General features: G+C 70.6%; 52 protein-coding genes and 3 tRNA genes. 28 read left to right on the plus strand and 27 right to left on the minus strand.

The annotated features are described in order from the left end of the window. Nucleotides 1-65: 65 nt before the first annotated feature. Nucleotides 66-1022, plus strand: coding sequence for a M15 family metallopeptidase (locus KR546_RS02795; RefSeq protein WP_238443185.1), 957 nt, complete (start codon nucleotides 66-68; stop codon nucleotides 1020-1022). 6 nt (nucleotides 1023-1028) lie between these two features. Here the strand turns inward: KR546_RS02795 and pgi are convergent, their stop codons facing one another. After that, nucleotides 1029-2699, minus strand: coding sequence for a glucose-6-phosphate isomerase (pgi, locus tag KR546_RS02800; protein ID WP_238443186.1), 1671 nt, complete (start codon nucleotides 2697-2699; stop codon nucleotides 1029-1031). A gap of 324 nt (nucleotides 2700-3023) precedes the next feature. Here pgi and gltB point away from each other — a divergent pair, with 324 nt between their 5' ends. Next, nucleotides 3024-7595: a glutamate synthase large subunit gene (gene gltB / locus KR546_RS02805; protein WP_238443365.1), complete on the plus strand. Its 4572-nt coding sequence runs from the start codon at nucleotides 3024-3026 to the stop codon at nucleotides 7593-7595. A 43-nt stretch (nucleotides 7596-7638) separates the two neighbouring features. Next, nucleotides 7639-9093, plus strand: coding sequence for a glutamate synthase subunit beta (locus tag KR546_RS02810; RefSeq protein WP_238443187.1), 1455 nt, complete (start codon nucleotides 7639-7641; stop codon nucleotides 9091-9093). Between the two features lie 129 nt (nucleotides 9094-9222). Here the strand turns inward: KR546_RS02810 and KR546_RS02815 are convergent, their stop codons facing one another. Then, the gene (locus KR546_RS02815; RefSeq protein ID WP_238443188.1) at nucleotides 9223-9825 is read right to left on the minus strand and encodes a GNAT family N-acetyltransferase; all 603 of its coding nucleotides are present in this window, start codon (nucleotides 9823-9825) and stop codon (nucleotides 9223-9225) included. A 210-nt stretch (nucleotides 9826-10035) separates the two neighbouring features. Here KR546_RS02815 and KR546_RS02820 point away from each other — a divergent pair, with 210 nt between their 5' ends. Then, nucleotides 10036-11571, plus strand: coding sequence for a M20/M25/M40 family metallo-hydrolase (locus KR546_RS02820; protein ID WP_238443189.1), 1536 nt, complete (start codon nucleotides 10036-10038; stop codon nucleotides 11569-11571). Nucleotides 11572-11632: 61 nt separating this feature from the next. On the opposite strand, the gene KR546_RS02825 is transcribed toward KR546_RS02820, so the two are convergent. The 4 genes from KR546_RS02825 to KR546_RS02840 all read right to left on the minus strand — a co-directional run bounded on the left by KR546_RS02825 (nucleotide 11633) and on the right by KR546_RS02840 (nucleotide 16039). Further along, nucleotides 11633-12469: an alpha/beta hydrolase gene (locus KR546_RS02825; protein ID WP_338019077.1), complete on the minus strand. Its 837-nt coding sequence runs from the start codon at nucleotides 12467-12469 to the stop codon at nucleotides 11633-11635. 371 nt (nucleotides 12470-12840) lie between these two features. After that, the gene (locus KR546_RS02830) at nucleotides 12841-13452 is read right to left on the minus strand and encodes a class I SAM-dependent methyltransferase (protein ID WP_238443191.1); all 612 of its coding nucleotides are present in this window, start codon (nucleotides 13450-13452) and stop codon (nucleotides 12841-12843) included. After that, entirely contained in the window at nucleotides 13449-13763 is a 315-nt protein-coding gene (locus KR546_RS02835; RefSeq protein WP_238443192.1) for a hypothetical protein, read from the minus strand. The genes KR546_RS02830 and KR546_RS02835 overlap by 4 nt, the downstream gene beginning before the upstream one ends. A 32-nt stretch (nucleotides 13764-13795) precedes the next feature. After that, nucleotides 13796-16039, minus strand: coding sequence for a DEAD/DEAH box helicase (locus KR546_RS02840; protein WP_238443193.1), 2244 nt, complete (start codon nucleotides 16037-16039; stop codon nucleotides 13796-13798). Between the two features lie 294 nt (nucleotides 16040-16333). On the opposite strand from KR546_RS02840, the gene KR546_RS02845 reads away from it, so the two are divergent. Continuing rightward, nucleotides 16334-18481, plus strand: coding sequence for an FG-GAP-like repeat-containing protein (locus tag KR546_RS02845; RefSeq protein WP_238443194.1), 2148 nt, complete (start codon nucleotides 16334-16336; stop codon nucleotides 18479-18481). A gap of 21 nt (nucleotides 18482-18502) precedes the next feature. On the opposite strand, the gene KR546_RS02850 is transcribed toward KR546_RS02845, so the two are convergent. Then, the gene (locus KR546_RS02850) at nucleotides 18503-18874 is read right to left on the minus strand and encodes a DsrE family protein (RefSeq protein ID WP_238443195.1); all 372 of its coding nucleotides are present in this window, start codon (nucleotides 18872-18874) and stop codon (nucleotides 18503-18505) included. Between the two features lie 175 nt (nucleotides 18875-19049). On the opposite strand from KR546_RS02850, the gene KR546_RS02855 reads away from it, so the two are divergent. Further along, the gene (locus KR546_RS02855) at nucleotides 19050-19580 is read left to right on the plus strand and encodes a DUF4446 family protein (protein WP_238443196.1); all 531 of its coding nucleotides are present in this window, start codon (nucleotides 19050-19052) and stop codon (nucleotides 19578-19580) included. A gap of 49 nt (nucleotides 19581-19629) precedes the next feature. Further along, nucleotides 19630-20568, plus strand: coding sequence for a prephenate dehydratase (gene pheA, locus KR546_RS02860; protein WP_238443197.1), 939 nt, complete (start codon nucleotides 19630-19632; stop codon nucleotides 20566-20568). 37 nt (nucleotides 20569-20605) lie between these two features. Here the strand turns inward: pheA and KR546_RS02865 are convergent, their stop codons facing one another. Continuing rightward, nucleotides 20606-21457: a TrkA C-terminal domain-containing protein gene (locus KR546_RS02865; RefSeq protein WP_238443198.1), complete on the minus strand. Its 852-nt coding sequence runs from the start codon at nucleotides 21455-21457 to the stop codon at nucleotides 20606-20608. A gap of 247 nt (nucleotides 21458-21704) precedes the next feature. Here KR546_RS02865 and serS point away from each other — a divergent pair, with 247 nt between their 5' ends. Continuing rightward, complete coding sequence (serS, locus tag KR546_RS02870) at nucleotides 21705-22958, plus strand: serine--tRNA ligase (protein ID WP_238443199.1); 1254 nt, start codon at nucleotides 21705-21707, stop codon at nucleotides 22956-22958. Between the two features lie 6 nt (nucleotides 22959-22964). Here the strand turns inward: serS and KR546_RS02875 are convergent, their stop codons facing one another. Together KR546_RS02875 and KR546_RS02880 are read right to left on the minus strand one after the other, a co-directional pair. Further along, the gene (locus KR546_RS02875; protein ID WP_238443200.1) at nucleotides 22965-24047 is read right to left on the minus strand and encodes a lysylphosphatidylglycerol synthase transmembrane domain-containing protein; all 1083 of its coding nucleotides are present in this window, start codon (nucleotides 24045-24047) and stop codon (nucleotides 22965-22967) included. Nucleotides 24048-24215: 168 nt separating this feature from the next. Next, entirely contained in the window at nucleotides 24216-24665 is a 450-nt protein-coding gene (locus tag KR546_RS02880; RefSeq protein WP_238443201.1) for a Fur family transcriptional regulator, read from the minus strand. A gap of 201 nt (nucleotides 24666-24866) precedes the next feature. On the opposite strand from KR546_RS02880, the gene KR546_RS02885 reads away from it, so the two are divergent. From KR546_RS02885 to KR546_RS02900, 4 genes are all read left to right on the plus strand, one after another. Next, on the plus strand, nucleotides 24867-25283 hold the full coding sequence (locus KR546_RS02885; RefSeq protein ID WP_238443202.1) for a hypothetical protein: 417 nt from the start codon (nucleotides 24867-24869) through the stop codon (nucleotides 25281-25283). Between the two features lie 38 nt (nucleotides 25284-25321). Further along, nucleotides 25322-25413: transfer RNA gene (locus KR546_RS02890), tRNA-Ser, on the plus strand. A 349-nt stretch (nucleotides 25414-25762) separates the two neighbouring features. Further along, the gene (locus tag KR546_RS02895; protein ID WP_238443203.1) at nucleotides 25763-25972 is read left to right on the plus strand and encodes a ribbon-helix-helix protein, CopG family; all 210 of its coding nucleotides are present in this window, start codon (nucleotides 25763-25765) and stop codon (nucleotides 25970-25972) included. Beyond that, nucleotides 25973-26377 (plus strand): type II toxin-antitoxin system death-on-curing family toxin, encoded by a 405-nt coding sequence (locus KR546_RS02900; protein WP_238443204.1) that lies wholly within the window; start codon nucleotides 25973-25975, stop codon nucleotides 26375-26377. Between the two features lie 134 nt (nucleotides 26378-26511). Here KR546_RS02900 and KR546_RS02905 read toward each other — a convergent pair whose 3' ends face one another. From KR546_RS02905 to KR546_RS02925, 5 genes are all read right to left on the minus strand, one after another. Then, nucleotides 26512-27006, minus strand: coding sequence for an RES domain-containing protein (locus KR546_RS02905; RefSeq protein WP_274387534.1), 495 nt, complete (start codon nucleotides 27004-27006; stop codon nucleotides 26512-26514). Nucleotides 27007-27508: 502 nt separating this feature from the next. Then, the gene (locus KR546_RS02910; protein ID WP_238443206.1) at nucleotides 27509-28063 is read right to left on the minus strand and encodes a hypothetical protein; all 555 of its coding nucleotides are present in this window, start codon (nucleotides 28061-28063) and stop codon (nucleotides 27509-27511) included. 722 nt (nucleotides 28064-28785) lie between these two features. Further along, complete coding sequence (locus KR546_RS02915) at nucleotides 28786-29628, minus strand: SDR family NAD(P)-dependent oxidoreductase (RefSeq protein ID WP_420804232.1); 843 nt, start codon at nucleotides 29626-29628, stop codon at nucleotides 28786-28788. A gap of 105 nt (nucleotides 29629-29733) precedes the next feature. Beyond that, nucleotides 29734-30231, minus strand: coding sequence for a hypothetical protein (locus tag KR546_RS02920; RefSeq protein ID WP_238443208.1), 498 nt, complete (start codon nucleotides 30229-30231; stop codon nucleotides 29734-29736). Between the two features lie 175 nt (nucleotides 30232-30406). Next, the gene (locus KR546_RS02925) at nucleotides 30407-31051 is read right to left on the minus strand and encodes a TetR/AcrR family transcriptional regulator (RefSeq protein WP_238443209.1); all 645 of its coding nucleotides are present in this window, start codon (nucleotides 31049-31051) and stop codon (nucleotides 30407-30409) included. Between the two features lie 106 nt (nucleotides 31052-31157). Between KR546_RS02925 and KR546_RS02930 the strand changes: the two genes are divergently transcribed. The 3 genes from KR546_RS02930 (at nucleotide 31158) to KR546_RS02940 (ending at nucleotide 32334) form a co-directional block, all read left to right on the plus strand. Next, a complete protein-coding gene (locus tag KR546_RS02930; RefSeq protein ID WP_238443210.1) occupies nucleotides 31158-31535 on the plus strand; it encodes a DUF1761 family protein in 378 nt (125 codons plus the stop codon). A 35-nt stretch (nucleotides 31536-31570) separates the two neighbouring features. Then, nucleotides 31571-31864 (plus strand): DUF1905 domain-containing protein, encoded by a 294-nt coding sequence (locus tag KR546_RS02935; protein ID WP_238443211.1) that lies wholly within the window; start codon nucleotides 31571-31573, stop codon nucleotides 31862-31864. Between the two features lie 137 nt (nucleotides 31865-32001). Further along, nucleotides 32002-32334: a hypothetical protein gene (locus KR546_RS02940; protein WP_238443212.1), complete on the plus strand. Its 333-nt coding sequence runs from the start codon at nucleotides 32002-32004 to the stop codon at nucleotides 32332-32334. Nucleotides 32335-32399: 65 nt separating this feature from the next. Here KR546_RS02940 and KR546_RS02945 read toward each other — a convergent pair whose 3' ends face one another. The 4 genes from KR546_RS02945 to KR546_RS02960 all read right to left on the minus strand — a co-directional run bounded on the left by KR546_RS02945 (nucleotide 32400) and on the right by KR546_RS02960 (nucleotide 35362). Then, nucleotides 32400-32687, minus strand: coding sequence for a DUF5808 domain-containing protein (locus tag KR546_RS02945; RefSeq protein WP_238443213.1), 288 nt, complete (start codon nucleotides 32685-32687; stop codon nucleotides 32400-32402). A gap of 154 nt (nucleotides 32688-32841) precedes the next feature. Further along, entirely contained in the window at nucleotides 32842-33603 is a 762-nt protein-coding gene (locus KR546_RS02950; protein WP_238443214.1) for a hypothetical protein, read from the minus strand. 268 nt (nucleotides 33604-33871) lie between these two features. Then, a complete protein-coding gene (locus KR546_RS02955) occupies nucleotides 33872-34240 on the minus strand; it encodes a hypothetical protein (RefSeq protein WP_238443215.1) in 369 nt (122 codons plus the stop codon). A gap of 99 nt (nucleotides 34241-34339) precedes the next feature. Continuing rightward, the gene (locus KR546_RS02960) at nucleotides 34340-35362 is read right to left on the minus strand and encodes a hypothetical protein (protein WP_238443216.1); all 1023 of its coding nucleotides are present in this window, start codon (nucleotides 35360-35362) and stop codon (nucleotides 34340-34342) included. 283 nt (nucleotides 35363-35645) lie between these two features. Here KR546_RS02960 and KR546_RS02965 point away from each other — a divergent pair, with 283 nt between their 5' ends. Beyond that, nucleotides 35646-36578, plus strand: a complete 933-nt coding sequence (locus KR546_RS02965; protein WP_238443217.1) for a PLP-dependent cysteine synthase family protein — start codon at nucleotides 35646-35648, stop codon at nucleotides 36576-36578. A gap of 37 nt (nucleotides 36579-36615) precedes the next feature. Here the strand turns inward: KR546_RS02965 and KR546_RS02970 are convergent, their stop codons facing one another. Next, nucleotides 36616-37026, minus strand: coding sequence for a nitroreductase family deazaflavin-dependent oxidoreductase (locus tag KR546_RS02970; RefSeq protein ID WP_238443218.1), 411 nt, complete (start codon nucleotides 37024-37026; stop codon nucleotides 36616-36618). 208 nt (nucleotides 37027-37234) lie between these two features. Between KR546_RS02970 and wrbA the strand changes: the two genes are divergently transcribed. After that, nucleotides 37235-37843: an NAD(P)H:quinone oxidoreductase gene (gene wrbA / locus KR546_RS02975; RefSeq protein WP_238443219.1), complete on the plus strand. Its 609-nt coding sequence runs from the start codon at nucleotides 37235-37237 to the stop codon at nucleotides 37841-37843. Here the strand turns inward: wrbA and KR546_RS02980 are convergent. The 3 genes from KR546_RS02980 to KR546_RS02990 are packed head-to-tail and all read right to left on the minus strand — an operon-like array spanning nucleotide 37798 to nucleotide 40768. Further along, nucleotides 37798-39348, minus strand: coding sequence for a hypothetical protein (locus tag KR546_RS02980; RefSeq protein WP_238443220.1), 1551 nt, complete (start codon nucleotides 39346-39348; stop codon nucleotides 37798-37800). The two genes, wrbA and KR546_RS02980, sit on opposite strands and share 46 nt — an antisense overlap. Next, complete coding sequence (locus KR546_RS02985; protein ID WP_238443221.1) at nucleotides 39345-40202, minus strand: ABC transporter ATP-binding protein; 858 nt, start codon at nucleotides 40200-40202, stop codon at nucleotides 39345-39347. Before KR546_RS02985 ends, KR546_RS02980 begins: the two co-directional genes overlap by 4 nt. Next, nucleotides 40190-40768 (minus strand): TetR/AcrR family transcriptional regulator, encoded by a 579-nt coding sequence (locus tag KR546_RS02990; protein WP_238443222.1) that lies wholly within the window; start codon nucleotides 40766-40768, stop codon nucleotides 40190-40192. The genes KR546_RS02985 and KR546_RS02990 overlap by 13 nt, the downstream gene beginning before the upstream one ends. Before the next feature lie 193 nt (nucleotides 40769-40961). Here KR546_RS02990 and KR546_RS02995 point away from each other — a divergent pair, with 193 nt between their 5' ends. The 6 genes from KR546_RS02995 (at nucleotide 40962) to KR546_RS03020 (ending at nucleotide 48918) form a co-directional block, all read left to right on the plus strand. Then, entirely contained in the window at nucleotides 40962-41729 is a 768-nt protein-coding gene (locus KR546_RS02995; protein ID WP_238443223.1) for a cyclase family protein, read from the plus strand. Nucleotides 41730-41740: 11 nt separating this feature from the next. Next, a complete protein-coding gene (locus tag KR546_RS03000; RefSeq protein ID WP_338019079.1) occupies nucleotides 41741-43378 on the plus strand; it encodes a thiamine pyrophosphate-binding protein in 1638 nt (545 codons plus the stop codon). Between the two features lie 42 nt (nucleotides 43379-43420). Continuing rightward, a complete protein-coding gene (locus KR546_RS03005; RefSeq protein WP_238443225.1) occupies nucleotides 43421-44806 on the plus strand; it encodes a SulP family inorganic anion transporter in 1386 nt (461 codons plus the stop codon). After that, the gene (locus KR546_RS03010; RefSeq protein WP_238443226.1) at nucleotides 44803-45312 is read left to right on the plus strand and encodes a GNAT family N-acetyltransferase; all 510 of its coding nucleotides are present in this window, start codon (nucleotides 44803-44805) and stop codon (nucleotides 45310-45312) included. Before KR546_RS03005 ends, KR546_RS03010 begins: the two co-directional genes overlap by 4 nt. Nucleotides 45313-45343: 31 nt before the next feature. After that, nucleotides 45344-47851 (plus strand): glycoside hydrolase family 3 C-terminal domain-containing protein, encoded by a 2508-nt coding sequence (locus KR546_RS03015; protein WP_238443227.1) that lies wholly within the window; start codon nucleotides 45344-45346, stop codon nucleotides 47849-47851. A gap of 86 nt (nucleotides 47852-47937) precedes the next feature. Continuing rightward, a complete protein-coding gene (locus KR546_RS03020; protein ID WP_238443228.1) occupies nucleotides 47938-48918 on the plus strand; it encodes an aldo/keto reductase in 981 nt (326 codons plus the stop codon). Nucleotides 48919-48995: 77 nt separating this feature from the next. Here KR546_RS03020 and KR546_RS03025 read toward each other — a convergent pair whose 3' ends face one another. Further along, nucleotides 48996-49277, minus strand: a complete 282-nt coding sequence (locus tag KR546_RS03025) for a GlsB/YeaQ/YmgE family stress response membrane protein (RefSeq protein ID WP_238443229.1) — start codon at nucleotides 49275-49277, stop codon at nucleotides 48996-48998. Between the two features lie 272 nt (nucleotides 49278-49549). Between KR546_RS03025 and KR546_RS03030 the strand changes: the two genes are divergently transcribed. Continuing rightward, nucleotides 49550-49642, plus strand: a tRNA-Ser gene (locus KR546_RS03030). Nucleotides 49643-49668: 26 nt separating this feature from the next. Further along, a tRNA-Arg gene (locus KR546_RS03035) sits at nucleotides 49669-49743 on the plus strand. 190 nt (nucleotides 49744-49933) lie between these two features. On the opposite strand, the gene KR546_RS19545 is transcribed toward KR546_RS03035, so the two are convergent. Continuing rightward, a complete protein-coding gene (locus KR546_RS19545; RefSeq protein ID WP_238443230.1) occupies nucleotides 49934-51148 on the minus strand; it encodes a tyrosine-type recombinase/integrase in 1215 nt (404 codons plus the stop codon). Nucleotides 51149-51201: 53 nt separating this feature from the next. Beyond that, nucleotides 51202-51417 (minus strand): helix-turn-helix domain-containing protein, encoded by a 216-nt coding sequence (locus KR546_RS03045; protein WP_238443231.1) that lies wholly within the window; start codon nucleotides 51415-51417, stop codon nucleotides 51202-51204. 589 nt (nucleotides 51418-52006) lie between these two features. Here KR546_RS03045 and KR546_RS03050 point away from each other — a divergent pair. Further along, nucleotides 52007-54160: a DEAD/DEAH box helicase gene (locus KR546_RS03050; RefSeq protein ID WP_238443232.1), complete on the plus strand. Its 2154-nt coding sequence runs from the start codon at nucleotides 52007-52009 to the stop codon at nucleotides 54158-54160. 58 nt (nucleotides 54161-54218) lie between these two features. Beyond that, complete coding sequence (locus KR546_RS19885; protein WP_420804237.1) at nucleotides 54219-54833, plus strand: DUF2290 domain-containing protein; 615 nt, start codon at nucleotides 54219-54221, stop codon at nucleotides 54831-54833. Nucleotides 54834-54907: 74 nt separating this feature from the next. Here the strand turns inward: KR546_RS19885 and KR546_RS03055 are convergent, their stop codons facing one another. Then, the gene (locus KR546_RS03055; protein WP_238443233.1) at nucleotides 54908-55681 is read right to left on the minus strand and encodes a GntR family transcriptional regulator; all 774 of its coding nucleotides are present in this window, start codon (nucleotides 55679-55681) and stop codon (nucleotides 54908-54910) included. Nucleotides 55682-55737: 56 nt separating this feature from the next. Between KR546_RS03055 and KR546_RS03060 the strand changes: the two genes are divergently transcribed. After that, nucleotides 55738-56166 carry an NUDIX hydrolase gene (locus tag KR546_RS03060; protein ID WP_238443366.1) on the plus strand — a complete coding sequence of 143 codons (429 nt, stop codon included), beginning with the start codon at nucleotides 55738-55740 and terminating at the stop codon, nucleotides 56164-56166. Nucleotides 56167-56927: the final 761 nt, after the last annotated feature.

Here is a 56927-nt window from a genome sequence, read left to right on the forward strand (position 1 = left end):
CCACACGCCCGACCCCGCACCACGACCGTCCCACGTCGTCCGTTCCCCATCACCTGGATCCCGCCGTGTCCCGCCCCGCCCGACCGATCGCGCGCATGCTGGCGCTGGTCGTCCTCACGTGGCTCGTGGTCGTCGGCGCCGTCCTGACACCCCCTGCGGAGGCCCGCGTGACGGCCGGGGACGACCGCCACCCGGGTCCCGGGATCGGCCTGCCGACGACGGCCCCGAGCCCGGCGCCGACCGCGGCCGCGACGGTCGAGTCGTCACCCGCGGCGTCGTCCTCCCCGTCGGCTGCTGCCGCGCCGTCGACGCCCGCCACGCCCGCGCCCACGGTCGACCACTCGACCAGTCCCGCCCCCACGCCCCGGCCGCGGGTCGACCTGTCCTGCGAGGGCGAGGTCGAGACGGTCGCGATCGACCCGGCCACCGGCTGGCAGGACGTGGTCGTGGACCCGGTGCGTCGTCTGCCCGAGGCGTGGGCGCCGGACGACCTGGTCGAGGTCGAGGGCGTCGGCTACGACGGCAGCCCGGCCCCGCGGGTCCGCGAGCTGGTGGTCGACGACCTGGCGGCGATGCACGAGGCCGCGTCCCGGGCGGGTGCCCGGTTCGTGGTCGTGTCGGCGTTCCGCTCCCAGGACCACCAGGCACGGGTGTGGGACCGGGCCGTCGCCAGCGAGGGAGGCGTCGACGCCGCCCGGGCCGGGACCGCGCCACCCGGGCACTCCGAGCACCAGCTGGGCACCACCATCGACGTGGTCGACCCCGGCCTGCCGGAGCTGGACGCGGGACTGGCGGAGACGCCGGCCGGTCACTGGCTGGCAGTGCACGCCGTGGAGTTCGGGTTCGTCGTCAGCTACCCCGACGGGGCCACGGCCCGCACCTGCTACAAGCCCGAGCCGTGGCACCTGCGCTACGTCGGCCGTGAGCGCGCCGCCGCGATGGCCGCCTTCCCGCTCAGCCCCCGCGAGTTCCTGCTCGACCGCGCGACCCGGGCGCCCGCCTCCACCGACGAGCCCTCCTGACCCGCCTCAGTCGGCCGAACTGCCCGTGGGCTCCCTCCCTCGCAGGTCGCGGTAGGTGGCCACCAGGCTGGCCGTCGACGGGTCGACGCCGTCCTCGGGCGGGGTGCCCTCGACCAGCAGCGGGGTCAGGTCGTTGGCCATCTCCTTGCCCAGCTGGACCCCCCACTGGTCGAACGAGTCGATGCCCCACACCACGCCCTGGGTGAACACCTGGTGCTCGTACAGCGCGATCAGCTGGCCGAGGGTCGACGGGGTGAGCCGTGGCGCGAGGATCGTCGTGGAGGGACGATTGCCGGGCATGACCTTGTGCGGGACCAGCTCGGCCTCCACGCCCCGGTCGGCGAGCTCGTCGGCCGTGCGTCCGAACGCGAGCGCCGACGACTGGGCGAACAGGTTCGCCATCAGCAGGTCGTGCATGTGGTCGACGTCGTCGGCGGGGACGGCGTCGGTGGTGTCGGGCTCGGCGAAGCCGATGAAGTCGGCGGGCACCAGCACCGTGCCCTGGTGCAGCAGCTGGTGGAACGCGTGCTGGCCGTTGGTGCCGGGCTCGCCCCAGTAGATCTCGCCCGTCGCGGTGGGGACGGGCGTGCCGTCCAGCTGGACCGACTTGCCGTTGGACTCCATGGTCAACTGCTGGAGGTAGGCGGGGAACCGGTGCAGGTACTGGCTGTAGGGGAGCACGGCGTGGCTCTGGGCCCCGAAGAGGTTGACGTACCACACCCCCAGCAGGCCCAGCAGGACCGGGACGTTGTCGGCCAGGGGCGTGGTCCGGAAATGCTCGTCGACGACGTGGAAGCCCTCCAGCAGCTCGTCGTAGGCCTGCGGGCCGATGGCGAGCATCAGTGACAGCCCGATCGCGCTGGTCATCGAGTAGCGACCGCCGACCCAGTCCCAGAAGCCGAACATGTTGGACTCGTCGATGCCGAAGGCGCGCACCCCCTCGGCGTTTGTCGACAGGGCGACGAAGTGGTCCGCGACCGCCTCGTCACCGACGTCGAGCCCGTCCAGCAGCCAGGCCCGGGCGCGGTGCGCGTTGGTCAGGGTCTCCAGCGTCGTGAACGTCTTGGAGGCGACGACGAACAGGGTCGTGGCCGGGTCGAGGTCGGCCAGCGCCTCCGCGACGTCGGTCGGGTCGACGTTGGAGACGAAGCGCACGTCCAGGTCCGGGTCGGCCGCGGTCGCCAGCGCGTCGGTGGCCATGGCCGGGCCGAGGTCGGAGCCGCCGATCCCGATGTTGACGACCGCACGGATCCGCTCGCCCGTGGCGCCGGTCCACGCGCCCGACCGGACCCGGTCGGCGAACGCGGCCATCCGGTCCCGGACCTCGTACACGTCGGCGACGACGTCCTGGCCGTCGACCTCCAGCTCGGCGTCGCGGGGCAGTCGCAGGGCGGTGTGGAGCACCGCCCGGTCCTCGGTGACGTTGATGTGCTCACCGTCGAACATCGCCTCGATGCGGGCCGGCAGGCCGGCCTCCTCGGCGACGTCGACCAGCAGGTCGAGGGTCTGGTCCGTGACCCGGTTCTTGGACAGGTCCACGTGCAGGTCGCCGACCCGGTGGACCAGGCGGCTGGCCCGGTCGGGGTCGTCGGCGAACAGGTCGCGCAGGTGCCGGTCGGCCACGGCCGCATGGTGGGCCTGCAGGGCCATCCACGCGTCGGTCGTCGTGATGTCCATCGGTCCCGCTCCGTCGTCTCGCCGTCGTCTGGGTCTGGCCCGAGACTAGGACCCCGGGTCGTCGGCCCGGCAGTGGTCGGCGGCCGGGCGCACCCTGGACGACCGCGACGACGCGATTTCGGGGTCCAGCGGGTGCTTCGCTAGACTCGACAGCCACTCGGGCCAACGGCGTCCCATCTGCAGGTCCTCCGCACTCGCGGCACCTGCCCCTCGACCGAAGGACGCCCCATGACCAGTGCTGCTCGCAGCACCACGCCCAGCACCGGCCCGTCGCGCCACGCCGCGACGCCGGCCGCCCCGCCGGGTCGTCGTCCGCGGCCCCGCATGCCCGGTGACGGTCGTCCGGTCGCGGACGGTCTGTACGACCCACGCAACGAACACGACGCCTGCGGGGTCTCCTTCGTCGTCGACATGCACGGTCGCGCCACCCACGAGATGGTCCAGCGTGGCCTGTCGGCGCTGTGCTCGCTCGACCACCGCGGCGCCACCGGCGCCGAGGCCAACGTCGGCGACGGCGCCGGGATCCTCGTCCAGGTGCCCGACGACTTCCTGCGCGACGAGTTCGGGGGCAACCTCCCGCCGTTCGGGTCCTACGCCGTCGGCCTGGCGTTCCTGCCACGCGAGCACGTCCCCGACGCCATCAAGGCCGTCGACGAGATCATCGAGGAGGAGGGCCTGCGCACGGTCGCGTGGCGCGACGTCCCGGTGGACAACTCGGCCATCGGGTCGATGGCCCGCGACATCGAGCCGGCGTTCCGCCACCTGGTCGTGACCGGGCCCGGCCTGTCCGGGATGGACCTCGAGCGACGAGCGTTCGTGCTGCGCAAGCGCATCGAGCACGAGGTGTCCATCGACACCCCCGACGGTCCCCAGGGGGTCTACTTCCCGTCGCTGTCGACCCGCACGCTGGTCTACAAGGGCATGCTGACCTCCGAGCAGCTCGGGGACTTCTTCCTCGACCTGCAGGACCGCCGGCTGACCTCCGCGATGGCGCTGGTGCACTCGCGCTTCTCCACCAACACCTTCCCGTCGTGGCCCCTGGCCCACCCCTACCGGATGCTGGCCCACAACGGCGAGATCAACACCGTGATGGGCAACCGCAACTGGATGCATGCCCGCGAGGGCTCGCTGGACTCGAGCCTGTTCGGCACGGGCGCGCTCGACCGGGCCTTCCCGATCATGACGCCGGACGCCTCCGACACCGCCAGCTTCGACGAGGCGCTCGAACTGCTGCACCTGGGTGGCCGGTCGCTGCCCCACGCCGTGCTGATGATGATCCCGGAGGCGTGGGAGGCCCACCAGACGATGCCGACGTGGAAGCGTGACTTCTACGAGTACCACGCCGGCATGATGGAGCCGTGGGACGGTCCGGCCGCGATCGCGTTCACCGACGGCACCGTGATCGGCGCGGTCCTGGACCGCAACGGCCTGCGCCCGTCGCGCTACTGGGTCACCGACGACGGCATGGTCGTGATGGCCTCCGAGGTGGGCGTGGTCGACGTGGACCCGGCCACGGTGGTGCGCAAGGGCCGGCTCCAGCCGGGCCGGATGTTCCTGGTCGACACCGCCCAGGGCCGCATCGTCGAGGACGAGGAGGTCAAGCGCGACCTGGCCGAGGCCGAGCCCTACGGGCAGTGGCTGTCCGACGGCCTGCTCCACCTCGAGGACCTGCCCGAGCGCACGCTGCTGACCCCCCAGCACGCCTCGGTGGTCGGCTTCCAGCGCACCTTCGGCTACACGACCGAGGAGATCAAGGTCCTGCTGGCGCCGATGGCGCGCACCGGCGCCGAGCCGATCGGCTCGATGGGCACCGACACCCCGGTGGCGGTGCTGTCGGACCGCCCGCGACTGCTGTTCGACTACGTCAAGCAGTTGTTCGCCCAGGTCACCAACCCCCCGCTGGACGCCATCCGCGAGGAGCTGGTCACGTCCATGGCCGGGACCATCGGCCCGGAGAGCAACCTGCTGGCCGCGGGCCCCGAGCACTGTCGCCAGATCGTGCTGCCACGGCCGATCCTGACCAACCAGGAGCTCGCCAAGATCCTCTACATGAACGAGGACGGCGAGTACCCGGAGTTCGACTCGTTCGCCGTGGACGGGCTCTACCCGGTCGACGAGGGCGGCGACGGCATGGCCCGGGCCCTGGAGGACATCTTCGAGCGGGTGTCGGCCGCGATCGACGAGGGCGCCAAGATCATCGTGCTGTCGGACCGGTACTCCAACGCCGAGCTCGCCCCGATCCCGTCGCTGCTGCTGACCTCTGCGGTGCACCAGCACCTGATCCGGACCCAGCAGCGGACCAAGGTCGGGCTGGTCATCGAGACCGGCGAGGCCCGCGAAGTGCACCACATGGCGGCCCTGCTGGGCTACGGCGCTGCCGCGATCAACCCCTACCTCGCGTTCGAGACCTTCCACGTCCTGGTCGAGCAGGGCGTGCTGGCCGACCTCACCCCCGAGGAGGCCAACCACAACTACGTGAAGGGCTGCACCAAGGGCGTGCTCAAGATCATGTCCAAGATGGGGATCTCGACCGTGGCGTCCTACACCGGCGCGCAGATCTTCGAGGCGGTCGGTCTGTCGCGTGACCTCGTCGACGCCCACTTCACCGGCACCACGACCCAGATCGAGGGCATCGGCCTGGACGAGATCGCGGCCGAGGTGGCGCAGCGCCACGCCTTCGCCCACCTGGAGCGCCCGACCGAGGTCGCCCATCGCGACCTGTGGGTCGGGGGCGAGTACCAGTGGCGCCGCGAGGGGGAGTACCACCTGTTCAACCCCCAGACCGTGTTCAAGCTCCAGCACGCCACCCGGCAGGGTCGCTACGACGTCTTCAAGGAGTACACGTCGCTGGTCGACGACCAGTCCGAGCGGTTGGCGACCCTGCGAGGACTGCTGGACTTCAAGGAGGGCGAGCGCGAGCCGATCCCGATCGACGAGGTCGAGCCGGTCAGCGAGATCGTGAAGCGGTTCTCGACCGGCGCCATGAGCTACGGCTCGATCTCGGCCGAGGCGCACGAGACCCTGGCCATCGCCATGAACCGGCTGGGGGCCAAGTCCAACACCGGCGAGGGCGGCGAGGACAGCCGCCGGTTCACCCCCGACGACAACGGTGACCTGCGTCGCTCGGCCATCAAGCAGGTGGCCTCGGGCCGGTTCGGCGTGACCAGCGAGTACCTGGTCAACGCCGACGACCTGCAGATCAAGATGGCCCAGGGCGCCAAGCCCGGCGAGGGTGGCCAGCTGCCGGGCAAGAAGGTCTGGCCGTGGATCGCGCAGACCCGCCACTCGACCCCGGGCGTGGGCCTGATCTCGCCACCGCCGCACCACGACATCTACTCGATCGAGGACATCAAGCAGCTGATCCACGACCTCAAGAACGCCAACCCGAACGCCCGCGTGCACGTCAAGCTGGTCGCCCAGCGAGGCGTCGGCACGGTGGCCGCCGGGGTCTCCAAGGCCAAGTCCGACGTCGTGCTGATCTCGGGCCACGACGGCGGGACCGGCGCGTCGCCCCTGAACTCGATCAAGCACGCCGGTGGTCCGTGGGAGCTCGGCCTGGCCGAGACCCAGCAGACGCTGCTGCGCAACGGCCTGCGTGACCGCATCGTGGTCCAGGTCGACGGCCAGCTCAAGACCGGTCGGGACGTGATGATCGCCGCCCTGCTGGGCGCCGAGGAGTTCGGGTTCGCGACCGCGCCGCTGGTCGTGTCGGGCTGCATCATGATGCGCGTGTGCCACCTCGACACCTGCCCGGTGGGCGTGGCCACCCAGAACCCCGAGCTGCGCCAGCGCTTCAACGGCAAGGCCGAGTACGTCGTCAACTTCATGACCTACATCGCCGAGGAGGTCCGCGAGCTGATGGCCCGGCTGGGCTTCCGCACGCTCCAGGAGGCCATCGGCCACGTCGAGTCGCTGGACGCCACGGCCGCGATCGACCACTGGAAGGCCGACGGGCTCGACCTCGCACCGATCCTGAGCGTGCCGACCTCCCCGTGGGAGCAGGACCGCTTCTGCAGCAAGGAGCAGGACCACGGGCTGGACCGCGCGCTGGACCAGGAGCTGGTCCGACGGGCCGCGCCGGCCATCGAGCACGGGGCCCGGGTGACGATGGAGCTGCCGATCGCCAACCGCAACCGCACGGTCGGCACCCTGCTCGGACACCACGTCACGACCGCCACGCGCGGGCTCGGCCTGCCCGACGACACCATCGACGTGACCTTCACCGGCTCCGCCGGGCAGAGCTTCGGGGCGTTCCTGCCCAAGGGGATCACGCTGCGGCTGGAGGGCGACGCCAACGACTACATCGGCAAGGGCCTGTCGGGTGGACGCCTGGTGATCCGGCCCGCACGCGAGCTGCACCCGGACTTCAAGGCCGAGGAGTCGATCATCGCCGGCAACGTGATCGCCTACGGCGCGACCGGTGGCGAGATCTACCTCCGTGGCGAGGTCGGCGAGCGCTTCTGCGTGCGCAACTCCGGCGCCACCGTGGTCGCCGAGGGCGTCGGGGACCACGCCTGCGAGTACATGACCGGTGGCCGGGCGGTGATCCTGGGCCCGACCGGTCGCAACGTCGGGGCCGGCATGTCCGGTGGCATCGCCTACGTCTACGACCCGCGGGGCGTGCTGTTCCGCGAGGTCAACCAGGAGATGGTCAACCTCGAGGCCCCGGAGCCCGAGGACCTCGCGTGGCTGCGCGAGGTCGTGGCCACCCATGCCGACGAGACCGGCTCGCCACTGGCCACCAGCCTGCTGGCTCGCTGGCACGCGGTGAAGCGTCACTTCCGCAAGGTCATGCCGACCGACTACAAGCGTGTCCTGGAGGCGGCCCGCGAGGCCGAGGAGGAAGGTCGCGACGTCGAGGAGGCCATCATGGCCTCGGCGCGGGGTGGCAAGTGACGGGCCGCGACGTGGTCGGGCTGCACGTGACGGGAGGCAACTGATGGGTGACGTCCAGGGATTCCTCAAGCACCGGGAACGGGTGCTGCCACAGCGACGTCCGGTCCCCGACCGGGTCCAGGACTGGCAGGAGGTCTACGAACCCCTGCCGATCGTGGACCTGCAGGCCCAGGCCAGCCGCTGCATGGACTGCGGCATCCCGTTCTGCAACGACGGGTGCCCACTCGGCAACCTCATCCCGGACTGGAACGACCTGGTGTTCCGGGACCAGTGGCAGGCCGCGATCGAGCGGCTGCATGCCACCAACAACTTCCCGGAGTTCACCGGGCGGCTCTGCCCCGCACCCTGCGAGGGTTCCTGCGTGCTGGGGATCAACCAGCCGCCGGTCACCATCAAGCAGGTCGAGGTCGAGATCATCGACCGCGCCTTCGAGGAGGGCTGGGTCGTTCCGCTGCCGCCCGAGACCCTGACCGGCAAGTCGGTCGCGGTGGTGGGGTCCGGACCCGCCGGGCTCGCAGCCGCCCAGCAGCTGACCCGGGCCGGCCACGCCGTCACGGTCTACGAGCGCGCCGACCGGATCGGTGGCCTGCTGCGCTACGGCATCCCCGAGTTCAAGATGGAGAAGCGCCACCTGGACCGCCGGCTCGAGCAGATGGAGGCCGAGGGCACCACGTTCGTCACCGGTGTCGAGGTCGGCGTCGACGTGCCCGCGGCCCAGCTGCAGGACGAGTTCGACGCGGTCGTGCTGGCCGGCGGCGCCACCAACTGGCGTGACCTGCCGATCCCGGGTCGCGACCTGGACGGGATCCACCAGGCGATGGAGTTCCTCCCGTGGGGCAACCGCTACGCCGCGGGCGACCTGGACGAGGTCCCGATCAGCGCCGAGGGACGCGACGTCGTGATCATCGGCGGTGGCGACACCGGGGCGGACTGCCTCGGCACCGCCCACCGCCAGGGGGCGCGTTCGGTCCACCAGTTCGAGATCATGCCGCGGCCGCCCGACGAGCGGCAGTCGTCGAACCCGTGGCCCACCTACCCGATGACCTACAAGGTCACGTCCGCCCACGAGGAGGGTGGCGAACGGGTCTACAGCGTCAACACCGAGGAGTTCCTGGGTGACGACGACGGACGGGTCCGCGTCCTGAAGGGCCACGAGGTCGAGTTCCTCGACGGGCGCTTCCAGCGGATCGAGGGCACCGACTTCGAGCTGGAGGCCGACCTGGTCCTGCTGGCCATGGGCTTCCTGGGCCCGGAGACGGACGGCATGCTCGACCAGCTGGGCGTCGAGCTGACCGAGCGCACCAACGTCGTCCGCGACGACGACTGGGCCACCAGCGTCGACGACGTCTGGGTCTGCGGCGACATGGGTCGTGGCCAGTCGCTGATCGTGTGGGCGATCGCCGAGGGTCGTGCCTGCGCCGCCGCCGTCGACGAGTCCCTGATGGGCAACTCGGTCCTGCCCCGCCCCGTCACCCCCACCGACATGCCCCTGCGCTGACCCACCGCCGGCACCCCCGGCGACGGCTGCCTCCCACACGTCGGTTGGGGAGTGCGTGCCCGCTGGCGGGGGTGGATCCGACAACCGACGTGGGGCGGGTCAGCCGATCCCGGTGATCAGGCGGGCTCGTCAGTCCAGCCGGGCGGTCATGAACCACACGTGCGGTCCGTCGTCGGGGAGGTCGACCTCGCCGGTGACGACGAAGCCGTGACGCTCGTACAGCCCGACGTTGTCGGCGGTGGCGGTCTCGAGGAAGGCGGCCAGGCCGTCTGCACGCGCTCGCTCCAGGCCGACGCGCAGCAGGCTGCTGCCGATGCCGCGCCGGTGGTGGGACGGGTCGACGGCCAACACCCCCAGGTACCAGTGCGGCTCGTCCGGGACGTGCGGGCCGAACAGGTCCTCGAGGAGGTCGAACCGCGCCCGGGTCACGGCGCCGCGCCGGCCGACGTGGCCCGCCCAGGCGTCGTCCTGCTCCTGGTCGGACAAGCCGAGGCCACCCGGCCGCTCCCACTGCGCCGCGCCCCGCTGGTCGACCTCGACCTCCACGACCCCGGCGCGCAGTCGCAGGTCGAGGAGCGTGCCGAAGAACGAGCGCGCCATCGCCTCGAAGGTGTCGGGGTCGGGGAAGAACCACCGGATCAGCGGGTCCACGCCGAACGCGTCCGCGGTCAGCGACCGCACCGCCACGCGATCGTCGTCCGTGGCCGGCCGCACGCGTGGAGCCTCGTCCATGCCGTGTCCTTCTCGGTGAACCTCGATCGGTGGACTCCGCGGGTCCTCGACCCGCTCCATCTCGGCACGAACCTACCCACGACGCTCGTGCAGGCATGTGGCAGGGGCGCTCGTTCGCAAGAATCTGCTATCTCGGGTCACGACGCCCGTCTAGGGTTCGGGGCCCGGGGGGTCGACTGGCGACCTCGCGTGGGGCGAAGGGGACCCTCCATGAGTACGGAACTGAGACGACGAGGCGCGACGATCGTCGCGGTCGCACTGCTGGCGATGCTGACGTCGGTGACGGCGGTGGCCGCACCGGCAGGCGCAGGCTGTGACGCGCGGACCAACAACACCTACCAGAAGCTGCTGGAGTGTGTCCGCGTCGACGGCGTGCGTGAGCACCAGGCCGCACTGCAGGCCATCGCCGATGCCAACAACGGCAACCGGTCCGAGGGGACGACCGGCTACACCGACAGCGTGGACTACGTGGTCGAGACCATGGACGCTGCCGGGTGGGACGCCGAGGCCGTGCCGTTCACCTACATCGGCGACCGCGTGGTGACCGACCAGCTCACTCCGGTCGAGGCCGTCTTCCAGACCGCCACCTTCACGGGCGGCGGAGAGGGCGACGTGACCGGACCCGTCACGGCCGTCGACCTGTCGATCGACGACCCGGCGGCCAGTTCGAGTGGCTGCACGGCCGACGACTTCGACGGCGTGGACCTCGACGGCCCGAACGACGTCGTGCTGCTCCAGCGGGGGGCCTGCAACTTCTCGTTCAAGGCGATCAACGCCGAGGCCGCGGGCGCCGAGGCCGTGATCATCGGCAACCAGGGCACCGACGGACGGGTCGGCCCGTACGCCAACGTGACGCTGGGCGGCGCCGACGTCGTCGACATCCCGGTCACGACGGCGTCCTTCGCGGCACTCCAGTCGCTGGCCGCCTCCGGTGCGACTGCCCACGTGGTGGTCGAACTGGACGTCGAGATCGAGTCGCTCAACGTGATCGCCGAGCTGGCCGGGGCCAACGACGACAACGTCGTGATGGCCGGGGCGCACCTCGACTCGGTGCCGGCTGGCCCGGGCATCAACGACAACGGCAGTGGCTCGGCCGCGCTGCTCGAGGTCGGTGAGCAGCTGGCCAAGCTGCGACCGCAGAACACCGTGCGCTTCGCCTGGTGGGGGGCCGAGGAGATCGGCCTGGTCGGCTCGACCCAGTACGTCAACGGCCTGTCCGACGCCGAGCTCGACCGCATCGCGCTGTACCTGAACTTCGACATGGTGGGCTCGCCCAACTACGTGTTCCAGGTGTACGACGCCGACGAGTCCACCTTCACCGCGCCGGTCGTCGTGCCGCCGGGGTCCGAGGAGATCGAGGCGATCTTCGAGTCGTACTACACCTACGCGGGTGAGCCCTACGACGACTCGGCCTTCAGTGGTCGCAGCGACTACCAGGCGTTCATCAACAACGGCATCCCGTCCAGTGGCCTGTTCACCGGCGCCGAGGTCATCAAGACCCCGGAGCAGGAGGCCATCTGGGGTGGCACGGCGGGCGACCAGTTCGACCCGTGCTACCACGCGGAGTGTGACACCTTCGACAACGTCAGCCTGCACGCCCTGGACGTCAACACCGACGCGATCGCCTTCGCGGTCATGACGTACGCCTACTCGACCGAGGACGTCAACGGTGTCCCCGGCAGCACCGTCCCGGGTGGCTTCACCATCCCGGAGCCGGCCGGACCCGAGGGCACGTTCGAGGACTGACCCGATCGGCACACCGGGCCGGGGATCCCATCGGGGGTCCCCGGCCCCGCCGTGTCGGCGTCTACTCCTCGGCGTGCTCGTCGCCGGTCGTCGGATGGCGGTGGAGGAGGTCGTCGATGGCGGTCACCAGGTCCCCGCCGTCCAGCAGGGCGCGGTCGTTGTGGTCGGCGCCGGGGACCACGACCAGGTCTGACGGACCGGCCGCGGCCCGCTCGACCCGTCGGGACTGTTCGACGGGGACGATCGTGTCGGCCTCACCGGCGACGACCAGCGTCGGGACGTCCAGGTCCGCGACGCGCTCGAGGTTGGGCCAGCGGTCGCGCAGGAAGGCCGCCGGCACGATCGGGTAGTGGACCCGGGCCACGTCGGCCAGCGAGGTGAAGGGGGAGCGCAGCACCAGTACGTCCGGCGGCCGTCGGGTCGCCAGTTCGACGGCGACGCCGGCCCCGAGGCTCTCGCCCAGGTAGGCCACGGTCGTCGAGGCGGCGTGTCGATCGACCCAGTCGCGGGCGGCGTCGGCGTCGCGTGCCAGCCCCGTGCTGCTCGGACTGCCCGGATTGCCCCCGTAGCCCCGGTAGTCGACGAGCAGCACGTCGTGGCCGCGTCGTGCCAGGGCCCGCGCCAGCGGCAGACGCCCGGTCCGGTTGCCGCCGTTGCCGTGGAAGACCACGACCGTGGCGGGCCGATCGGCGACGCCCGGACGACCCTCGAGGTGCCATGCGGCCAGGCGCAGGTCGTCGGAGGTCGCCAGGACGACCGGCGTGACGCCGGCCGGGGCCTCGGCCGGCACGACCTGGGAGGGGAAGTACACCAGTCGACGCTGGCCGAGCCATGCGCCGATCACGAGCAGGGCCACGAGTCCCGACAGCACCGCGAGGGCCACCACCTGTCGTTGCACGCTCCCGTCCATGGGTCCGGCGACGAGGGACAAGAGGTGTGCGGGGCTCTCCGCGGTCGATGCGTGGTCGACGAGGGGGGGTTCGCCACCACGCGAGACCGAGATCGGAGATGCCCCGCACTGCTGTCAAGGTAGGTGGAAGGTGGCGGCCGAGGAAAGGGCTCGTTCCGCATGCCGTTCCGACGCCGCGGAGTGGTCGTCGCTTCAACGATTTCCACGCGCCACACGTCGGCGCCTCTCGATGGTCGCGGTGCCGTTCCGCAGCGTGGCACGGGACCGGGGTCCGGGGTGCCCGGGGACCGTGGTCGCCATTTGCCCGATCCACGGTGGAAGCAGTGCGATCCTCGTGCGAAGTGGGCCCGTCGTGCGCGTCAGGTCAGGCGGTGGACGCTGACGGCGTAGCCGCCACCCGTGTACGGGTCGCGGTCCCACGTCGCGAAGCGGTCCTCGACGACCAGTCCCGCGGCGGTGCACCACGCGTCGTGGTCGGCCAGCGTCACCGGTGCCTCGTCCAGGGGGAGGTGGTCGGCGTCCAGGCCGAAGCCGACGACCAGGGCGCCACCCGGGACCAGGCAGGCCGCCAGGGTGGCGATCGCCCGGGACTCCGTGCCGGCGGCCAGCAGGGGCACCACGTTGCCGGCGGCGACCACGACGTCGGCGCCCGGGGCCACGTCCCGCGGATCGAGCGTGGACAGGTCGGCCTCGAGCCAGGGGACCGCCGGTGCACGCTCGCGCGCGACGGCCAGCATCGAAGCGTCGAGGTCGACGCCGACCACGTCGTAGCCCCGCCGGGCCAGTTCGATGCCGACCCGACCGGTCCCGCACCCGGCATCCAGGATCCGGCTGCCGGGAACGGCCAGGTCGGAGACGAAGTCCGCCTCGCCGTGGAGGTCGCGACCCTGTGCGGCCATGGCGTCGAACCGGGCCGCATAGTCCCGGCCGGTGCCCTGGCCCGCGACGTCCTCCCAGCGACTCGGACTCACGGCGTGCTCCCGTCCGGACCGTTCGCCAGATCGCGGAGGCCGGCGGCCCGCAGTGCCGCCCGGACCCGGGGCTGCGATGCGCGGTCGTCGGTCGGGGGGAAGTCACAGGCCGCCACCGTCTCGGCCAGGGCAGCACCGACGACGGCGGGCTCGACCGTCGACGACGCGGCCCGGAACAGCTCCACGCGGTGGGCCGGCTCGTCCGGATCGAGCAGCCAGAACACCCGGCCGTCGTCGGACCAGGCGACCACCGGGTCACGATCGACGTCCCAGCGAGTCTCGGCGACCTCGCGCAGTCCGGGTGCGGGCACGCGACGGTCCCGGTCGGTCGGGTCGGGGACGCTCACGGCCCGGCCGACAGGACGAGCGGGAGGACGTCGCGCTCGCCGGCCTCGGTCAGGCGGTGCGCCGCCGCCACCAGGGTCCAGCCCGAGTCGGTGATCGCGTCGACCAGCACCACCGGGCCGTCGGGGACGTCGGCGGCGGCAGCGGGGTCCAGCGCCAGTCCGCGCAACGCGTTGGCGGCCTTGTGTGGCGAGTTCGCCATGGTGCGCTGGGGCGGGGCGTCCGTGTCGACGAGCGCGGCGACGACCGGGAGACGTCCGAGCTCGCCCATCCGGCGGGCGACCTCGGCCGCAAGCTCGCCGTGGCGTCCGGAGGGGACCGGGACGAAGGCCACCGGCCGACGTGACCACGACCACCGGGCCAGGACCCGGGTGAGCCCCTCGACGACCTCGTCCAGCGCGGTCGCGTCCAGGTCGCCGGCCTCCGACGACGCCAGCAGGCGGTCGACGACGTCGTCCCAGCCGGAGCCGTCACCACCGGCCAGCGCGCGGCCCTGCAGTGCGCCACGGCCGGCGTCGATCCGACCCTTCACCTCGTCGAGCCCGGACGGCCACATCCGTCGCTGGCCGACGACGACGTCCCGGGTGCGGAGGTGCTCGCGTGCCTCGGCGACGACCTGCTCGTCGATCTCGACGTCGGGCTCCCAGCCGGTGCAGCCCTGGCAGCGGCCGCACGGCTGTGCGTCCGGGTCGTCAAGCACCTCGCCCAGCGCCTGCATCAGGCAGCGTCCCCCGTCGCGCCCGTCGCGCCCGTCGCTCCCGTCGCTCCCGTCGCTCCCGCCGCCCCCCTCCACGAACGAGCGCATGATCGCGTGCTCGCGCCGGCGGAGGTCGGCCAGCCGCTGGTAGTGGCCGACGTCCAGCTGCCAGTCCACGCCGGTCCGCTGCCAGGCCGATCCGACCTTCTCCACGGCGCCGTCGACGTCGAGCACCTTCAGCAGCAGCTGGAGCCGCGACCGGCGCACGTTGACGGCGCGCTCGAGCTTCGGGACCGACAGGGACCCCCCGTCGAGCGCGTCGAGCAGTGCCTGGACCTCGGACTCGCGCGGCAGCCCCGCGACGTCGAAATGCTGCCAGATCGCCTCGTCCTTGCCGGTCGGGAGCAGCACGACCTCGGCGGTCTCGATGGCGCGACCGGCGCGGCCGACCTGCTGGTACCACGACACCGGTGACGACGGGGCGCCGAGGTGGACCACGAACGCCAGGTCGGGCTTGTCGTAGCCCATCCCCAGTGCCGAGGTCGACACCACCACGTCGACGTCGTTGGCCAGCAACCGGTCCTCGATCGTGCGGCGGCCGTCGGGGTCGACGTTGGAGTTGTAGGCGACGGCCTCGAGCCCACGTCCGGCCAGGAACGCCGCCACCCGCTCGCTGTCGGCGACGGTCAGGGTGTAGACGATCCCTGCCCGACCGTGGACGGGTCGGTGCCGTCGGACGAAGGCGTCGAGCCAGGCCAGTCGCTGCTCGCCCCGGTCGAGCCGGACGACCGCCAGCTGCAGCGAGTCCCGCCCCAGCCTGCCCCGCAGGGTGACCACGTCCGTGTCGTCGAGATCGCGGTCGCCCGAAGCGCCCCCGTCGCCGGGGTCTGCCCCTGGGTCGGATTGGGGGTCGAGCTGGCGCGCGACGTCGGTGGTGACGCGGGCGTTGGCCGTGGCCGTGCAGGCCAGCACCGGCGTGCCGTCGGCCAGGTCGCCGAGCAGGTCGGCGATGCGGCGGTAGTCGGGCCGGAAGTCGTGACCCCAGTCCGAGATGCAGTGCGCCTCGTCCACGACCAGCAGTCCGAGCCGGGCGGCCAGCGCGGGCAGGCGGTCCCGGAACGACGCCGCGTTCAGCCGCTCCGGCGAGATCAGCAGGACGTCGATCGCGTCGTCGTCGAGCCGCGCGAGGATGTCCTGCCAGTCGTCGAGGTTGGTCGAGTTGATGGTCTCGGCGGCCAGTCCCAGCCGCCGGGCAGCGGCGACCTGGTCACGCATGAGTGCCAGCAGTGGCGACACGACCAGGGTCGGTCCGCCCCCCTGGGCGCGCCGCAGGGCGGTCGCGATCCAGTAGACGGCGGACTTCCCCCAGCCGGTCCGTTGCACGAGCAGCACCCGCGCCCGGTCCCGGACCAGCGCCTCGATGGCCTCGCCCTGGTCGTCACGCAGGCGTGCGTCGGGTCCGGCCAGTCGTTCGAGCAGGTCCTGGGCCCCGGCACGGACGTCGACCGGGTCGGCGTCGATGTTTGCGGTCGGGCTCGCGGGCACGGCTGCCTCGATGGCGGAGGTGGGGATGGAGGTGGCGGGCGCACGTCGGGTCGGACGTCGGGTCGGACGTCGGGTCGGACGTCGCCGGACCACCTCCATGGTGCCGTGCCGCTGGGACCGACGGGACGGCGATCGGCCGGACCGTGGACCGTGTCGTGGACCGGCACGCCCTCCGTGGCCGCATGGCCGGTCCGCGGGCGTGACCAGTGTGGACGGCGTTGCTAGAGTCCCCCACTGCGTTGCTTCGACGATCCCAGACCCCGTTCGCGCCGCCACGCCGCCCCGAGAGTTTCCATGCGTCTTCGTTCCTCCGTCCCCCTGCTCGTCGTGCTGACCGTCATGGCCTTCGCCGCACCCGTCGTCGTGGCGCCCGGCCTGGATGCCGGCCCGCCACCCGCGGCACTGCGACGCGTCACCGTCGACCTCGGTCCACCGAGCGACCCGCCGGCCGACCCGCCGACCGACCCGCCGGCCGACCCGCCGACCGACCCGGGCGAATCCCCGTCGGACGAACCCCCGACGCACCAGCCATCCTCGGACGACGAGGCCAGTCACGAGCACGGTCGACCGCCGATGGCGGACCGTGACGCACGGCGCGTGTCGACCCCGGTGGACGCCGACGACGCCACGGTCGTGGGTGCCGAGTGGGCCTCGGACGCGCTGGTCGACGTGCGGGTCCGCCGCGACGGGCGCTGGTCGAAGTGGATGCCGGTCGTCAAGGAGGACGAGCACCGCCCGGACCCGTCGTCGGAGGAGGCGGAATCGGCCAACCCCGATGCCTCGTCGCCGGTCTTCGTGGCCGGCGCCCAGCGCGTGCAGTTCCGCAGTGACCGCCTCGACCGGCTCGAGGTCCTGCTCGTCGAGCAGTCCGCGGACGAGGGAGTCGGCTGGACGCCGGACGTCGGTGGACCCGGTGAAGCGGAGGCGACCCCCTTCGTGCGCACCCGTGCGGAGTGGGGCGCCGACGAGTCGCTGCGTGACGGACGGACCGACACCTCGTCGACCGGGGCCGTGCGGTTCAGCGTGGTGCACCACACCGGCTCGGGCGGATGGAACGCCGGCGAGATCGCCAACGGCTGTGCCCGCGCCGACGACTGGATCCGGAGCATCTACGTCTACCACACCCAGGCGAACGGCTGGTGGGACATCGGCTACAACTTCGTCGTCGACCCGTGCGGGAAGATCTGGGAGGGTCGCCACGGTGGCATCGACCGACCGATCGACGGGTCCCACGCCGGCGGGTTCAACGACGGCTCGGTCGGCGTGCTGGCGCTCGGCAACTTCGCAGGCTCCGACCCCGACCCGGTGACCGGCGCGATGGTGGACGGGATCGAGGAGGTCATCGGCTGGAAGCTGTCGCTGGGGGTCGTCGACGCGGGCGGCTCGACCCCGGAGGTGTCCGGCGGCGGCTCGGCGCGATGGCCGACCGGCACGGCCGTGACGCTGCCGGTGCTCTCGGCCCACCAGGTCCAGAACACCACGACCTGTCCGGGTGACCCGGTCATGGCGCGCCTGTTCGACGGTCGGTACGCGTCGGCGCGGCCGAAGACGTCCTACGTCGACGCGGTGCGGGACGACTCGACCGTTCCCCCGGACGGGATGGTCCCCGCCACGACGAACGTCGGGGGCGAGTACGTGCCGCTGCCGGGCGACTTCGACGGTGACGGCGACGACGACGTGCTGTGGTACGGACCCGGGTCGGCGTCGGATGCCACGTGGACCTCGCGCGGCGACGGCACCTTCGTCGGTGGGGGCCTGGACGTGGTCGGGACCTACCGACCCTTCGTCGGCGACTTCGACGGCGACGGGCACGACGACGTGTTCTGGTACGGCCCGGGCAGCGACCGCGACTACGTCTGGTACGGCCGCGACAGCGGCTTCCGGTCGGAACGCACGAACGTGGTCGGGTCCTCCTACCGACCAGGCGTCGGGGACTTCGACGCCGACGGTCGCGACGACGTCCTGTGGTACGCCCCGGGCCCTGGCACCGACAGCGTGTGGCTCGGGCGCGACGACGGCTTCGCCAGCCGGCGGACCAGGCAGGTCAACGGCACCTACGTCCCGCTCGTCGGGAACTTCGACGCCCGCACCGGTGACGACGTGCTGTGGTACGGCGCCGGATCGCGCGGCGACCACCGCTGGTCCTCCAACGGCGACGGCACCTTCCGGACCTCCGGCGAGACCGTGTCCGGCACCTACCTGCCGATGGTCGGCGACTTCGACGACAACGGTCGCGACGACGTGATCTGGTACAGCCCGACCGGCCCGGAATGGACCTGGTACGGGCGCAGCGACGGGACCGGCATCGTCTCCCGGAGGACCCACATCGCCGACCTCGGCACCTGGCCGATCACGGGCAACTTCGACGTGCGCGGGGGGACCGAGGCGGTCTTCTACGAGCCCGGTCGCCGGCTCGAGACCATCTGGCGGCAGCCCGACTGATCGCCGTTCGGCCCAGCCCGGTCAGCCCAGCGAGATCGCCCGGCCCGTGGCCAGTGCCTCCACGATCGTGGCCGCGCCCACGATCGACGCGCCTTCGATGACGTCGTCACCGGTGATGCCACGCACCGTGGTGCAGGCCGAGCACAGCCAGATCTCGCCGCCGTTGTCCACCAAGGTCGTCACCAGGTCGGCCAGGGCCGGGGTTCCCTCGGCCTGGACGTCGGCGTGCGCGGCCGTGCCGTTGTGGACCCCGTCGATCGTGCAGACCACGATCGCGCGATGACCGGAGACCGACGCCGTGGCGGCGGCGATGAAGGGCACGGTGGCGCGTTCCGGCTCGTCGACGTGGTGGGTGCACACGAACAGCAGGGGCTCGGTGTCGGCGGTGGTCATCACGTGGTCCTGGTGTCGGGGCGGCCCGCGGACGGTCGCGGCGGGACCTGCGACGATAGGTCCCACCGGGGTGGTGCGCCTCGGCACGACGTCGCCCGGCGTGGCGACGGCGCATGGTCGGAACGCGCCGGTGCTGCGGGTAGGCTCCCACGGGGTTGAGCAGGCGGGAGTCCCAATGGAACTGTCGACGGAACTGGTCGTCGCCGTCGTGGCGGTCGTCCTGGCTGCCGTGGCCATCGGGGTCGCCTGGTGGTCGGCTCGCCGTGTGCGCCGGGTCGACCGCTACGTCGCGGCCGCCGAGGGCGACGGCGCCGGGCTGGTCTCCACCGTCCAGCAGCACGCCGACCAGCTCCGCGAGCTGCGCACCGACCTGCTGGTGGTGCACGACAACACCACCCTGCTGCGTCGCATGGCCAAGGACTCGCTGAGTCGGATCGGGCTCGTGCGCTACGACGCCTTCGCCGACCTCGCCGGCGCGATGTCGTTCTCGCTCGCCCAGCTCGACGAGCGTGGGGACGGCGTGGTCCTGTCCGCGATCGCGGGTCGTTCCGACAGCCGCTTCTACGCCAAGCCGATCGAGGGTGGTCGCTGCGAGTACGAGCTGACCCCCGAGGAGCGCATCGCGATCGAGCGTGCGATCGCCGGCGAACGCGCCGAGGCGATCGTCGAGGTCGAGCGCACCCGTCGCGGCTCCAAGGCCTCCTGACCTCCCGCGACGTCGTCCCTCCTGTCGTCGACACCTGGATCCAGTCGCCGTGACCCTCGCCTACCTCGGCCCCGCCGGGACCTTCACCGAGACCGCCGCACGACTGGTCACCGGGGGAGCGGACCTGTTGGCGTGCCCGGACATCTCGCAGGTGCTGCGTGCCGTGGAGTCGGGCGAGGCCGAGCGCGGTGTCGTCCCGATCGAGAACACCCTCGAGGGGTCGGTGCGGGCGACCGTGGACGCGCTGGCCTTCGACACCGAGCTGCTGATCGAGGCCGAGCTCGAGCTGCCGATCGCGCTGGTGCTGGCCGCGCCGGCCGACGTCGCGCTCGACGACGTGACCGCCGTCCTGTCGCACCCGGTCGCCCTGGCGTCGTCGCAGCGCTGGCTGGGGGTCAACCTCCCCGGGGCCGTGCGACTCCCGGCCGCTTCGACCGCACGGGCCGCCCAGCAGGTCGCGGCGGGTGACGTCGCCGGTGACGTCGGTGGCGGGGCGGTCGCCGCCATCCTCAACCCGCTGGCCGTCGAGCGCTACGGGCTCGAGCTGCTGGCCCGCAACATCTCCGACTCGACCTCCAACACCACGCGCTTCGTCGTGGTCGGCCACCGGGTCCCCGCGCCGACCGGCTGGGACAAGACCTCGATGGTGGTGTTCATCGACGAGAACCGCCCGGGTGCCCTGCTCGGGCTGCTCGAGATCTTCGCCGAGCGGGACCTGAACCTGACCCGCCTGGAGTCCCGTCCGACCAAGGCCGAGCTGGGCGACTACTGCTTCTTCCTCGACGTCGAGGGCCACCTCGCCGACGAGCGGGTCGGGGACGCCCTGGCCGCCGTGCGACGCACCCAGCGCGAGATCAAGCTGCTCGGGTCCTACCGCCGCTCGGGCGCACGCCGGACCGACGAGGCCGAGCGCATCGCCCGGGACGATCGCGCGTACCGGGACGCCGCCGACTGGCTGGGCGGTTGGCGGGACCAGATCACCGACTGAGAGCGCGACCACGTCGGCACCGCCACCGGCCTTCGGCCTACAGGCCCTCCTCGAGGGGGTCGCGAGCCGGCCGCGCATGGTCGGGATCGTGGTCGTCGGCCATGACCTGGTCGCGGCGCCGCCGGTCCGCCTCGTCCTCGATCGCCTCGCTGCGCATCGCGTCACCGGTCGGCCCCGAGGGGCGCTCGTCGAGGTCGACGATCCGGTCCTGCGGCCCGTACACCAGCAGGGTGTCGCCGGCCCGGACCCGCAGCCGGCCGGTCGGGGCCCCCAGGTAGGTCTTGTCACGCTGCACGCCCAGCACCAGGATCCCCTCGTCGTTGGGACGCAGCTCGGCCAGGGTCTTGTCGGCCAGCCAGTCGTTGGGGCGCACGAGCAGTTCGGAGATGCTGTAGCCCCCGTGGATCTCGAGCAGGGCCTCGTAGTCGCGGACCTCCAGGTCGGTGTAGCGCCGCAGGCTCCGCCGGATCGCGCGGGACAGCGCCCGGTCGATGGGCGGGAACCGCAGCAGCAGCAGGACGGCCCCGATGCCGGCGATCATCAGGAGGTAGGTGGCCCACAGGGGCAGGCCGGGCGCGCCGGCGCGACTGGCGGCGACCGATCGGGAGGTCGTGGCGGCGAGGGTGCCGATGACGGTCACGATCCCGGCCGAGCCAACCAGCATCAGCGTCATCACGATCCGGCGTCGCACCGGGTGGTTGACCACCGACTCCGACTCGGAGGTGGTGAAGCCGGCGCCGGTCAGGGCGGACCGGGCCTGGAACCGCGCGGACTGGCGCGACATGCCGGTCAGGGTCAGGGCGATGGTCGCGATGCGGTTGACGATCATCGACAGCAGGACGACCAGCACGATCGGGACGACCTGGGTGAAGATCGTCAACGGCGTCACCGTGGCCCCCTCTCGTGTCTCGAACCGGGTGTGGTCCCGGGCGTGCGTGCGGACGACGTCGTGCCGGCTGGCATGGAGCCGATCGCCGCCCCGGCGGCGCCCCAGCGGCGCTCCGTGCACGGTAGCCCCACGACGTTGGCGGCCGACCCCGCCGGCCCCGCCGTCCCACGGGCGGGTTGGTGGCCCGGGATAGCCTGTGGTCCGGCCGGACCGCACCCGTTCGTCCCCGACCCGTGAAGGCCCCGCGATGATCGACCCCCACCTCCTGCGCGACGACCTCGACACCGTGATCGCGGCGTTGTCGCGGCGTGGGATGGAGGCGGACCAGGTACGCGACCTGGCCGAGCTGGAGGCCCGTCGGCGGGCCCTGGTCGGTGCGGTGGACGACGCCCGCGCCGAGCAGAAGGAGGCCTCGTCCGCGATCGGGCGGGCCGATCCGGACGAGCGTCCCGCCATGATCGAACGGGCGACGACCCTCAAGGCCAGCGTCACCGAGGCCGAGCAGCGCCTGGCCGAGGCCGAGCAGGCCTGGCACGACGCCATCGTGCGGGTCCCCAACCTCCCCGACACGGCCGCGCCGGACGGGCAGGAGGGTGACGGCCTGGTCCTGCGCACCGTCGGTGAGCGCCCGACCTTCGACTTCGACCACCGTGACCATGTCGAGTTGCTGGAACGGGTCGACGCGCTGGACGTCGAGCGTGGCGCCAAGGTCTCGGGTGCCCGGTTCACCTACCTCAAGGGCGAGGGCGTCCGGCTGGCGCTGGCGCTGGTGCAGTACGCCCTGTCGGTGGCCGCCAGGCACGGTCACCGGGCGGTGCTGCCCCCGATCCTGGTCCGGCGCGAGGCGATGTACGGCACGGGGTTCCTGCCCACCGACGAGCAGCAGATCTTCCGGACCGACGACCGGGACGACCTCTACCTGACCGGGACGTCGGAGGTGGCCCTGGCCGGGCTGCACATGGACGAGATCCTCGACGAGCTCCCGGTCCGCTACGCCGGCTACTCGCCGTGCTTCCGCCGCGAGGCCGGGACCTACGGCAAGGACACCCGCGGGATGTTCCGGGTCCACCAGTTCGACAAGGTCGAGCTGTTCTCGTTCGTGGCGGCCGACGACGCCCCGGCCGAGCACGAGCGACTGCTCGCCATCGAGGAGGAGCTGTTCACGGGCCTCGAGCTGCACTACCAGGTGGTGGACATCCCGGTCGGTGACCTCGGCGCGTCCGCGGCCCGCAAGTTCGACATCGAGGCGTGGATGCCGGGCCAGGACGCGTTCCGCGAGGTGACGTCGACGTCCAACACGACCGACTACCAGGCACGCCGGCTCAACACCCGCGTGCGGGGCGAGGACGGCACCGAGCTGGTCCACACGCTCAACGGCACCGCCGTCGCCGTGCCACGCGCGATCATCGCCCTGGTCGAGACCCACCAGCGCGAGGACGGCTCGGTCCGGGTCCCCGACGCCCTGGTGCCGTTCCTCGGCACCGATGTGCTGTTCGACTGACCCCGGTCAGCGTGATCGTGACGTCGTCCGCGACGGCTCGTCCGGGGTCGGCGTGGAGGACTCCACGCCCTCGGGCTCCTCGCCCAGGTCGGGCGGACGACGCAGGCCGTCGAGGGCGATCGGCCCGGTGATGGCGACCGGCAGCAGGTCGCCGACCAGCCGGTAGCCCAGGGCCACCACGGCGGCGGGTCCGGCGTCGGCGCCCATCGCCACCAGCGTGCCGGTGATCCCGGCCTCGACCAGGCCGATGCCCCCGGGGGTGAGCGGGATGGCGCTGGCCAGGTTGGCCACGCCGTAGGCCACGATGATCGCCAGCAGTGGCAGGTCCAGTCCGGCGGCCTGGGCGATGGCGGCGAGCACGCCGATGTCGAACGACCAGTTGGCGGCCGACCACGCGACGGCCGGCAGCAGCCGGGTCGGGTGGGCGAGCAGGTCGTGCTGGCGGTCCAGCGACGTCCGCCACTGGAGCCGCGTGTCCTCGTCGCGACGCGTCCAACCGGCGATCCGGTCGATGGTGGCGTGGCGGCGTCGTGGCGCGGCCAGGAACCAGCCACCGAGCACGAGTGCGACCACCAGCACCACGGTCAGGACCCCGGCGACCACCGCGATCTCGCGGTGGGTGCCGGTCGACAGGGCGGAGATCGTCGCGCCCGCGCTGATGATCACGCCCAACGTGCCCATGGACAGGGCTCCGAACAGGACGACCGTCGCGGTGCCGGTCACGGCGTCCGAGCGGCGGGCCAGGCGGTGTGCGGCGAACACCCCACCGGCCGCGCCACCTCCGGGCAGCACCTGCGAGAGGCTGAACGCGCCAAGCGCGACGGTCATGGCCTCGCGAGCGGGCAACTCGTCGTGGACCACCCGGAAGATCGCGGCGTAGACCCGGGTGAGGCAGGCCAGGGCGAGTGCCTCGAGGACGGCCGCGACGGCCAGCCACCCCCACGACAACTCACGCAGGGCCGTGAGCAACTGGTCCACGCCGACCCACCAGACCATCGCCGCAGCCACCGCTGCCGTCAGGAGCACGCCGAGTGCGAGCCAGTGGCCCAGGGGGCGACTGGTCTCGACGGTTGCCGGTGTGGTCGTCACGCCCACCCACCCTGCGCTGGACTCCGGGGGTTCGTGTGCACGAACCTAGGTGGCCGTCGCGGACCACCGCCTGGGGGTTGTCCCTGAAACCCGTCTCGGGGCCGTTGTCCCGTTCAGGGTGCCGAGAGGGTTCGTCGACGTCCATCACGTGTGAAGGGTCGGCGCCGGTCAGGCGTCGCGGCAGTCCGCGCAGCGACCACGGAAGATGACCTGGGCCTCGTCGATCTCGGCACCGGGCACGGTCGCCTCGAGGCAGGGCTTGTCGCCGACGACGCAGGGGACGTCCACGACCGCCCCGCACGCCACGCACACGAAGTGGTGGTGCCACGACGAGGCGCGTTCGTAGAGGGCACGGCCGGGGCCGGTGTCCGCCGGCAGTGCCAGCCCGACCTCGACCAGGTCGGCCAGGACGTTGTAGACGGACTGGCGAGGCAGCGGGTGGTCGAGGTCCGCGAGCCCGGCGGCGAGGTCGTCGACCGCGTGGTGGCCCTCCCAGGCGTCGAGCAGGGCCAGCAGGCTGCGTCGGGGAGCGGTCGCACGCAGGCCGGATCCACGCAGCCGCGCACCGGCGGCGTCGCGCTCGGCCTCGCTGAGGCGCTCGGGGCACGGGGCTGCCACGTCTGCTCCTCGCGTTTCTCGTCGGGGTGCTCGGGTCGGGTACGTCGCGGTGGGGAGTGTAGATCCTGTTTGGACAGGGTCAAAACTCACGGGGGTGGACGATAGGATGGGTGCGTCCACGTCGGTCGACGGTCGGCACGCGGCACCGTGCCGGCAGGTGGGAGCGACCGCACCGGTGTTCCACCGACGAGGAGACCCACAATGAACGTCGTGATCCGTGGCCTGATGGCCTCCGGACTGTTCGTGTACGGCGCCATCCACATGGTCCAGGGGGTGCGGCCACCCGAGGGTGCACCTGTCTGGCTGCGCTTGGCCTTCATCGGCACCGCGGTGCTGGCGATCGTGCTCGGTGCGGGACTGATCGCCGGGCAGCCGGGCCGGACGGACCGCCTCAAGGACCTGGCCGCCGTGCTGGCCGTGGCGTCGGCGGTGGCACTGGGACTGTCGTTCACCACTGGGTTCCTCGGTGTCACCGAGACCGACCTGCGGGTGTCGACCCTGGTCGTCGTGGTCGCCGAGTTCGTCGTGGTCGCGTGCTGGGTGATCGCGAAGATGGTGGGCCACGACTACGACGAGGTGCAGGAGCAGGTGCCGGACGTCGGCCGCGGTCGTGCCTGAACGGACGCGACCGCGGCGCCGTTACCCTTCCGCACCCCGGAGGGTTGGCCGAGCGGACGAAGGCAGCGGTCTTGAAAACCGCCGTGCGGGTTTCCCCGCACCGTGGGTTCGAATCCCACACCCTCCGCCATTTCCCCTGATCAAAGCCGGTTTGACGACCCGATCCGGGCGTCGAACCGGCTGCTGCAGGACCCCCGAAATCGCGCCGCAGGCCGCACACAGGCCGCACGAGCATCCGCCGTCGCACCCCCGATGCTCCATTCTCGACGGGAACAAGCGTGCCGGCGAAGCTCAGGGATTTGTTGTCTGAGCACTCGGACTCCTTCGCGCTGCCAGTGAAGGGCATCGGGTTCGCTGGTGCCATCCTCGGTTTGTCGGGTCTTGACCAGCCGAGATCGATCGTGCCCGAGGAGGTCGGGTACGATGCATGAATCGTGATGCGCGATGCGTGATGCATCGAAGAGGCAAGGAGGCCCGGGATGTCCAAGGGATTCACAGTTCGACTCGAAGAGGACGATGCAGCCGAGCTTGAGGCGGTGGCCAAGGCGGATGGAGTTTCGGTGGCCGAGGAGATCCGGGCTGCGATCGCCAGCCGGATCGAGGAACGGCGTGGCGACGCCGAGTTCCAGGCAAGGTTGCGTCGGTCGATCGAGGACAACCAGCGCATCCTTGAGCGGCTGGCTCGCTGAGTGGCCTGGAACTACCTCGACCTGGCGGACTTCCTGCTGATTGCCGAGGCCGTGCTGGACATCCCGGCTGAGGATCTCGCGTCCGCGGCGCGGTTGGATCTTGCCGACTCGGCCCTGCACGCGCCCGCGGCCGCGTTCGCCGGAACCGAGTTCTACCCGGACCTGGCTGCCAAGACGGCGGTCCTGGCCTCGCGGATCATCCGCAACCATCCCTTGCCCGATGGCAACAAGCGGGTCGGGTACCTGTGTGCGTTGGAGTTCGTGGCACGCAACGGCGGCACGTGGACCCGCCCGGTTGCCGACGAGCCCGACGGCGACGAAACGGTTGCGGTCATCGAGTCTGTGGCCGCCGGGACCATTGATGAGGACGACCTCCGAGACTGGGTGGGCGACCGGCTGGGCTGATCTGGACTGACCTCCCGGTCGGGTGTAGGCCGGTTGCGTCACGCCCCGGAGACACCATGACCACCACTGCTCGGAGCTGGTTTCACGACTCTGTTCCGGTCCATCAACGCGGCCAGGCCGACTGGTGGAGCGTCTCACTCTCGTGGGCGTGGCAGGACGGAGGCGGCGGTCTGGACGGCCGGGTGGTCGAGCTTCAGTGCGGTGACGTCGACGGTGTCGAGTGGCCAAGTCATCTCGGGGGACCACAGGACCTGGTTGCGCCAGGCGGGGCGCCACCACGACCACCAGCGCAGGCCGTCCCAGTCACCGGTCGACCACACCTGCAGGGCGACCTCGCGGGAGCGTTCGCGGTCGCGGCCGACGACGTCGGTGGGGCGGACGTTGAGCCGCGCCAGCACGTGGCTGTCGTCGAGGTCCAGCACGCGCAGGTCACGTGTTGTCTCGCACGTCGCCAGGGCGCGCTGGCCGTTTGGCAGCCACGGCGTCGTGAACATGGCTTCGGTCCAGGTGGCGAGGTCGCCGAACACCTCACCGACGGCTCCCTGCGGTGTCTCGGACACGTACAGGGCCGCGTAGTGCCGCGGCTTGTCGGCTCGCCCGGCGCCCTGCCGCGACCGATCGCCGTACAGCGGGTACCCGGGACTGCCTTCGGGCGCCCTGTTGGTCCCAGCCGATGACGCGGTACAGCAGCATCAGGCGTAGGAGCCGCTCAGGGTGGCGTCGATCGCCTCGACGACGCGTGCCGGGCCCTGCTCGCGCAGGACGCTGCGGGGTGTGGCACCGCCCAGCTACGAGTTCAGGGACCTCAGCCACGTCAGGGCCGTGTCGCGCTCGTAGAGCTGCAGCAGTCGCGAGAAGATGTAGTCGATGTCGATAACGGCCCGAGTCGATGCCGGCGACGGGAGTTCAGTGCCCTTCACCCAGCGCGAGGGCTGTGACCGTGCGACGTCCAGCCACCGGGCGGCCTCGGTCGGGCCCACCCAGGAGGCTGACGACGTTGGCGGCCTTGACCTGGATCGGACGTACCTGGCTCCGGGTGTCGGCGTCACCCTGGGTGTCGCTCACATCGGACTTGGCGTTGACACCGCTGGACGACCGAGACCGAGTGGTCCAGCGGCGTCACTTCGCGCATCACACATCGGCGCAGATGGCATAGAGCGGGAACGTGCGAACCCCTCCGCTCCAGTCCCCCCAGAACTCCAGCCGCCACCCAGAGCCATCCTCGACCGGACGGCTCTCGATCAGGTCGAACCCGAATTCCTCGCTGATGTTGTCGTCGTGCCACCAGACACGGTTGATGTACCAGCCGCCGCCGAGTGCGTTCTTGCCGGTCGGACACGACACCGTTGCGCCGCGGTTGAAGCCCCCACCGCCCCACTGCACGTCCAGCCTGACGATTTCGTACCCAGAGACCCCGTCTTGGCCGTCCATGCCGTCGACGCCGTCCTGTCCGTCCACCCCGTCCTGGCCGTCAACGCCGTCCTGCCCGTCGACGCCGGGCTGTCCCTGTACGCCCGCGATCGTCAACAGCTGCTCGTCAGTGGCGCAGGCAGCGTCCAAGGCAAGGCGGAGCTTGCCGTTGTCCTTGACGCAGAATTCGGCCGACGTGGTCGTCGTTTGCGCGACTGCGACCGTGCCGAGACCTGCGAGCAGGCCGATCACGAGTCCGATAACGAGATTCTTCATGTCGATGCCCCTGGGCCCCTACGGTGAATGTCGTCGGCTTCATGCTCCGATGCGAACGTGACGCTACGACGCCGCGACCACACCGAACATCCGGGTCTCCGCCAATTCCATTCCGGCTCCCCGCATGCCAGGCCGGTGGCCAGCCCCAGATTGACCGGGAGGCGGCAGAGGAAACCCACGGCTTTCCATCCCCACGCACGCGAGCGCGGCCGACAGTCGCTGACGTGCCCTAGCCACTTGCTGGACGCCGGACGAAGCCTCAGAGATCCGGCCGCTACCGACGATCTTCAAGCACGCAGTGAGCCATACGAGATCCCCCGGATATCAAATGGCACCCAACTCGTCCGCCGGCCGATCCCCCTGCGCCCATGGGCGAGGGAACGCGGTGGAGTCCAGCGGCCATCTGGTCTACGCTTCGCGCCATCAATCCGAGGCCGCGTCAGGCCGCGCACAGGCCGCGGCAGGTCGCAGACTGGGTCCAGAGCGGCCAACCCACGGAGAACTCTCACCAGGACAATTCTGAAGTATTCCCGGGCTGGCGTGGCACTGGGCGACAAACGGCGTCACAGGACGTACCGGCCGAAATCGGGTTGATCGAACTCGAAACCGCCGTGCGGGTTTCCCGCTCCGTGGGTTCGAATCCCACACCCTCCGCCATTTCCCCTGCCCAGGCCCGGTTCGACCGCCCGGTCGACCCACTGTGCTCGAGGCCTGCGAGCGCTTCAGGCGTCGCCGACGCGCTCGACCTGGACGAGGCCCCGATCGACTCGACGAGCGATGGCCGTCGTGATGCGATCGGTGAGTGATGGCGACAGGCGATGGAGGTACCACAGCGCTCGCGCCTGGGCGGGAACGGCGATGATCGCCCGGTTGCGCTCGACCGCCTTCAGTGCGGCGTGGGCGAAGCGGTCGACGTCGACGGGTTCCTGGCCGAGCAGTGACAGGTACTCACGAGCGGTGATGGGCCGGGTCGGGGTCGGGGGAAGCTGCTCATCGGGCAGCCGATCGAGGATCGGTGTCTCGACCGCGCCGGGGCACAGCACGCTGACCCGCACGCCATGGAGGGCGGCTTCCGGCCGAAGACCCAGCGCCAGACCCACGACGGCATGCTTGGTGGCTGCGTAGGCCGTGACGAACGGTGGGGCCACGAGGCCGGCACCCGATGCGGTCGCGACGACGTGGCCCGAGCCGCGCTCGACCATGCCCGGGTAGACGGCCAGCACCGTGTTCACGACCCCGTTGAGGTTCACGTCGATCACGTGGTCCCAATGGGCTCGACCGAGCTCGTGCGTCGGGCCGCCCATGGAGACGCCGGCGTTGGCGAACACCAGGTCGGGAACCCCGACCTCGGCCACCAGGGCACGACAGCCGGCGAGGTCCCGCACGTCCAGGCGGCGGTCCACGTCGCCTGCCACGTCGGTGGTCACCACCTCTGCCCCACCGGCCCGGAGCCGTCGAGCCAGGGCGGCACCGATGCCTGATCCTGCTCCCGTGACGATCGCCGTCCGACCTGCATGCGACGTCGTGCTCACGTGGCCGCCCCCCGTCGTCCGCCCGGGGTCCACCTTGCCACATCCACGACCGGAGCGGGCCGAATCCGGCCCGACACGTGGGAGGGGACGAGCCGAGGCTCGTCCCCTCCCTGGGGTCATCGCTTCTCTCGGGTCGGCTCAGGCCGCCTTCAGGCTGGCGATGCACTGGCCCTGGTTGCGGAACCCGAAGGCGGCGAAGTCCTCCCGGCAGTCCTCGACCGTCAGCACCACGACGTCGACCCGCGTCCAGTCGAACCGCTCGTCGGACTCCGCACCGAAGACCGTGCGGATCTCGACGTACTCGTCCGCGGTCAGCGTGCGTGTGACCGTCTCGTTGCTGACACACACGAAGTCGTAGAGTCCGTCCTCGATGTCGGGGTTGAAGTTGTCCGTCGGAGAGTCCGGTGCGTCACCGTCGCTGCGGTACTCGAAGCACGAGGCGAAGTCGCGGGTGCTGACGAACTCGACGTCGACCTCACCGACACGCGTGTCGAGCACGTTGAAGTGCGCCCAACCCTCCTGCCGGTTGATGTCGTTGGTACTGGGCGTGACGTCATTGACGTCCGCGGCCGCCATGGCGACCGTGCTGAATGCCATCGCCACCGCCATGGCCATCACCGTGAGTGTTTTGCGCATGCTCGAGTCCTTCGTCCGTTCATGTTCCCCAAAAACTGGCTGCTCCAGGGTGTCTGGCGTGCCCCCGCCAGACAGTGCCAGTGAAGGGGACCCAGCCCGTCGTCGCAACCCCCCGGGGCCGCCGTCGCGTCATCCGGTGTCTCGGACCCGATGGGCCAGAGACCTCGCCCGGACGTCACACGACGAATCTTGACGCGAAGGTCATGACCGCTTCCTCGACGCGGTCGTCCTCGCGGTCCTGCGAGGGGTGGTCGCCCTCCCGCGTCCCGCACAGCGTCTGCTCGGTGACCGGCCCACCGACGGTCAGCCAGACGAGCTGTTCGGCACACACCTGGGGATCGTCGACCACCATGCGTCCGGCGTCGACCAGCGTCGCCAGCGCCCGAGCGAGCGCCGCGATGTTGGCCTCCCAGCTCGACTCCCAGTAGCCGCGGGCCACGTCCGGGAACCGGTCGGACTGGGCTGCGACGAGCGTGCGCATCCGCGCGACCGTGGGTGAGAGCACGGCCGCCCGGAGCACGGTGCAGAACTCGACCAGGCCCCGGCGGAGGTCGGGAGCCGACACGAGGGTGTCGAGGTGGGGCTGCATCGCGTTGCGTCCCCGGGCGGTCCAGTCGGACACGACGGCGACGTACAACGCGTCCTTGGACGGATGCTCGCGGTAGAGCGAGGACTTCGACACCCCGGCACGGGACGCGATCAGGCGCATGGTCGTTTCGGTGAAGCCATGCTCGAGGAAGGCGTCGCGGGCCGTGTCCAACAGTGCCTGGCCCTGCTGGCCGGGCGGTCGCCCCGGGCGACCAGCACCCTCGTTCGCCATGCCAGCCACCTCCGTGGACGTGTCCTCCACATAAAGTACTTGACAGTACTATACCCACGTGGCACCGTTGCACGAGTGAGTTCCCGGACGAGGTCGAAGGAGCAGCGTGGTGTCACCCCTCGCCATCGCCGTCGCGACCATCGTCGGTGTCGTGATCAGCGGCACCTACTACGCGGTCGTGACGCTTCCGGAGCCCGCCGACGGCGTTCGCCAGCCACCGACCGCGGCCGTGCAGGGGGCGGTGGAGCTCGGGCGATCGGCCGCCACGGCCCTGCTCGTGGCGTGGCTGGCGGGCGAGGCCGGGCGGGCGTCGCTGGTCGACGGGGCCGTGCTCGGCGCGGCCCTGTGGGTGCTGCCGGTCGTCCTGCTCGTCGGCTCGGTGGTCCACGAGGGCACCCCGGTCCGTGCCGCGGTCGTCCATGCCGGGGACTGGCTGCTCAAGCTCGTGGCCGTCGGCGCGGTGGTGGCGAGCCTCGCACGATGACCGACCCGGTTCCCTTGACGACGACGGAGACGACCATGACCGACGCGACCCACCCGGGACCGATCGACATCACGTTCACCGCACGGCTGGGGCGCATCCGGCCCACGGACACGTGGATCTGTGTGCAGCTGCCCGATTCCGCGGAGGTCTTCGGCACCCGAGGCCGGGTGAAGGTCGCCGGCACCGTCGACGGCCACGCCTTCCGCGGCTCCTTCATGGCGCTCGGCGACGGCACCCACAAGCTGCCGATCACGGCCGCCGTCCGACGGGCGATCGGCAAGCAGGAGGGCGACGACGTCCTGGTGTCGCTCGACCGCCGCCTGGGCTGACCCCCCAGGCGTCGGCGTGTTCGCCGTCGTGGTCGTCGACGGCGGGTATCACCGGTGCCCGGATCGGCCTCTCGTCGTCGCCAGGGACCGCACACCCGATGATGCGGTCGACACACACGATCTCGAACGGACCGACCATGCCCAAGACCACCAAGACACGTCGTGACGTGCGCGTCGCCACGCTCTCGCCGTTGCTGCGCAAGGCCGACGATGCGCAGCGCGCGGCATTCCTCGGACTGCTCGTCGACTCCTACGGCCTGCGGGCCGTCGTCGAGGCTGTCGACGGCGACGACGCCGATGCCGGCTCCGTGCCGCCGCCTCGCATCCCGGACCTGTTCAGGGCGCCGCTGAAGTTCCAGGACATGTACGGCAACGAGTACGAGAACTGGTACGACTACATCCAGGCCGCGACGGACGGGGAGTTCGGTCGCATCTCGGGCATCGGCCCCGGCCCCTGGGCCACCGACTGAGCACCCACCGACCACCGTCCAGCGGCCGCCGGCGACCGTTCGGTGGCCGCCCAGCGGGCGAGGTGTCAGCCCTGGGCGCCGTCGCGTTGGGCCGCGGCGAGCTCGGTGACCCGGGCGAGGTTGACGGCCCACCCGACGCCGAAGGTGCGATCGGTGAACAGCCGGGGGTCGTCGGGCGCCCACCACGAGGCCTTGAGGCGCGACAGGGTCGGCGGGCGCAGGTCGTAGGGGACGATCCCGCCCAGTTCGCCGTGCCAGTCCCGCTCCTCGGCGGGCTTGCCCAGTTCGGTGGCGACCGCGGCCACCAGCAGCCCGAGGCCGATCCAACTGGCGAGTCGACGCAGTCCCTTCATGGCGCACCTCCGAGTCGTGTCGTCGTGATGCAACCACGCCACCGTGCACTGGGCAACGACCGACTCCCCGGCGATCGGACCGTGCCCGACCCACCGCACGGACGAGGGCCCGCCCCCTGCACCGGGGCGGGCCCTCGTTCGACGCTGCGCGACCTCAGCAGGTGGAGGCGCCGGTCTCGACGTTGGTCGAGCAGTCGTAGAAGCGGACCTGGGCCAGGCGCAGTCCGTTGTTGTCGTACTCCCAGTACTCGCCCTCGAGCAGTTCGTCGAAGATCGGGACGCGGATGTAGATCGTCTCGTCGGCGATCCCGTCACCGTCCAGGTCGACCTCGACCTCGAACACGATGGTCAGCATCTCGGCAGTCACGTTGGTGAACGACGACTTGCCCTTGGTGCGGGTCAGGATGTCCGTGCCGACCTGCTCGATCGAGCAGTAGGCCTCGCCGTCGGTCCGGTTGTTGATGCTGCGGACCGTGCGGTTGTCCAGCAGGTCACCGAACTGGCTGTCGAGCAGCTCGGCGCAGGTGGTGATGGTGGCGGACCCACCGGGCTTGCCCAGCGGCCGGATGAACACCGAGTAGCTGGACTGGACGTCGGCGTCGCCGACCTCGCCGACCACGTAGGCGTCCAGGCCGGGTGCCGGCAGCGAGAACGATGCCTCGCCGTCCGTGCCGTTGGCGTCGAGGACACCGAAGTCGCCCTCGGACAGCATGATCTTGCTGCGGCCCTCGAGCGGGACGAAGATCCGGTGGCCGTTGCCGCCGGTCATGTTGGGGTTCTTGTCGGATGTGCCGATGATGTTGAGCTGGTAGTCGTGGGCTCCCTGCGGTGCGCCGTTGCCGGCGACGGCGATGCCCGGGACGAGCAGGCCGAGGGAGAGGATGGCGACGAGCAGTGCAGTACGCGTTCTGCGCATGGTTGAGTGTCCTCGAAGGTCGGGGGGAGTGGTGGCGAAGACCTCGCCGCTCCCACGGACCGGCCCCAACGTCTCGACGGTCCGGGGAGAGGGGTGACGGTTCGTCACCCCGTTGGCACGCATGCCGTCTGGGTGCCGGCACGGTCGTGCTGCCACGAACCCTAGGCCGTTGCCCGGGAGGCTCCCTGCGACCGGAGTCCCGTTCCCGTCGGGACCCCCCTCCCATGCCCCCGGTCGCCCCGGGACGGGAGGCCGGGGCCTCCCGAGCTCAGGTCGACGGAGGTGCGGCGGGGGGCTGTGCAGGCGGTTCGGCCGGGGGCGGTGGCGGCTCGACCGGCTCCGTGCGTGCGACCACGGTGTCGTCCGTGGTGGACGGGGTCGGCTGCTCGTCGCCCCAGGTGTCCCGCGCGGCCCGGGAGGCCTGGTCGATCGCCGTGCCGAGGTGGGCCAGGGCGCCCTTGGCCGCGTCGAGTGCGGCCACCCGCGCCTCCCGGCTGCCCTCCCACGCGGCCGACAGGGCCGAGCCGACGTCGTCCAGGGCGGACTCGGCGTCCTCGCGCCACCGGCGTCCGGTCTGCTGGCCGTCGGGGTCGTCCGGTCCGCCCGGCCCGGTCCCGGGGGTCGCCTGGTCACTCATGCGGTGTCTCCTCGTCGACGTCACGATCAGGGTGCCACGTGTCGTCGGTCGGGTCGACGTCGAAGGGGGTGTCCGGTCGGTGAGCAACGGTGCGCGCGATCAGGGCAGGGTCAGTTCCATGGCGGCCTCGGTCGGCCCGCCGTCCAGCCACCAGTCGCCCGGGGTGATCCGCAGGGTGACCGTGCCGCTGGTGTCCTCGGGGACCAGGAAGCGCAGCCACAGGTCCGGTGTGTCCAGCCCGGAGTCGTTGCCCGGCAGCGAGGCGAGCACGGCGTCGTCGGCCGGCACCGCGGTCCCGTCGGGCAGGGCCAGTGCGAAGTCGGTGGCGTTGATGCCCCAGTTGCCGGACTTGCGGCTGGTCGCCGTGAGGTCGAGGGTCAGGGCCCGGTCGCCCGCCGGGACCTCGTCGAACTCGGCGGGCAGGTCCCAGCGCAGCTGCCCACCCGTGACGGTGATGTCGAGCAGGTCCAGCGACATCGTGCCGGCCAGGTCCACCTCCTCCGGCGGCAGGGCCACCAGGGTCCCGGCGTCGGGCTGCAACGGCACCTCGGCCCGGGCCTGGTCGGGTGATCCCACCACCAGCACGGCAGTGGCCGGGTCGAAGCCGGGCTCGACCTCGAACACCAGCACCCCGTCGGTGGACAGGCCGCCGCCGACCGTCGGCCACTCGGTGTCCGTACTGGCAGGCGCCGTCGTGTCGCCCAGCACCACCTCGAGGTCGGGGCGGAACGTCCCCTCGTCCTCGGCGAGGTTGTCGAACGTGCCGGCCAGGAGCAGGTCGTGGCCCACCACCTCGTCGTCTGCGTCCCGTCGTGCCTCGACGGTCGCCTCGCCCAGCACAACCCGGAACCCGGAGTGCCAGAACTCCTGGTCGACCGTGAAGGCGAGGCCGTCCAGGGGATCCACCGACGGTGTCGGCGAGGGCGTCGCCGACGGTGGGGCGGAGGGCGTGGGACCGGGGGCGGCCGTGCCGGCCGGGGACGGCGTGGTGGACGACACGTCGACCGGGTCGTCGCCGCCACCGCAGGCAACCAGGACGACGGCGGCCAGGACCACGACGGTCGCGAGCCGATGTCGACCCGGCACCACCCGGCGAAGGTCTCGGCGTGTGCGTGCCCCCATGGCGCGTCCGTTCCCCCGTGCCCGCCTCGGCGCCGGCGGGCGGCCCACGACCCACCCTACTCAGGTCCCGGGGTGTCCCGGGCCGGGAGGGACGTGGCCCGTCCCGCGGTCCTGAACGGGAGGCCATGACGTGGTCGGGTGATACCCGACGACGCACGGCGACCGCGCCGAACGGGTCGCCCGAGCCCTTGCAGACCGGACCGGCACGGGCGAGACTGGCACCGACGACGGCGGCTCGTGGCGCTCCGCTCCGCTCCTGGCACGTCGCCGAAAGGGGCGGGACATGGACGACCGGTCAGGCGTGCTCGCGGGGATCGGTGGCACTCCCATGGTCCGGCTCGCCCACCTGGGCAGCCCCGACATGGCCGAGGTCTGGGTCAAGCTCGAGGCGGCCAATCCCACGGGCTCGTACAAGGACCGCATGGCGCTGGCGATGATCGAGGGCGCCGAGCGGCGTGGTGTGCTCCAGCCCGGACAGGCCGTGGTGGAGTACACGGGCGGGTCGACCGGCAGCTCGTTGGCCCTGGTCTGCGCCGTGACGGGTCATCCGCTGCGGATCGTGACCTCGGACGCGTTCGCGGCCGCGAAGCTGGACACGATGCGGGCCTTCGGAGCGCAGGTGGAGGTCATCCCCAGTCCGGAGGGGATCCATCCGGAGCTGATCGCCTCGATGATCCGTCGCGCGACCGAGATCGCCGACCAGGAGGGCGCGTACCCCACCAACCAGTTCCACAACACGGACATGGTCGACGGCTACCGGGAGATGGGCGAGGAGATCGCGCGGGACCTGGACGGCCCCGTCGACGCCTTCTGCAGCTACGTCGGGACCGCGGGCTGCTTCCTGGGCGTGACCCGGGCGCTGGTCGAGCGCCATCCCCGGATGCTGCGGGTGGCGATCGAGCCGACCGAGTCGGCCGTCCTGTCCGGTGGCGAGCCGGGGACGCACCGCATCGAGGGTGGCGGGGCCGGCTTCGTGCCACCGCTGCTGTCGGCAGGCGACATCGACCGGGTCGAGACGGTCAGCACCACCGAGGCGATCGACATGGCACGACGGGCTGCCAACACCGAGGGGCTGTTCTCGGGTCCGTCCACCGGCGCCAACCTGCTGGTCGCGCTGCGCCTGGCCACCGAGCTGGGGCCCGGCCGGCGCGTGGTCACGGTCCAGTGCGACTCGGGGCTGAAGTACCTGGCCGGGGGGATCCACGGCCAGTCGTGAACACGGCCGCAGGCGGGGCACGGACGCAGCGTGAGCCTCAGGCGCCGGCCGGGGTGAGCAGCACCAGGGGGATCTCGCGGTCGGTCTTGGCGGCGTAGTCGTCGTAGTCCGGCCAGACGGCCACGACCTCCGACCACAGCCGGGCACGGTCCTCCTCGCCGGCCGTACCGGCGGTCGCCGTGAACACCTCGTCCGCGATCTGGACCTCGACGCGGGGGTCCTCCTGCAGGTTCACGTACCAGTCCGGGTGCTCGGGGGCCCCGCCCTTGGAGGCGACCACGACGAAGTCGTCGCCGTCGCGGACGTAGATCAGCGGGGTCGTGTGGGGTGTGCCCGAGGAGCGGCCGGTGGTCGTCAACAGCAGCGTGTACACGCCGTCGCGCCACTCGTGGCCTTCCTCGCCACCGGTCTCGCGGTACCGCTCGACGTGCTCCTGGCCGTACAGCATGGTCGTTGCCTTCGCGTGGGGGGGTGGTCGTCACAGATTGTCTGGGGCAGTGTTTGGAATGCAGAAGTCCGCCGGAACCTTCCGGCTCGCCCCGCCCGATCGTTCAGGGGACCGTTCGACCGGGGCGGGCCGTGGGCATGACCATACGGTCGTTGAGTGCGCAACGACATGCGCGTCCATTCTGTCCCCGACGACCAGGTCCTCCACCATGGCCGACATCGGCATCGTCTACTTCTCCATGTACGGCTCGACCCTCGAGCTCGCCCGCGAGATCGCCGCAGGCGTCCGCGAGGCTGGGGGCACGGCCCACCTCCGGCGCCTGCCGCACGACCTGCCCGACGACGTCGCCGAGTCCGAGGGCGTGGCCGAGGCGCAGGACGACCAGGACGACATCCCCTACGCCGAGGTCGAGGAGCTGACCGACTTCGACGGGGTCCTGTTCGGCAGCGGCACCCGCTTCGGCTCGGCCACCGCCCAGCTCCAGAAGTTCTTCGACCAGTGCGGTCCGCTGTGGGCCGAGGGCGAGCTGATCGGTACCCCGGCCGGGTTCTTCACCGGCGCGGCGACCCTGCACGGTGGGCACGAGTCGACGATCCTGTCGATGTCGACCTTCGCCTACCACCAGGGCATGCCGATCGTGCCGATGGGCTACTCGCACGAGGCGACCAACACCACCGACACCGGCGGCGGCCCCTACGGCCCGTCGCAGCTGTCACCGCAGGACGGCTCGAAGGACGGGCTGTCCGACGACGAGATCGCCATCGCCCGTGCCTACGGCGCGCGCTTCCACGACGTGGCGACGCGACTGGCGGACTGACGACCGGCGGCATGACGACCGGCCGGCGCCACGACCGTGCGCACCAGTCGGCGGCCGAGCAGCCAGCCGATCGCGCCACAGGCGACGATGCCTGCCACGGTCGCCGTGGCCAGCACCCCTGGGCTCGTGGCCCACGCCGCGGCGACGGACCAGCCCGTGGGCACGACGAGCAGGGCCGCGTCCCAGGCCGGTGGCACGAACCCCGCTGCCAGCGGGAGGTACAGCGGCAGCGTGATCGCCTTCAGGAGCGCGATGCCCTGGACGCGATCGCGGGCGACTGCCGCCAGCACCGTCATCGGGACCAGGGCGCACGTCCCCGCGACCAGCGCCGTCGACAGCGTGCCGACGATGCCCAGCGGATGCTGTCCTCCGGACAGCGGGAGCCCGATGGCGACCGCGGCGGTCGCCAGCGTCACGACGATCCCCGAGCGCACCGCCAGCAGCGTGACCAGCGACGCCCGCGTCGTGGCGACGGCCGGCAGCACCCTGGCGTCGCGGTCCTCGCAGAACGCCAGGCCGGCCACGGCGCCCAGCATGACCGGCGTGTGCACGACCACCACGAAGGTCCGCGCGAGGTCCATCCAGGGGGTGACGTCCAGCCCGTGACGTGTGGCCAGCCACGTCGCGCCCGGTCCTCCCAGCCACCGCACCGCCAGGGCGAGCAGCGGCAGCCCGGCCAGCATCGCCAGCACCATCCCGTCGGCCAGGACCGTCTGGCGATCCACCCGCAGCGTCGAGGCGACGGCCCGTCGACGCCAGGTCGTGCCACGGACGCCCGTGGTTGTCGTGGCCCGACGTGTCCGCGCCTCGGACCGCCGCGGCGCCGCGCCCGCAGACGGGTCACCGACCGCGTCGGCCTGCCGACGGGCCAGGGCACCCAGCACCACGACCCAGGCAAGGATCCAGGCGACGGCCGTCCACGACCAGCGGCCGAGCAGCAGGTCCAGTCCCCCGGTGAACGGTGACAGGGCGAGCACCGGCGCGTCCCACAGGCCGACGCCTCGTACCAGGGCCGGCACCAGCAGCGGGACGGCGAGCAGGGGCAGGCGTGCCATCCACGTCGTCAATGACGCCTGCCGCCCCAGCGCCACCAGCCCGAGCAGGGAGGCGAGCACGCTGACGAGGACGACAGCGACCAGCACCGGTCCGCCCCTCGACGGGCCGGGCACCGACAGGACCACGACGGCGGCCAGCGCCGACCCGACCGCCACGACGGCGACACGGACGGCCACGGCCGTGGCGGGCGACAGCCGGGTCAGGGCGAGCGCGGACGGGATGCCGTTGCCACGCTCGACCACGGTCATCGCCGGCACCACGAACACCCCGATCGCCGCGACGTCGAGGAACAGGATCCAGCCCACCAGCGTCGGACGAACCGTGGTGGGAACGGCCAGCAACACCACGGCCCACGCCGCGGTCACGGCCGCGGTCGCCGCGACGACCCCGTGGCGTCGCTGGAGGGCCAGCTCGGTCCGCACCAGGGCAGCCGCCCGCGTGGAGGTCACAGCGCCCGTCCCGTGAGGTCGACGAACACCCGGTCGAGGGTGGCCTCGTTGGTGGAGACGGACTCGACGGTGCCGGAGGCCAGCACCTCGGCCAGGCCGGGTCCGGGGTCGGGCAGTCGGTAGGTCGTCGTGGCCAGCCTGCCGTCGACCCGGTGCTCGACCTCCAGGGTCGCCTCGCCGTGCGCCCGTCGCAGGGTCCGCGGACGGTCGCAGGCCACGATGCGTCCGTCGACGACGAACGCGACCCGGTCGCACAGGGCGTCGGCCGTGGCCATGTCGTGGGTGGTGAGGACGACCGTGGCGCCCTCGTCCCGGGCGTCGCGGACCAGGTCCCGGACGGCGGCGACGTTGACCGGGTCGAGCCCACCGGTCGGCTCGTCGAGGAACAGCAGGTCGGGTCGGTGCAGCATGGCGCGCGCGAGGTTCAGCCGGGTGCGCATCCCACGCGACCAGGTCCCCACGGGCAGGTCCGCCACGTCGGCCAGGCCGACCCGGGCGAACAGTTCGTCGAGGTCCCGTGCGGGCCGGTCGTGCAGGGCGGCGAAGTGGACCAGGTCCTCGCGCCCGGTCAGTCGGGGCCAGCCGACCGGGAGCTCGAACGACACCCCGATCCGGTCGTACAGCGCCGGGCCCCAGTCCCCGAGCGGCCGTCCGAGCACCTCGACCCGTCCCGTCCAGCCGTGGACCAGCCCGGTGAGGATCTGCTGGGTGGTGGTCTTGCCGGCGCCGCTGGGACCCAGGAGCCCGAACACCTCGCCCTCGGCCACGGTGAAGTCCATCCCGTCGACGGCGTTGCGCGCGCGTCCCGGCCACCGGTGGGCGAGGTCGTCGACGACGATCGTCAGGCCGTCCACGCCACGACCTCCAGGCTGGCGAACGCCGCGGTCACCACGTCGGCCAGCGACTCCCGACCGTCCTGGCGCTGCCAGGTGTCGAGCGCGGCCCGCAGCACGCCCACGGCGACCACGGCCCACACCCGCCGTCGGGCGTCGTCGTCGCCCATCCCCGCGTCGGCGTACAGGCCGGCCAGCGCCTCCTCCATGGCCGTCGTGCCGTGGGTCGCGGCGGCACGAAGGGCGGGCTCGGCGTGGATGAGGCGGGTGCGGGCCAGGACCAGTTCCCGGTCCCGGTCGTAGACCACGTCCAGCTCCTCGACGACCCCGTCGCGCACCGCCCCCAGGGGGCCGCGGTCGCCCAGGTGGCGGGCGATGGCCGCCAGCAGTGGCGGGTCGTAGTCGTCCCACAGGACCAGCGCCTCCTTGGTCCCGAACCAGCGGTAGACCGACACCGGCGACACCCCGGCCGTGGTGGCCACCCGCTCGACGGGCACGGCGTCGAAGCCGTGGGTGGTGAACAGCTCGACCGCCTGCTGCTGCACGACCTTCATGTCCGCCAGCCGGCGCCGCGTCCGCACGTCCATTCTTCGTCCTCGCGTCGAGTTCCTCCTTCGGGAGTGTCTCCTGTGAGATAGTCACTGTCAAGAAGAAAGTCACTTTCATTATTGGGAGGTGGGTCTGCGTGCCGGCGGCCCGTTGACGGTCCGAAGCGGCGACTCGTAGGCTCGATCGCCGGTGGGGGAGTCCCGCCGTCGTCCACCTCCAAGGACCCCAACCGTGTCCGACCTCGCCGCCTTCGCCGCAGGCCTCGCCGCCGGCTCCATCCGGGTCGTCGACCTGACGTCACCGCTGTCGTCCGAGACCCCGATCCTCCAGCTGCCCGAGGAGTTCGGCCAGACCGAGCGCTTCCAGTTGCACGAGATCAGCCGCTACGACGATCGCGGTCCGGCCTGGTACTGGAACAACTTCACCACCGGCGAGCACACCGGGACCCACTTCGACGCCCCCGTCCACTGGGTCACGGGCACCGACGAGGACGTGGCGTCGGTCCCGCCCGAGCGACTGGTCGGCCCGGCGGCGGTCATCGACTGCGTCGACCGGGTGGCCGACGATCCCGACTTCCTGCTGGAGGTCGACGACATCCGGGCCTGGGAGTCCGACCACGGTGCGCTGCCGGAGGGTGGCTGGCTGCTGGTGCGCAGTGGCTGGCACGCCCATGCCGGGTCCCAGGAGGAGTTCCTCAACGCCGACGAGGACGGCTCGCACACGCCGGGCCTGTCGCCCGAGTGCGCCCGGTGGCTGGCCGAGGAGTCGCCCGTCATCGGGCTGGGGGTGGAGACGGTCGGCACCGATGCCGGCGCCGCACCCACGTTCGACCCGATGTTCCCGTGCCACTCGCTCATGCACGGGGCCGGCAAGTACGGGCTGACCCAGCTGCGCAACCTCGACCAGCTGCCGCCGGTCGGGGCCGTGCTGGTCGCCTCGCCGCTCAAGATCGTCGGCGGGTCCGGCAGCCCCGTCCGGGTGCTCGCCTTCGTCGAATGACGGCTCCGGGGGTGCGGGTCGTCGACGTCGTCGCGACGACGCTGGCCGACCGCGGGGTCGTCCGGGCGTTCGGCGTGGTCGGCTCGGGCAATTTCCACGTCACCAATGCCCTGCGGACCGCGGGCGTGGAGTTCGTCGCCACCCGCCACGAGTGCGGCGCGACCACGATGGCCGACGCGCACGCCCGGATCAGCCGCACCGTCACCGTGGTGACCCTCCACCAGGGCTGTGGGCTGACCAACGCCATGACCGGGCTGGCCGAGGCTGCGAAGTCCCGCACGCCGCTGGTGGTCCTGGCCGCCGAGGCCACCAACCCGCACTCGAACTTCTTCGTCGACCAGGACGCGCTCGCGACGTCGGTCGGTGCCGTGGCGATGCGGCTGGACGACCCGGCGGACGCGGCCACGACCGCGGCAGCCGCGTTCGACACGGCCCGGGACGAGCGACGCACGGTCGTCCTCAACCTCCCCCTGCCCGTCCAGGACCTGCCGGTGCCGACCGACGGGGGCGAGGCACCCGCGCGGGTGGCCCCGACCCCGCCGGAGCCGACGTCCGACCACGTCGCGGCGCTGGTCGACGAACTGGCCCGGGCCACGCGACCGGTGTTCGTGGCGGGCCGGGGCGCCCGGGACGCCGGGCCGCAGGTGGCGGCGCTGGCAGCCGACGCCGGTGCGCTGCTGGCCACCTCGGCGGTCGCCAACGGGCTGTTCCACGACGACCCGTGGGCGCTGGGCATCTCCGGGGGGTTCTCGTCGCCGACCGCGGCGGAACTGATCCGGGACGCCGACCTGGTGGTCGGCTGGGGCTGCACCCTCAACATGTGGACGATGCGGCACGGACGACTGCTCGGACCGGGCGCCCGGGTGGTGCAGGTCGACCTCGAGGTCGACGCACTCGGCTCCCAGCGCAGCATCGACCTGGGCGTGGTGGGTGACGTCGGCGCGGTGGCCACGGCGGTCCGGCAGGCGCTGGAGGGACGACCGCGGGCCGACGCCGGGTACCGCGACGACCAGACCCGGGCCCGGCTGGACGCCGGCGTGAGGTGGCGCGACCACGACCTCGTCGACACCTCCACGACGGACCGGATCGACCCGCACGTGCTGACCATCGCGCTGGACGACCTGTTGCCGGCCGAGCGTGTCGTGGGGGTCGACTCGGGCAACTTCATGGGCCACCCCAGTGTCGACCTGTCGGTGCCCGACGAGGACGGGTTCTGCTTCACCCAGGCCTTCCAGTCGATCGGGCTCGGCCTGGCGACCACCATCGGCGCGGCACTCGCCCGGCCCGACCGGCTGGCCGTCGCCGCACTGGGTGACGGCGGGGGCCTGATGGGTGTCGCCGAGCTCGAGACGGTGGTGCGGCTGGGCCTGGACATGGTGGTGGTGGTCTACAACGACGATGCCTACGGTGCGGAGGTCCACCACTTCGGCCCGGACGGCCACGACCTCGCCACGGTCGAGTTCCCCGACACCGACGTCGCGGCGATCGGTCGGGGGTTCGGCTTCGAGGCGGTGACGGTGCGGTCGGTCGAGCACCTGGACGCCGTGGCCGAGTGGGTCGCCGGGCCGCGCGACCGACCACTGCTCGTGGACGCCAAGGTGGTCGCCGAGCCGTCCTGGTGGCTGGAGGAGGCGTTCCGCGGGCACTGAGCAACCCTGCCCCCGAGCCCGGCCGCGTGCCGAGGAGGATGCGTGTCAGACGGCGAGGACCAGCCGCCCCTGGTCGAGCACCCGGCCAGGCCCCGGCCGGACGGCGAGATCCGACCGCGGGTCCCGCGGGCGCTGGTGTGGCGGGTCGGCTACGGCCGGACCGACGTCGTCCAGGACCTGATCGCCGGGACCCTGCTGGCGGTGCTGCTGATCCCGCAGGCGTTCGCCTACGCCCAGCTCGCCAACCTCCCCGCGAGCACCGGCATCGCGGCCGCCCTGGTCGCGCCGGTCGTCTACGCGCTGTTCGGCGGCAGCCGGTTCCTCGCGGTCGGCCCCGTCGCCCTGGTGTCGCTGCTGGTCGGTGAGGCGGTCGGGTCCGACGACGCGGCCACGATCGCCCTGGTGCTGGCCGCCATGATCGGTGTCGTGCTCGTCCTGCTGGGCGTGCTCCGCCTCGGGTTCGTGTTCCGGGTGTTCACCCGCCCGGTGCTGGCCGGGTTCGTGTTCGCGGCGGCGGTCGTGATCGCGACCAGCCAGGTCGGCCACGTGCTGGGCGTCCCGGTGGAGCGTGGGGTGCCGCCGGTGGGCCAGTGGGCCGACGTCGCCGGGTCGATCGACGACTTCCGGCCGGCCTCGACGATCCTGGGCCTGGGGGTGCTTGTGCTCCTGCTCGCCCTGCCCGGCCCCCTGCGTCGGCTGCTGCACGTCCAGGACGGGGACCGGGGCTGGCGCCCCAACCTCGTCCGGGCCCTGCCACTGCTCGTGCTGCTGGCCTCCGCCGGCCTGGTCGTGCTGCTGGACCTGCAGGAGCAGGGGGTCCAGACCCTGGGACCGGTCTCGCTGCCCAACATGGTCCCGGCACTGCCCGCGTTCGCCGAGGTGGACTGGGCCGCACTGGTCCTGCCCGCCGTCACCATCTCGCTGGTGGCGGCGGTCACGACCCTGGCCATCGCCGAGACGCTCGCGGCCCGGGACGGCAGCGAGGTCAGCACCAGCCGCGAGCTGTTCGCCCTGGGCCTGTCGAGCATGACGCTGTCGTTCACCGGCGGCTACCCGGCCGGCGGCAGCCTCAGCCGGTCGGCCGTCGTGGCCGACAGCGGGGGCCGCAGCCCGCTGGCCGCGGTCGTCGGTGCGGCCGCGCTGGCAGCGTCGGCGGTGGCACTCGGGCCCGTGCTGTCGGCCATCCCGCGGACGGCCCTGTCGGCGCTGATCATCGCCGCCGCCGTGTCGATGATCGACCGCGAGGCCGTCACCGATGCCTGGCAGCACGACCGCGCGGTCCTGGTCGTCATGGTGGTCCCGTTCGTGGTCGTGCTGGTCGCCGGCGTGCAGTTGGGACTGCTGGCCGCGCTGGTCGCCGGGCTGGCCCACCTCGCCTGGGACCAGTGGGGCCCCACCGAGGTCGCCCGCCCCGACGAGGCGTCGTGACCGTCACGGTCGCCCCGGTCGCGCCGGACGACGACGACACCATCGCGATCGTGGCCACGGGCATGCGCGCGACGCTGGTCGAGGTGCTCGGCGCCGAGCGGGGCGCGGCGATGTACGACATGGACTGGCTGCGTGACCGGGTCCGGGCCCACCTCGACCCGGCGCGGCTCGACGGCCGGGTGTTCGTCGCCCGGGACCCCAGCGGCGAGGTGGTCGGCCACGCGATGGTCCGGGTCGACCACGACGACCGGGACGAGGTGGGACTGTTCTCGACGACCTGGGTCGTGCCCGCGTGGCGTCGCCGGGGCGTGGCCGACCTGCTCGTCGACCACGGTGAGGCCTGGATGCGCGACCGGGGTCGGGACGTGGCGGTGACCTTCACGCACCCGGACAACGATGCCCTGGTGACGCTGTTCGGCCGCCGCGGGTACGTCCTCACCCCGGTGGACGACGACTTCGTCCGTCTCCGGCGACGACTGGCCGAACCGGGGGAGGCCGACCACTAGGTTCGAAGGAGACCCCGGCATCGGACCGCTCGTGACCGACCCCACACCCCCGCCGCCCCCCGCGGACGTCGACGAGCCCGACGAGGGTGGTGATCGCGCCGACGGTGGTGACGACCTCGTCGCGCGGGCCCGCGAACTCGTGGCCCGGCTCACCCTGGAGGAGAAGGCGAGCCTGTGCCAGGGCAGCGGCCCGTGGCACACCCGCGGGATCGACCGGGTCGACCTCCCCGCCACCCAGGTCAACGACGGTCCGCACGGCGTCCGCGTGCCGTCGGAGGGCGACGCGATCGGGCTGGTGAACTCGCGACCGGCGACCTGCTTCCCGACCGCGTCGACCATGGCAACGACGTGGGACCCGGACCTGCTCGCCCAGGTCGGCCGTGCGATCGGCGACGAGGCCCGCGCGCTGGGCACCGACGTGGTGCTGGGCCCCGGCGCGAACATCAAGCGGTCCCCGTTGTGTGGGCGCAACTTCGAGTACTTCTCGGAGGACCCGTTCCTGTCGGGGCACCTGGCCGCCGGGCTGGTCGCGGGGATCCAGTCGATTGGGGTCGGCACGTCGCTCAAGCACTTCGTGGCCAACAACCAGGAACACCGGCGCATGACCATCGATGCCGTCGTCGACGAGCGCACCCTGCGCGAGATCTACCTCGCCGGCTTCGAACACGTCGTCCGCACGCAACAGCCGTGGACGATCATGTGTGCCTACAACCGGATCAACGGCACGTACGCGTCGGACCACCACGAACTGCTCACGTCGGTGCTGCGCGACGAGTGGGGCTTCGACGGCCTGGTCATGACCGACTGGGGTGCGATGAACGACCGGGTCGCGGCGGTCGAGGCCGGCTGCGACCTCGAGATGCCCGGACCGGTCGAGGGCGCCGCGGACGTGCTGGTGGCGGCGGTCAGCAACGGCCGCCTGGACGAGGCCGCACTCGACGTCGTCGCGACCCGGGTGGTCGCGCTGGCGCTGAGGGCCCAGCCGGCACGTGACCCCAACGCGGCGGCGGACCTGATGATCAACCACCAGCTGGCACGGCGGGTGGCGGCCCGGTCCTGTGTCCTGCTGCGCAACGACGACGACGCCCTGCCGGTGCGCGACGGCGAACGGGTCGCGCTGCTGGGGCTGCTCGCGGAGAAGCCCCGGTTCCAGGGCACGGGGTCGTCCCGGATCAACCCGACCCGGGTGGAGGACCTGCGCACCGAGCTGACCGCCGAGCTCGGGGACGACCGGGTGGTGTTCGCCCGCGGGTACGAGTCGCCCGAGGAGCTGGACGAGGAGCTGCTGGCCAACGCGGTCGCCGCCGCGAGCGAGTGCGACGTCGCGATCGTGGTGGTGGGCCTGCCGGACGCCTACGAGAACGAGGGCGACGACCGTGCCCACCTGCGGCTGCCGCGGACCCACGACGAGCTGGTGGCGGCGGTGGCGGCCGCGCACGACCGGGTCGTGGTGGTCGTGGTCAACGGGGCACCCGTCGAGATGCCGTGGGCCCGCGACGTCGAGGCGATCCTCGACGCCTACCTGGGTGGGCAGGCGGCCGGTGGGGGCATCGCCGACGTGCTGACCGGGACCGTCTCGCCGGGTGGGCGGCTGGCCGAGACCTTCCCGCGACGGCTCGAGGACGTCCCGTCGACCTCCCAGTTCCCCGGTGGCCCATCGATCGTGGAGTACCGCGAGGGCGTCTACGTCGGCTACCGCTTCCACGACACCGTGGATGCCGACGTGCTGTTCCCGTTCGGCCACGGCCTGGGCTACGAGCCGGTCGACTGGGGCGAGGCGACGCTGGACGTCGACACCGTGTCCGACGCCGACCTGTCCGACGGCGCGACGGTGACGGTGACCGTGCCGGTCACCAACCAGGGCGAGGGTCCGACCTCCGAGGTCGTGCAGGTCTACGTGCGCGACCTCGAGGCGGCCGTGCACCGGCCCGACCGCGAGCTGAAGGGGTTCGCCCGGGTCGACCTGGACCCGGGCCAGACGGCCGAGGTGGCGATCGAGCTGGACCGGCGCGCGTTCGCGTGGTGGGACGTCGAGGAGCATCGCTGGGTCGTCGAGACCGGCGAGGTCGAGGTGCTGGTGGCCGCGTCGTCCCGGGACGTCCGCTCGACCCTGTCGCTGCACGTCGAGGGGGACCGGCTGACCCGTCGCGACGTGCCGCGGGTGTATGCCGACCCGCCGGCGTGGCTGGCGGTCGACCGGGTGTCGTTCGAGACCGTGCTGGGCCGCACGGTGCCCCCCAACGACGGGTTCGGCAAGCCGTTCACCCGCAACACGCCGCTGGGGGCACTGCGCAAGGTGGTCCAGGGCAGGTTGCTGCTGGCCGGGCTGGAACGGGGCCTGCGGCGCCAGTACGGCGACACCCCGGAGGTCGCGCCGCTGGTCCGGGCGATGCTGGTCGAGGCACCGGTGCGGTCGCTGACCCAGAGCGGGCTGTCGCTGGAACAGGTCGACACGCTGCTCGACCTGCTCAACGGCCAGTGGGGGCTGGGGGCCCGGCGGGCCTACGACCAGGTCACCGCGGCCCTGCGCAACCGCTGACCGCGTGGGGTGGTCGACCTGCGGGGTCCGTGACCTCGCCGGGTGACCTACCGTCGTCGGTCGCTTCCGAGGACCGAGAGGACGACATGCACACGCGACGGCTCTACCAGGGTGGCCCCGAGGTGTCCGAGATCGGGTTCGGGGCCTGGGCGATCGGCGGGAGCTGGGGCGAGGTCGACGACGACGAGTCGATGGCGGCACTGCACGCCGCGGTCGACGCCGGCGTGACCTTCGTCGACACCGCCGACGTGTACGGCGACGGGCACAGCGAGCAGCTGGTTGGCCGGCTGCTCCGTGAGCGCGACGAGGACCTGGTCGTCGCGACGAAGGCCGGTCGCCGGGCCGAGGTCGACCCGGCCAACTGGACCGCGGACACCTTCGCCGCCTGGCTGGACCGCTCGCGTCGCAACCTCGACGTCGAGACGATCGACCTGGTCCAGCTGCACTGCCTGGGCGAGGAGGTCTACCGCACGCCGGAGGTCTGGGCGGCGTTGGACGGCCTGCGGTCGCGTGGCGTGGTGCGGGCGTGGGGGGTGAGCGTCGAGACGGTCGACGAGGCCATGGCGGCGCTGGACGCGCCCGGTGTGCGGACCGTGCAGATCATCTTCAACCTGTTCCGGACCAAGCCGGCCGAGGAGTTCCTGGACGCGGCCCGCCGGGCCGGTGTCGGGGTGATCGTGCGGGTGCCGCTGGCCTCGGGGCTGCTGACGGGCAAGTTCGACGCCGACAGCAGCTTCGCGTCCGACGACCACCGCAACTTCAATCGTGACGGCCAGGCGTTCGACGTCGGCGAGACGTTCGCGGGCGTGGACTTCGACACGGGGCTCGCGGCCGTGCAGCGGTTGGAGGAGCTGGTGCCCGAGACGATGTCGATGGCCCAGTTCGCGCTGCGGTGGATCCTCGACCACGACGCCGTGTCGACGGTCATCCCGGGGGCGCGGACGCCACGCCAAGCGGCCGACAACGCGGCCGCGTCCGACTTCGCGCCGCTGGGGTCCGACATCCACCGCGCCGCCCGCGAGGTCTACGACGACCTGGTGCGACCGCAGGTCCACGACCGCTGGTAGGTCGGGGCCGCGGCTCCCGGCCCGACGACACGACGGGCGGCCACATCGGCCGCCCGTCGTTGTCGTCGTGGTTCGGGCTAGCGCGTGCTGCTGGTCGAGCGGCCCTGCGTGTTGAGGTAGATCACGATCACGATGGCGGCGACCGCCACCTGGACGAGCAGCTCGATCCAGTCGATGCCGTCGGTCTCTGTTCCACCCAGGAAGCCGTAGATCAGTCCGCCGACGAGGGCGCCGACCGCGCCGAGCAGGATCGTCATGCCGATCGAGACGTCCTGCTTGCCCGGGATGACCAGCCGGGCCAGGGGCCCGATGATGATCCCCGCGAGGAGCGCGAAGATGATGGTCCAGACGATTTCCATGGTGACTCCATGCGTCGATCCCACGCTGGCAGTCAGCCGTGCGGGGCAGTGTTGTGGGGACGGCGTCGTTGCCGTCGGCGGCAACCCTACTCGCGGCGGGTCGGCCGATCGTGGAGGTGGACCCCCACCGCCTGTCGTGTCGTTCGGGACGGGTTCGGGGTCGGCGGTGGGGTGGTCCGACGGGAGGGCTCGGTTCGCACATCGACTCCGGCCTCCGATAGGCTTCGTTGGCCGCGGGCGCTCGCGCGCTGCGCTGGCCGATCGGCAACCCTGGAGGCATCGCCTAGTCAGGTCTATGGCGCGGGATTGCTAATCCCGTTGGGTCGTTTCGGCCCTCGAGGGTTCAAATCCCTCTGCCTCCGCCAACAGTTCAATACGCTTTGCACGACACGCGCTGGTAGCTCAGTCCGGATAGAGCACCTGACTACGGATCAGGCGGCCGGGGGTTCGAATCCCTCCCAGCGCGCACCGCGAATCCGGCCCTGCGGGGCCGGATTCGCCGTTTCCGGGGTTCGGGCCCGTTGCCGCCGAAGGCGCCGGGTACACGTCGGGTACACAACTGCGGGCTCTCGGGCCACTGCCGGGTACACGAATCCGGCCGGTGGGTACACAACCTGCGGCGCGTCGATCGGGGCGTGGGGTCGGATCATCGATCATCAGGATCCTCCGTCTCGGGGGGTGGAGTCTGTGTCTTCCGGGGGCGCAGATGCCGGGGGCTCACGGTGGGCCCGGATGGCCCGTGCGACGTCCTCTGCTGCCTCGGCCTGCATGCCGGGGAGGACGTGGCTGTAGACGTCGAGCGTGAACGCGGTCGAGTGGTGACCAAGTCGTTCGGAGACGATCTTGGGGTTCACGCCCGCCTGCAGCCACAAGGTCGCCGTGGTGTGCCGGAGGTCATGGAGGCGAATGACCGGCAGGTCTGCTGCCTCCGCGAGTTGTTGGAAGCTCCTCGAGAACGAGTCCGGGTGGACCGGCGAGCCGTTCTCGCGCGTGAACACGAGCCCGTGTTCCTCCCAGGCAGGGCCCCAGTCGCGTCGGTCCTTGTTCTGGGCGTTCTGCCAGTTCTCGAGGACGCGGACGGTGTCGTGGTCCAGGTCGATGCTTCGCCGGCTCTTGGCCGTCTTCGGCTCGGAGACCTGCGGTGTGCCGTCGATGCTCACGTAGGTCTGCCGCACTGCGAGTGTCGACGTGGTGACGTCGACGTCTGTCCACCGGAGCCCGAGCACCTCGCCACGGCGCATTCCCGACATGGCGGCCAGGTGCCAGGCGGCGTACAGGCGATCGGAGCGTGCGTGGTCCAGGAATCCCGCCAGCTGGCGGGTCGACCACGTCTGCATGAGTCGGCGTTGCCGCTCGAGGTCGCGGCGTGGCGGGTCCGCGAGGTCGGCCGGGTTTCGCTCGAGGAGGCCCCAGCGGACCGCGTCCGCCAGCGCCTTGCGGACAATGGTGTGGATGTAGCGAACCGTCCTCGGAGAGAGACCGCCGCGACCATCCAGGCGCCCTGAGCGGAGGAGCTGGCTGTACAGGCGGTTCAGGTGGCTCGCCCGCAGCTCCTGGAGGTTGGACTGACCGAGCGCCGGGACGACGTGGCGTTCGATCTCGCCCGCGTAGCTCGACCAGCTGGACTGGCGGAGATTGGGCGGGCCGACGGCAGGTAGCCATTCAGTGAGGAGGTACGCCTCGACCGTTAGGTCGTGACGGTCGACGAAGCTGTCTCGGTCGACCTTGTGCAGGAGGTCGCGCAGCGCCCGCTCGGCCTCCTGGCGTGACTCGAAGCCGCTTCGCAGCTTCTGGTTCCGACCCCTGCCGGAGGCGGTGCCGACATCGACGCGGAATGCCCACGACGAAGAATCCGAACCGCAGGAACACACGGGACCGACCACCTTTGACCGGCACCCTCGGCACCTACGGAAGACGGACCCTTTCACGACGCGGGATCGGCGTGCTGGATGGTGTCGACCTCCGCGTCGACGCCGAGCATCCGCAGGAGCTTGGGCGTCGGCACCAACAGTCGGCGACCCAGCCGAAGGGTCGGCAACTCACCGGTCTGGGCGGCCTTGTAGGCGCTGCGCAGGCTGATACCCAGCAGCTCGGAGGCCTCCTCCACGGACAGGGTCGGGGGCAACTGGGTGAGCGTCATCGGGTTCTCCTGTCAGTTCTCACTCGGTCGTGTTGCGGGTTGGTACGGCGTCAGCAGCCGTCCAGGCCGGCTTGGCGCCTTATGCGATCGGCGAAACGAACCTGACCGACCAACTCCAGCCAAGATCTCACGAGTCGGATCTCCACATCGGCACCACTGGTCCATACGTATATACCAGTATGCGCAGGATGTCAAGAGTATGCACCGGTGAGACTCGCTAGTCGGTGGGCGTGGCGCCAGGTGCATGCCAGAGCCACGAGGCGCGCAGTTGCGACGTACGTGGCGAACTTGACATTTAGCGAGCCCAGAGGTCCGCCCCCTGACCGCGATCGGGCTGGGGGGCTAGGGGGGCCAGCAACGTGCTGTGCGACCCACACCTATCTGAAGGCCGACAGTTCCTCACGCCCCGTGCTCCTAGTCCACCGGAAGTCCGCCCACAGAGGTTCTAGGGCGGCTCCGATAGAGGAGGTGGACCCGGGAAGCGACCAGTAGTCTTCTTCATTGGGCAGGGCATGGGGCTTGCGATCGAGCCCGAGGCCACGATCGGGCCTTCCTGTCTCTCGCATGTCGCAACAGTCAAGGCAGGTTCATGACCCTAAACGTGGTCCAAGGGTCGACGGAGAAGCCCGTCGCGGCCGAACTGCTGGTGGAGGCCTTGGCCGACTCGGATGTAGTCGGGCAGCTTTTTACTGGCTATCCGATCATCGGGTCAGCCGCCGGCAAGACGACGATAGATGCAACGTTGGTGTCGCCTGACATGGGGGTGGTGGTCTTTGACCTCGTGGAGGGGCCTGATCTTACGGGGACCGCTGAGCGACAGGATGACGCTGCTAACAAGCTGGTGTCTCGACTAATCACCAATCCCGGGTTGGTCGACCGCCGAAGCCTCAAGATTCCCGTATCCACACTGTCCTTTGCGCCGGCTACTCAGGGCCGTGATGTCGCAGGCGATTATCCGGTGGCCCAGAAGGACACGGTCCTTGGGATCCTCGAAGGAATGCGGGGCGAGAGACTCAATGACGAGTTGTATCGGACTGCTCTGTCAGCCATCCAAAGCATCTCCACGATCCGGAGCGCGCGACAGCGGCGGCAAGTGCGGGACGAATCCTCTCGTGGCGCGATTCTGAAACGCCTTGAGGACTCGATCGCCACTCTGGACAATCAACAGAGTGCTGCCGTGATTGAGAGCGTGGACGACGTCCAGAGGATTCGTGGCCTTGCCGGATCGGGGAAGACGATCGTGCTGGCCTTGAAGGCTGCGTACTTGCACGCTCAGCATCCAGATTGGCGGATTGCCGTAACCTTCAATACACGATCACTTAAGAACTACTTCAAGAGACTCATTACGAACTTCTCGCTTGAGCAAGTCAATGAGGAGCCCGATTGGGAGAATCTCCGCATCCTGAACGCCTGGGGGGCGGCTGGTGGTCCTGAGCGTGAGGGGATCTATCATGAGTACTGCTCACGGCATGCTGTTCGATATCTGGACTTCGGGTCTGCCAAGCAGCTCTACGGGTTCAATGATGCCTTCTCGGGCGCAGTCGCAGACGCGCGGTCCCGGGTCACCAATCCAAAGAAACTCTATGACGCCATCCTCGTGGATGAGGCCCAAGATCTCCCGCCAGCGTTCTTGCGAATATGCTATGACATTCTGGGTCCAGAGAAGCGACTCGTGTATGCATATGATGAACTCCAGGATTTGCATGGTAAAGGGCTTCCGCCAGCGGAACAGATCTTTGGCGCCGATGACGCCGGGCGCCCTCGGGTCAGCTTTTCGACCGGAACGAGAGAGCTCGAGCGTCGAGATATCATCCTCGAAAAGTGCTATCGAAATTCTCGACCTGTCCTCATAAGCGCCCATGCGGTCGGCTTTGGGATTTACCGGGAGCCGGCGGACAGTGAACCGACTGGCTTGGTCCAGATCTTTGACGAGCCGGACCTATGGCGTGACATCGGCTATCACGTTGAGTCCGGGCCCCTAGCTCCTGGAGAACGAGTCGTACTTGCAAGAACTCCGGAAACTAGCCCCCGGTTTCTGGAGGCTCATTCCGATCCGGCTGACTTGGTATCGATAATGAGCTTCCCATCTCGTGATGCCCAAGATGAATGGGTGGCAGAATCGATTAGGCGCAATATTGAGCAAGAGGAGCTTCGTCACGATGACATCATGGTCATCAACACCGATCCATTGACAACGCGAGAGAACTTGGGCCCCTTACGGAAGCGTCTGCTTCAACTCGGAATCGATTCGCATTTGGCCGGTGTTGACGCTGACCCTGATGTTTTCTTCAGTCAAGGTGATTCTTCAGTTACGTTTACAGGAATTCATCGGGCAAAGGGGAATGAGTGCGGCATGGTCTATGTCGTGAATGCCGAAGAGACTCATTCAGCGCGTAGAAATTTGGCCCGTATACGGAATCGACTGTTTACCGCTATAACTAGGAGTAAGGCATGGGTGCGGGTCTGTGGCGTGGGTCCACAGATGGAAGTTCTTGGTGCTGAGTTTCTTGCGGTCCGTGAGCACGAGTTTGTTTTGGACTTTGTGTATCCGACGGATGAGATGCAGAAGCAGCTCCGGATTGTTCACCGTGACATGTCGCCGGATGAAGAGCGAAAGTTGGCTGAGAAGGAGCGGTCATTGTCAGAGTTACTGCAGGCATTGAGGTCCGGTAATTTGTATGTTGAGGATCTTGATCCTGGCTTGAGGGATGAGATAGTTCGGCTCTTGTCCCATGAAGAGTGAGCAAGACAAGCTCTCGGCGGTTGGCCTTCTCGCAAAGATCAATGGTATCGTGATATGGATGGTCGAAAAGGGGCTGGCCGACGATCAACGGTTTTCATATATAGTCGATGAGGGCACATCAGAACTTGTTACGTACCCGTCGGAACTCGACTATTCATACGTTCTCAGAGAGAGACCATATGATGAGACATATAACGCATTGAAACGGTCGAGAGCATACAGCCTTTCACTCCTGGATGGCGGGCTCGTGCAGATGTCGTACAGGGTTGAGGGCGAAGCGTGTGTGTGGCATCGCTTGGCGTACCTACCTAGCCCCTCATTGGAGCCATATCAGAACGATCCGGAGCGATATGAGCGTGATGTCATGTTTGCTGAGGTCATGGATACAAGGATCGTTACCACTCCGTTGCGTTTCGACTTTGACCCCGCTTCAGCCGATAGCGCTGAGCACCCGTCCTCCCACCTGACTTTGGGCCAGTACACAAACTGTCGTATTCCTGTTTCTGCACCTGTAGCCCCAGACAGTTTCGTGGACCTGATTCTCAGGAGCTTCTACAACACCGCCGCCCGACGCCTATCTGAGTCGATGCCACGCGATGGCCCTAGGTTCCCAAACTGTCTGCATCCCGATCATGAACCCCAAATTCACCTTCGAGTCCCTTCGCGGAACTAGCGGTGCGCAGCAACCGGGACTCGGGCATATGACCGCTTGGCCCCGGTGGCGTGGTCGAGGTGAGTGGTTGACCGTCAACTTGCCGGAAGTGCATAGGAGAGGATGTAGCGGTCGGCAGCCTTGATGGTGTCGCACAGCTCCAGGACTTTGCCGTCAGCACTGATGGCGTGGCGCACGACCCGCACCACGGGTACTCCGGCCGCCAGTTCAAGCGCGCGTGCTTCGTCAGGGTGGGGCATGCGAGCTGACACGTCCTCAGTGAACTGTTCGAGGCGGTGGCCGAGATCCTCGAGTCGTGCATAGATTCCACCAGGGCCCGTGTTCTCTTCGGCGATCGCGGTGCCTGCTGCGATCTCAAGGGGAAGATACGAGGTTGCGATCTCGATCGGTTCCCCGGCATCGAGGTATCGCCGTCGTCGTACGAGGACCTCTTCACGCGCGTCAAGTCCCAAGGCGGTGGCAACCCACTCGGGCGCCTGCTCGGCTCCGACATAATCCACCTCCACTGTCGCCGCTCGTCCTTCGGCCTCCATCTCGGCCAAGAAGGCTGCTCGCCCCTCCTCGCGGTGGCGGCGGGCGAAGCGGTCATGGGCCAGACGATGGATCGGAGCCCGCGCGCGCACGAACGCCCCCTTGCCGTGGTGAACCTCGATGAGTCCCTCGGTGCGGAGTTCGGCCAGGGCTTGCCGCACGGTTCCGCGGGCGGCGCCGTAACGTTCCATGAGTGATCGCTCGCTGGGAACCTTGCTCCCTGGTTGCAGATCGCCGTCATCGATGTCAGATCTCAGTTGGTCTGCGATCTGGCGGTACGCCGGGCGGTCGCTCCGGCGGTCAAGCGCGTCAGTCACCTGAAGTCCTACACTCGTCTGGACCACTCGACCGTACCGTTCGGAGCTCGTCAGTGATCGAGCCTGCACCGAGGCACTCCGTCAGCGTGGCCGCGGCCGTGGTCAATGACCGCGAGCAAGTGTTGGCTATCCAGCGTCGCGACAATGGTCACTGGGAACCGCCGGGTGGGGTTCTGGAGCTCAGCGAGTCGATCGAGGACGGGTTGCGGCGCGAAGTCCGGGAGGAGACTGGTGTCGAAGTCGACGTTGTGCGCCTCACGGGCGTCTACAAGAACATGAGGCGGGGGATTGTCGCCCTCGTGTTTCGGTGTCGTCCAGCTGCTGGACGTGCGACGCCCACCGAGGAGTCCGCGGCTTCGGCCTGGCTGGACGCCGAGGACATCGAGGCATCCATGGACGAGGCGTATGCAGTTCGTCTACTAGACGCGCTGGGTGACAGTCCGGAAGTTGCGGTGCGATCTCATGATGGCATGAACCTCTTGTAGAGGGCTAGGTTTGACGCTCCGCGCGGGATGCCGATTCTAGGCCGTGTGGTCCGCTGGCCCGCGGGGTAAGCGGGCCCATCCCGGCCGCGGTCAGCGTCGGGTTGGTCCAGGACGGCGGCGATCGCGGGATCCCGGGATCCTGCCAGCCCTACTCCGTTCTCAGCCTCCAGGATCGATCGTGCGCCGGTTGTAGCCTTTCGTCATTCCGGCAGGGGTCGGATGATTGAAGAGCCGGAATAGGCGCCTTGGTGCCGGGAGAGATGGCGTCGCGTGTTGTCATCCGCCAAGTCTGCGGCGTAGGTGTTGTCGACGGCTCAGGCGAATCGGGCCCGCATGTAGCGGTTGACGTGCAGGCCGATGAGTCTCGGGGTTCTCAAGCACGCAGGCGAGAGGGGCGGTGCCGGACGATTTGTCCGAAGTTCTCGGGCCGTGAGGGGGTTGCTCGTCGGGGTCCTGTCCGTGGGGCGTACATGATGATCGCCATGCCGGCCAGGCACACGGTCGCGCCGATGAGATCCTGCTCTACTCCGGCAAGCCCGACTGGTCCAAGCTCGCCACCATCACCCCGACACCCACGTGAACTCCGAAGCGCCGCAAAGTCGGTTTGGGGTGCGTCACAGCCGGTCGCGGACGGCCTTCACGTGGTCACGGTGGTCAACGCCGTGATCCACGACGGCCACCGTGTTACCGTCGATGACACGGCAGTCGCAGTGCTCGATAAGACCGAGGAAGCCAGCGCCTCCATGTGGTAGCCGGGGCCT

The organism is Salsipaludibacter albus (genome assembly GCF_019798055.1).
In the GTDB taxonomy this organism is placed as follows: Bacteria; Actinomycetota; Nitriliruptoria; order Nitriliruptorales; family Nitriliruptoraceae; genus Salsipaludibacter; species Salsipaludibacter albus.

Excerpts from the sequence above, each read along its gene's own strand:
- pgi (WP_238443186.1), bottom strand. The coding sequence starts at position 2,699 with ATGGACATCACGACGACCGACGCGTGGATGGCCCTGCAGGCCCACCAT.
- gltB (WP_238443365.1), top strand. The coding sequence starts at position 3,024 with ATGCCCGGTGACGGTCGTCCGGTCGCGGACGGTCTGTACGACCCACGC.
- KR546_RS02810 (WP_238443187.1), top strand. The coding sequence starts at position 7,639 with ATGGGTGACGTCCAGGGATTCCTCAAGCACCGGGAACGGGTGCTGCCA.
- KR546_RS02815 (WP_238443188.1), bottom strand. The coding sequence starts at position 9,825 with ATGGACGAGGCTCCACGCGTGCGGCCGGCCACGGACGACGATCGCGTG.
- KR546_RS02820 (WP_238443189.1), top strand. The coding sequence starts at position 10,036 with ATGAGTACGGAACTGAGACGACGAGGCGCGACGATCGTCGCGGTCGCA.
- KR546_RS02845 (WP_238443194.1), top strand. The coding sequence starts at position 16,334 with ATGCGTCTTCGTTCCTCCGTCCCCCTGCTCGTCGTGCTGACCGTCATG.
- KR546_RS02850 (WP_238443195.1), bottom strand. The coding sequence starts at position 18,874 with ATGACCACCGCCGACACCGAGCCCCTGCTGTTCGTGTGCACCCACCAC.
- KR546_RS02855 (WP_238443196.1), top strand. The coding sequence starts at position 19,050 with ATGGAACTGTCGACGGAACTGGTCGTCGCCGTCGTGGCGGTCGTCCTG.
- serS (WP_238443199.1), top strand. The coding sequence starts at position 21,705 with ATGATCGACCCCCACCTCCTGCGCGACGACCTCGACACCGTGATCGCG.
- KR546_RS02885 (WP_238443202.1), top strand. The coding sequence starts at position 24,867 with ATGAACGTCGTGATCCGTGGCCTGATGGCCTCCGGACTGTTCGTGTAC.
- KR546_RS02895 (WP_238443203.1), top strand. The coding sequence starts at position 25,763 with ATGTCCAAGGGATTCACAGTTCGACTCGAAGAGGACGATGCAGCCGAG.
- KR546_RS02910 (WP_238443206.1), bottom strand. The coding sequence starts at position 28,063 with ATGAAGAATCTCGTTATCGGACTCGTGATCGGCCTGCTCGCAGGTCTC.
- KR546_RS02920 (WP_238443208.1), bottom strand. The coding sequence starts at position 30,231 with ATGCGCAAAACACTCACGGTGATGGCCATGGCGGTGGCGATGGCATTC.
- KR546_RS02925 (WP_238443209.1), bottom strand. The coding sequence starts at position 31,051 with ATGGCGAACGAGGGTGCTGGTCGCCCGGGGCGACCGCCCGGCCAGCAG.
- KR546_RS02935 (WP_238443211.1), top strand. The coding sequence starts at position 31,571 with ATGACCGACGCGACCCACCCGGGACCGATCGACATCACGTTCACCGCA.
- KR546_RS02940 (WP_238443212.1), top strand. The coding sequence starts at position 32,002 with ATGCCCAAGACCACCAAGACACGTCGTGACGTGCGCGTCGCCACGCTC.
- KR546_RS02945 (WP_238443213.1), bottom strand. The coding sequence starts at position 32,687 with ATGAAGGGACTGCGTCGACTCGCCAGTTGGATCGGCCTCGGGCTGCTG.
- KR546_RS02950 (WP_238443214.1), bottom strand. The coding sequence starts at position 33,603 with ATGCGCAGAACGCGTACTGCACTGCTCGTCGCCATCCTCTCCCTCGGC.
- KR546_RS02955 (WP_238443215.1), bottom strand. The coding sequence starts at position 34,240 with ATGAGTGACCAGGCGACCCCCGGGACCGGGCCGGGCGGACCGGACGAC.
- KR546_RS02960 (WP_238443216.1), bottom strand. The coding sequence starts at position 35,362 with ATGGGGGCACGCACACGCCGAGACCTTCGCCGGGTGGTGCCGGGTCGA.
- KR546_RS02965 (WP_238443217.1), top strand. The coding sequence starts at position 35,646 with ATGGACGACCGGTCAGGCGTGCTCGCGGGGATCGGTGGCACTCCCATG.
- KR546_RS02970 (WP_238443218.1), bottom strand. The coding sequence starts at position 37,026 with ATGCTGTACGGCCAGGAGCACGTCGAGCGGTACCGCGAGACCGGTGGC.
- wrbA (WP_238443219.1), top strand. The coding sequence starts at position 37,235 with ATGGCCGACATCGGCATCGTCTACTTCTCCATGTACGGCTCGACCCTC.
- KR546_RS02990 (WP_238443222.1), bottom strand. The coding sequence starts at position 40,768 with ATGGACGTGCGGACGCGGCGCCGGCTGGCGGACATGAAGGTCGTGCAG.
- KR546_RS03020 (WP_238443228.1), top strand. The coding sequence starts at position 47,938 with ATGCACACGCGACGGCTCTACCAGGGTGGCCCCGAGGTGTCCGAGATC.
- KR546_RS03025 (WP_238443229.1), bottom strand. The coding sequence starts at position 49,277 with ATGGAAATCGTCTGGACCATCATCTTCGCGCTCCTCGCGGGGATCATC.
- KR546_RS03045 (WP_238443231.1), bottom strand. The coding sequence starts at position 51,417 with ATGACGCTCACCCAGTTGCCCCCGACCCTGTCCGTGGAGGAGGCCTCC.
- KR546_RS03050 (WP_238443232.1), top strand. The coding sequence starts at position 52,007 with ATGACCCTAAACGTGGTCCAAGGGTCGACGGAGAAGCCCGTCGCGGCC.
- KR546_RS19885 (WP_420804237.1), top strand. The coding sequence starts at position 54,219 with ATGGTCGAAAAGGGGCTGGCCGACGATCAACGGTTTTCATATATAGTC.